Below are 57,671 nucleotides of genomic sequence, written 5' to 3'. Positions count from 1 at the left end.
AGCAGAGCAAATGGCTCAAAAATATCATAATTTTGTTATAGTTGATGAAGTCGATAGTATTTTAATTGATGAAGCAAGAACGCCACTTATAATATCTGGACCAACAAACAGAACGATGCAAGATTATGCAGATGCTAATGGTATAGCTCTAAAGTTAACAAAAGATGAGCATTTTACGGTTGATGAAAAAGACAAGGTAGTTCTTATTACAGAAGATGGAATCACTAAGGCTGAAGAACTTTTTGGGGTTGAAAACCTTTATAGTGTTGAAAATGCTTCTTTACCTCATGCTCTTGATCAAGCACTTAAAGCAAACTACTTGTTTGAAAAAGATGTTGATTATGTAGTTAATAGCGGTGAAGTTGTAATCGTTGATGAATTTACAGGAAGACTTAGTGAAGGTCGTCGTTTTAGTGAAGGACTTCATCAAGCACTAGAAGCAAAAGAAAAAGTTGAGATTAAAGAAGAAACCCAAACTCTAGCAGATATTACATTCCAAAATTACTTTAGAATGTATGATAAACTAGCTGGAATGACAGGAACAGCAGAAACAGAAGCTGCTGAGTTTGCTCAAATTTATTCATTAGATGTTGTTTCTATTCCTACAAATATACCAATAACAAGAGAAGACTTAAACGATTTAATCTACAAAACAGAAAAAGAAAAATTTAATGCTGTTATAGAGATTATAAAAAAATTATCTAAAACAGGTCAACCAATACTAATTGGTACTGCGTCTATAGAAAAATCAGAAGATTTACATGATGTTTTAAAGAAAGAAAAAATTGCCCATACTGTGTTAAATGCTAAAAATCACGAACAAGAGGGTGAAATTATTAAAAATGCTGGTGTTAAAGGTGCTGTAACTATTGCAACTAACATGGCAGGGCGTGGTGTTGATATCAAAGTAAATGCTGAAGTAGAAGAGCTTGGTGGTTTATATATAGTAGGTACAGAACGACATGAAAATCGCCGTATTGACAATCAACTTCGTGGTCGTAGTGGACGACAAGGTAATGCAGGAACTACACAATTTTACTTATCTTTAGAAGACAACCTCTTGCGTATTTTTGGAAGTGATAAAATTAAGTCTATAATGGAGCGACTTGGTGTTGAAGATGGAGAGTTTATAGAGTCTAAAATGGTTACTCGTGCAGTTGAAAAAGCTCAGAAAAAAGTTGAAAACATGCACTATGAGGGTAGAAAACAGATTGTTGAATATGATGATGTTGCAAATGAACAAAGAAAAATCGTATATAAATTTAGAAATCAGCTTCTAGATTCGGACTTTGATATAATTGAGAAGATTGATGAAGTTAGAGTTGAGTATGTTGACAATATTTTAAATAATTGTGATATTTTTGATGGTGGAGCAAGAGAAGACTTTAACCTTAAAAAATTACTTGAAGTTGTAAAAGAAGAGATAAATCTTGATCTAAGTTTACAAGATTATGAATCTTTAGATTTTGAAGAACTTCAAGAAAAAATCACAACTGAGATTAAAAAATCATACAATGATAAAATGAGTGTTTTAGAAGAACATATACAGCATGAAATAGCAAGAGAGTTGTATTTAAAAGAGTTAGATAATGCGTGGAGAGAGCATCTGTACTCCATGGATACTATGAAAACAGGTATTAGACTTCGTGCATACAACCAAAAAGACCCTCTTGTTGAGTATAAAAAAGAGAGTTATAATCTTTTTACAGAACTTATAAAAGATATTAAATTTAATACTATTAAAACTCTTCAAATTATTCAGTTTAGAATGGAATCTCCAGAAGATGAAGCGGCCGAGGTTGCTCAGCAGTTAGAGCTACAAAGAAAACTAGATGAAGCCGCAAGAGAACTTAACCATAAATCAAAAGACAATGAAAAAGTCAGCGTTAAAAAAGTATCAAGAAATGAACCTTGCCCTTGCGGAAGTGGAAAAAAATACAAACAATGTTGTGGTAAAAGTGGACCAAAAAAGGTGCTTTTGCTTCTTGAGTAAATCAATAGTCCCCTATCTTGTCAAGCGTTTTTTACGCTTTGACAAAGATCAGCCATTTATCTTTTTATCAGCACTTTTAGCATTTATGGGAATTACTCTTGGAGTAATGGTTCTTTTGATTGCTATGGCGCTAATGAATGGTTTCGATAAAGAATTTAGAAAAAAACTAACCATCATGAACTATCCTCTTACTGTAATTCCAAAATTTTATGGCGCAGTAAATGAAAATCTTTTACTTGATTTAGAATTAAAATTTCCAGATTTAAAATTTAGTCCTTATGTTCAGTCAGCTGTAATGGCAAGAAGTGGAACAAAACTAGAAGGTGGCTACATCTTTGGAGTAAACTTTAAAGATGAAGCTAAAGTAAATAGTATTTTAGCAAAAGCAATTAAAAATAGTAATTATTCAAAATTTGATGTGCTTATTGGTAAAAGTTTAAAAGAAGAATTTAATATATTTACAGATGATAGATTGATGTATATTTTTACTACTGTAGAGCCAGGTGGACTATCTATTACACCAAAGATAAAGCGATTTAAGGTTAAAGGTGTTTTTGACTCTGGATTAAGCGCTTATGACAAAGCCTACAGCTATACATCGCTCGCATCTATGCAAGCGATGTTGCATCTACCATCTAATCAGTTTGATGGAATACATATATTTTCAGAGAATCCTCATGATGATATTTTAAGAATCAAAGAAGTTTTACCAATGAGCGTTAGCATTAAAGGTTGGTGGGAAGATAATCTTAATTTTTTTGCGGCATTAGAGTTAGAAAAAGCATCTTTATTTATAGTTTTAATGCTTATTATACTTATAGCATCTATAAATATAATCTCATCTTTACTTATGACGGTTATGAATAGACGAAGTGAAATAGCTCTTCTTTTATCTTTAGGCGCAACTACAAGTGAGATAAAAAAGGTATTTTTATACCTTGGTATTGCGATAGGAATAGCGGGAATATTTTCAGGAGTTATTTTTGGTATGGGAGGCTTATGGATTTTAAGTAGTTTTGATATTATATCTTTGCCAAAAGATGTTTATCCGACGACCACGCTTCCTTTAGATTTGAGTTTAAAAGATTTTTTTCTTATAGTTAGTGGAGCATTTGTTATTGTAATTGCCTCATCATTTTATCCAGCAAAAAAAGCAAGTGAGGTTGATATTTTAACTGTTTTAAGAAATGAGTAAAACTATTTAGTTGGTTTTATTGTCATCTTTGCTATTAAAGAGATGAAAAGGAAATGTTAGAGCTCTAATTAATATGTTTAATGGAGCAATAACAATATCTTGAGCAATAAGACTTTTTATAGTTGGATCACTTAATTTACCCTCAATATTCATTGATGTAGATATAGTATCTCCATCTAAAAGTATAAATCCAACTACAGGTATTTTTGAAATACCACTTCCTAAGTCTGTTTTTAAATTTAAGTTTACATTTATAGTGTCGTATTTAAAACTTGCTTTTCCATTTCCTACAATATCTATTTCTTTAGAATCAAGAGCTATATGTTTAATATCTAAAATATCATCTTTAGAGTGAAAATTTATGTAAGCACTTTTTACTTCTAAGCCTTTTTTACTGTATCCAGGAAGAGAAAATGTTACTAGAGAGGGTATAGTGTTTACAAAAGCAAGAATATTGTTTAAAATTTTATAATCAAGTATCGTTGTTTCTTTGATGTACAAAAGACCATCGTATTCTTGTGTTGAGCCTGACATGGAAAAAGATAGCGTTCCATCTTTAAATTTTGATAAAGCAAATAAATTCTCCATAAATTTATCATTGAAATTTTCTCCAAATAGATAAAATTTCTTATCTTTTAGCTCAAAACCAGCATGTGCATTTTTATGTCTTAATTGTGCATTAACAACATTGTTAAAGTATTGTAGTTCGATATCATCAGAGATAGCACGCCTATCTTTAGAGATGTAAATATAGCTATCTTGCGCACTAAAGGTAATATTCTTAGATTCTTTTGAACTTTCTTTTTTGTTATCAAAGTACCTCACAACTTCATTTATATTTATTCCTATTTTTTTGGCTTCAATCTGAATATTTTTACTTATTTTTACATTTAAAACTTTGTTTATATTTAAAGAAATATCTTTTGTTTTATTGTCAATTTCACCTTTAATCGTATAGTTTTCTATTAGTTTATTTTTTAAAACGAGAAGTTTATATGGATATTTAGTTGTAGCAAGAAATTGAATGTTTTTTTGATTTATCTTTTTACTGATGGAAAAGCTACCATTACTTATGTTGTATTCTTGTAAAAGCTTAGAGTTTTTTGCTAAGTTAGAGATAGAGTTGAACTTTAGGTTCCATCTATTTTCTTTAAGAGTAAAATTCATATCAAACTTTTTTGAGATAATTTTAGTTTTAGTTTTATTTGAACTAAGCTCTAGTTTAATTATCTTATTTGAAGAAAATATCTCTCCTAAATCTTTATTTTTAAATTTAAATTTTTTTAAATCAATAGTTCCTTTTTCTTTTGTAAAAGAGAAGTTAGCACTTAGATGCGTGCTTGCTAGATTATCGACCTCTAATAAGGCATCTATGATATTGAAATTGGTATCATTTATTTCTATTTGCGCATCTTTGAGTAAATAGTTAAGACCATTCGCATCAAATCTTATATTTTCTTTTATTTTTATTTTTATTTTTTTATCGTATTGTACTTTTAGTAAGGCACTCGATTGTTTCATTGTAATATCAGCTAAAGCAAAACTCAATAGATCTATATCTAGACTTGCTCTACTTGGGTTAAGAGAAAAAGTACCAGAAGCATAAGCAGAAGCCAAGGTGCCAGTTTTTACATAAGTTGTAGGTATCGTTGCTACTAGTGTATTTAAGTCAAAGGGAAGTACAGCTTTGTCTAGTTCGATTGTCTTGTTCTTATAGTCCCATTTTGATTTTTTTATATTTATGGTATCTTGTTTGCCTGAAATAGTATAGATAATCTTAAGCGGTTTCTTGCTTTTTTTAAGTTTTAATCCAATGTCTTTAAAGTTTATATCCAAGACATCAAAGTTTATAGTTCCCTCTTTTTTACTTGCATTAAAATTAACATCAACATTTGCAGTGGCAATATCTTGATACTTCGAATACATTTTTTTAATAGTTACATCGTAGTTATTTAAAAATATACGGGCATCAAATATATCTATATCTAGTCCTAAGTAGTGAAAGTTTGCTTTTTTTGTATAAAAACTTCCTTTCGCTGCAACATCAATATTTCTTAGTCCTACCGTAATTTTTAAATCTGTATCAACAGTACCTTTATTTTGTAAAAAAGGTAAGTCTATCTTATAAGTTTTAAGTAGAAGCAAAAGGTCTTTGTTTAGACTTGCGTTAAACAATAAATGAATAGTTAAAAGTTCCTCTTTTTTAGTAAAGTCAATTTTTAACCAGCTTTTATTTAAGTAAAAACCATATTGATATGCTTTTCTTGGTCTTATAAATAAAATACCATTTTTAAACTCAAGTTCTGTAACCTTTGATAAAATAGGCTCTAGGGTAGGGTTATAAGTATATGCTAAGTCATGCACACTAGCGCCTATACGCAGGTTTTTTAAAGCATTTTTGAGATCATCATAGTTTAACCATCCATAAGCATATTGTAGTTCTGCTTTTGACATTTTTATTGCATCGTAAACCCAGTATTTGACTTCTTTTGGTATATCGAGCATCTCTATTGTGTGAGTAATGTTTTTAATACTTTTTTTAGAGTCTAGTTTATAAAAAAGTTGCTTTTTATTTGCTAGTGAGTAAAGTTTTAGGTTTATATCCTCATTTATATTAATATTTAGATTCGAGATTAATTCGCTATTTCCATGTCCTTTAAAAATTATATTTCCATCTATTTTAATCTTTCTTTTGAGGTCTTTAAATTCATCTATTTTTGCATTAAAAAAACCAGATTCAAAAAAAAGTGAACTTTTAAGTAAAAAATCTTTAGATGAAGCATTTAGATAACCATCTTCACCATCTAGGTATTTAAAAGAAGCTTCGATTTCATTAAAGTGTATTCTATTTATCTCTATTTTTTCAAACCAATTATCAAAAAGCATAATACCTTTAAATAGTTTGTTTGCTTTTGCAAAGTCGATTTTAGTTTGATTTTGATTAGATTTTTTAATTATTCTAATATCTTGGACACTAATATTTAACTTTTCATTCCATTTTATGTATAATTTGTTAATACTTACATTTGGTAATGATAAATTTTGAATATAGATACCATTTTGTAGTAAGATAAATAAAATAGAAAATGTGAGAAAAATGAATACTAAAGCGCTTACAATAATAAAATGGATTGTTGAAATTGTATTAATAATTGTTTTATCGTTCATGTATTACCTAAATCAGCCTGTTTCGACCCAAAAAGTTATTTATATTTCTGAGGGGTCTATTAATCAGATTATAACACAACTAAAGAATAGAAAATACAATGTTTGTAAATTAGATTCATTGTTATTAAGACTTATTGGCTCTCCGCAAAGTGGCTGGATAAATATAGGTGAAACAGAGATAACAAGAGGAGAATTTTTATATAAGATATCTCATGCTAAAGCAGCACTTCAAAATATCACTTTGATACCAGGGGAAACAACATATATTTTTTTAAAACAAATATCTTCTAAGCTAAACCTTGATTTTAAAGAATTACAAAAACAATACGCGATGCAAACAAAACAAAAAGAAGGTGCTTTTGTTCCAAATACATATAGATTGCCAATTGGTATTTCAGAAAAAGAGTTAATAAGGATTTTTCTTTATAATTCGCAAAAACAGATGAAAGAGCTTTCTATAAAACTTTTTGGAACATATAATGAAAAAAGATGGTTTCATTTTGTATCAATAGCTTCTGTAATACAAAAAGAATCAGCAAATATAGAAGAGATGCCTCTTGTTAGTTCAGTAATTTACAACAGAATTAAAAAAGGTATGAAATTGCAGATGGATGGAACACTAAATTATGGTAAGTATTCTCATATAAAAATCACTCCAAAAAGAATTAGAGAAGACAATAGCATCTATAATACATACAAAAACAGGGGTGTTCCAAGTGTCCCTGTTTGTAATGTTAGCTTTGATGCTATAAGAGCTGCTGTGTTTCCAGCTAAAACAAAGTACCTTTATTTTATGAAATCAAAGAGTGGAGGACATGATTTTTCATGTAACTATTCTACACATTTACGCAATATAAAGCGTGTTACAAAATGAAACATATTGAAAAAATAACTAAATCTTTTTAAATCTCTTAATCAAATATTGTTTATCTTAGTGGTATTATTCTGTTACAAAAATATAATACCAAACTCAAGGATAGAAAATGTCAAAAATTATTTGGACGAAAATTGATGAAGCTCCAGCTTTAGCAACTTATTCACTATTACCAATTGTAAACGCTTTTACTAAAGCAGCAGGCGTTGAAGTAGAAACTAAAAATATTTCACTTGCAGGTAGAGTTTTATCTAAGTTTCCTCAGAACTTAACAGATGCTCAAAAAATTGAAGATGAACTATCTAAGTTAGGTGAAATAGTGCTTCAGCCTGATGGAAACATTATCAAACTTCCAAATATTTCTGCATCTATTCCTCAGCTTATAGCATGTATTACAGAACTTCAGGGACAAGGTTATGATATTCCTTCTTATCCTGAATCTCCTAAAACAGATGAAGAAAAAAGTATTCAAGCTACTTACTCTACTTGTCTAGGTTCAGCGGTGAACCCTGTTCTTCGTGAAGGAAACTCAGACAGAAGAGCTGCCGTAGCAGTTAAAAACTTTGCTAAGAAAAATCCTCATAAATTAAAAGCTTTTTCACAAAACTCTAAAGCTTCTGTTTCTCATATGCAAAGTGGAGATTTTTATGGTAATGAGCAATCAATCATAAAATCAGGTGCAGGAACTGTTAGAATAGAGCTAAACGGAAACTTACTTAAAGAATTAACTGATATTCAAGATAAAGAAATCTTAGATGGTACATTTATGAGTGTTTCCGCTTTAAGAGAGTTTTTACAAGAAACAATCACAGATGCAAAAAAGCAAGGTATTCTTTGGTCATTACACTTAAAAGCAACAATGATGAAAGTTTCTGATCCTATCATGTTTGGTCATGCTGTTGAAGTATTCTTTAAAGATGTATTTGCTGAATTTGGTGAAGATTTAAATAGCGTTGGTTACAACTCTAACTTAGGTCTTGGCGATTTGTATAAAAAACTAGATAGTCTAGATGCTGATAAAAAAGCTAAAATTGAAAAAGCAATAATGAATGTATATTCTACTCAGCCAGCTATTGCAATGGTTGACTCTTCAAAAGGTATCACAAACCTACATGCTTCTAATGATATAATCATAGATGCATCTCTTCCTGTTGTTGTAAGAGATGGTGGTCAAATGTGGAATAATAATGATGCTCTTCAAGAGTGTGTTGCAGTTGTCCCAGATAGATGCTACGCAACTATGTATAAAATATGTATTGAAGATTGTGTTACAAATGGTCAGTATGATGTTACAACAATGGGTTCAGTTTCAAATGTTGGACTTATGGCACAAAAAGCTGAAGAGTACGGTTCTCACCCTACAACTTTTGAAATCTCAGAAGCTGGAACTGTTAAAGTTTTAGATACAGATGGTTCAGAGCTTATGAGTTTTGATGTTGAAAAAGGTGATATCTGGAGAATGTCTAGATCCAAAGATATTCCTATTAGAGATTGGGTAAGACTTGCTGTTGAGAGAGCTAGAATCGAAGGTGTTCCTGCTGTATTTTGGTTAGATAAAAATAGAGCACATGATGCAAATATGATTAAAAAAGTAAATGAGTATTTAAAAAATCATGATACTTCTGGATTAGACCTTCCAATAATGGCACCAGATAAAGCTATGACTTATTCTTTACTAAGAGTAAGAAAAGGTGAAAATACTATTTCTGTTTCAGGAAATGTTCTTCGTGATTACTTAACAGACCTTTTTCCAATATTAGAGCTTGGAACATCTGCAAAAATGCTTTCCGTAGTGCCTCTTATCAATGGTGGTGGACTTTTTGAAACAGGTGCAGGTGGTTCAGCTCCTAAACATGTTGATCAGTTTTTAAAAGAAGGACATCTTAGATGGGATTCTTTAGGTGAGTTTTTAGCTTTAGCTGAATCTTTACGCTTTATAGCAAAAAAAAATGATTCTAAAAAACTTAGTGTTGTTACTGCTGCTCTTGATAAAGCAAACAATAGTTACTTAGATAATAATAAGGCACCATCAAGAAAATGTGGTGAAAATGATAACAAAGCTTCTCACTTTTTCGTAGCTCAATACTGGGCAGATGCTCTTGCAAAACAAACAGATGATTCTGCTCTTGGGGCAAAATTTGCTCCAGTTGCTGCTGCACTAAAAGATAATGAAATTAAAATTCTTGAAGAATTACAATCAGTAGAAGGTAAAGCACAAGATATTGGCGGTTATTTTAATCCAGATATCGTAAAAGCTGAAGCAGCGATGCGTCCATCAGCTACTTTAAACGCTATAATTAAAGCGATATAGATAGACAGTTCAAAAGACTAAAAGGAAGGGCCATGAAAGGAAAAAGAGTAGGAATAGTAGGTGTTGGTAATGTTGGTTCATCAGTAGCTTATTCTTTAGCTATGAGTGGTTCTTGTCATGAAGTGATTATTCGAGCTATAGAAGTGGATAAGGCAAGAGGTAAGGCTCTAGACCTATCTCAAGCCGCTCAAGCCGCTAGAAAGCATACTGTGATTACTGTTGCTGAAACATTAGAAGATGTAAAAGATTGTGATGTTGTGGTTATAACAGCAGGAAGTCCAAGACTTCCAGGAATGAGTAGAGATGATTTACTTATCAAGAATGCAACTATAATGAGAGAAGTAATGAGTGTTATAAAAGTTTCTTCTCCAAACGCAGTTATTATCCCTGTATCTAATCCTTTAGATGCTATGGTTTATGTTGCACTTAAAGAAACAGGTTGGGATAGAAGTCGGGTTCTTGGAATGGCAGGTATTTTAGATAGTGCTAGAATGGCTCATTTTGTTTATGAAAAGCTAGGCTATGGAGCAGGGCAGATAAGATGTTCTGTGATGGGCGGTCATGGTGATGATATGGTTCCTCTTCCTAGATTTTCCACTGTAGCAGGTGTTCCTCTTACTGATCTTTTAACTTGGGATGAGATAAATGAGATAGTTGAAAAAACTAGAAAAGGTGGAGCGGAAATAGTTGGACTACTTAAAGATGGTAGTGCTTACTATGCTCCAGCTAAATCAACGGCTCTTATGGTCGAAGCAGTTCTTACTGATATGAAACAAATATATCCATGTGCGGTTATGCTAGATGGAGAATATGGCTACGATAAAGTTGTGACAGGTGTTCCTGTTATGATTGGTGCATGTGGTGTTGAAAAGGTCATTGAAGCCAATCTAAATGATGATCAAGACAGAAAATTTGCTAAATCTATAGGAAGTGTTAGAGAGCTTATAGATATTCTTTATTCAAGTGGTTTTTACGACTAAAAGTAATTAAGTTGTCATTTTTTGGCAACTTGATATAACTAAAAATTATACTTCACCCTTTCGTTTCGTTTCGTTACAAAAAAATCCTATTTCATTTACTTTCACCTCTTAAATATAAGTTTAATTTATATTTTGATATCCTACTGTGTTTTTAAAATTTAAGCGAATTATGGAGTGCTAAATGGATAATGTTTCAACAGATGTGCTTATTGTTGGTGGAGGACCCTCTGGTCTTGCAACAGCAATCGCTTTGGCGGACAAGCTGAAGCAACGAGGTGAAGACAAAAGAATAATGCTAATTGAAAAGGGAAGTTCAATTGGTTCTCATATACTCTCTGGGGCTGTAATTAGACCACAAGTATTTAGAGATTTATTAACAACAGGAGAATTTGATGGAATTCCATTTGATTCAAAAGTTGGTTCTGATAATGTGATAAAAATAAATGAAGATGGAAGTGATACAACACTACCTTTTCATCCACCATATATGTCAAATGATGGAAACTATATTGCTTCACTTGGAAAAATTTGTAAATACTTAGCAACACTAGCAGAAGATAGAGGTGTAGAAATCTATACAGGTTTTGCAGTAGATTCTGTAGTGTTTAATGATGAAAATAAAGTTATTGGTGTAAAAACTAAAGATACTGGTGTTGATCATCATGGTGTTAAACAAAAGAACTTTCAAGAAGGTACTACTATAGAAGCGGCTATTACAGTATTTGCTGAAGGAACTAGAGGTTCTGCAGTAAAAACAGTAATCCAAAGATTAAGTCTAGATGCTGGAAAAAACCCTCAAATATACTCTTTAGGTGTAAAAGAAATCTGGAAAGTTCCTGAGGGAAATATAGAAGCTGGTGCAGTTAAGCATACTTTTGGATATCCGTTAAAAGATAAAGAAGAGTTTGGTGGCGGTTTTATTTATGGTTTGAGTGAAAATAGAGTTGCTATTGGACTTGTTGTAGGACTTGATTATCAAGACCCAACTTTTGATATTCATGCAGCTATGCAAGTATGGAAAACTCATCCAACAGTTTCAAAAATCCTTGAAGGTGGCTCAGTTATAGAAGCTGGTGCAAAAACACTGCCTGAGGGTGGATGGAACTCAGTACCAAAATTTTATGCTGATAATATGATGATTGTTGGAGATAGTGCAGGATTTTTATCAACTTCAAGACTTAAGGGCGTTCACTTAGCGGTAAGATCTGGTATATGTGCAGCAACTACAGCGATAGAAGCGTTAGTAAGTAAAGACACAAGTGCCCAATCATTATCGATGTATGAAAAACTTGTAAATAGTAGTTTTATATATAAAGAGCTATATCCAACAAGAAACATGAGAGCAGTAATGCAAGACGGTATGGTTCTTGGTGGACTTAAAATGGGTCTTCAGCTTGTTACTGGTGGAGCTTGTCTTATGGTACCAAAAACAGAAGATGACTTTAAAACAACTAAAAAGCTTTCTGAATTCTCTAAACAACCATTTAAAGAAAGATTTGGTAGTAAACTAGAGTATGATAAAAAACTTACATTTGATAAAGTTACAACTGTTTACTATTCCAAAGCTATGCATGATGAAGTTCAAGTTCCTCATTTAGTAGTGAATGATCCTGAAAAATTTAAATCATCAAATATAGAAGAATATGGTTTAGCATGTGCATCTATGTGTCCTGCTGAAGTATATGAACTTCATACTGATAAAAAAAGTGGTGATAAATCACTTAGATTGCACGCTGAAAACTGTGTTCACTGTAAAACTTGTGATATTAAATCACCAAACAGTGGAATTACTTGGACTACACCTTATGGTGGCGACGGTCCAGACTATAATATGATGTAGAGTGGAGAAGATATAATATGGCTTTAACAATAATCAGTTTAATGAAACAAGTTCCATTACCATCTGAGATGAGAATGGGCGACGACGGTTTAATGGATAGAACGAAAGCGAAATCTATTATTAATATAGATTGTGGATATGCTTTAGAAGCTGGAATCCAAATGAAAAATGATAACCCAGATGCAAAATTAATTGTATGTTCAATGGGACCACCATCTTTTGTGGTTTCTTTGAAAAAAGCGATTTCAATGGGATATGATGAAGCGTATCTTTTAAGCGATAGAAAACTTGGTGGCTCAGATACTTATGCTACTGGTTTAGCAATTGCTACGATGTTAAAACATTTAGGTTTTGGTAAAGGTCTAAATGAAGATTTTATTATCGTTGCAGGAAGACAAACAAGTGATGGAGATACAGCACATGTTCCATCTCAAGTTGCAGAAAATCTTGGAATTCCTCAAGCTACATTTATTGAAGTTGCTTCTTTAACAGATGGATATATCGTAGCAAAAAGAATTATTGAAGGTGGTTATCAGATGATGAAACTACCTCTTCCTTGTACGCTTTCTTTTACTCCAACAGGGATTGACCCTAGACGCCCATCTTTAAGTGGTGCCGTAAAAGCTAGAAAGTCTGAAGTAAAAGTATTTAATATTACTGATATTAACTTAAGTGATAAAATGATTGGATTAAGTGGTTCACCTACTATTGTTGCAAAAGTTGCAAATATAGTTAGTGAGCGTGCTCCGATTAAGATGTGTGAAGGTCATGGAGAAGTTGAGTTAGTAGCAAGTTTGATTGAAAATATCAAATCTGGTAAAAATACAATAGAAGTAAAAGAGAAAAAAGTAAAAAAAGAAAAGAAAAAACCAGAAGGTTTTGAAGATGTTGACTTTAGAAAAGGTGCTTCTGGCATCTTGACTTGGGCAGAGGTTGTTAATGGAAAAATTTCTAGACCTTCTTTAGAGTTATTAACTCCAGCAAGAGATTTAGCTAAAGATCTTGATGAAGGTACAAAAGTAGTAACTTTAATTATAGGTAATGGCATTGATGATTTAGCTAAAGAGTTAATAGCATCTGGTTCAGATGAAGTAATAGTTGTAAATGATGAAAGATTAGAAGAATATAGAATCTTACCTTTTGCATCTATTTTTGCACAAGTTATTAAAGATAAAAACCCAGAAATTGCACTTTTTGCTGCAACAACAGCAGGTCGTGAACTTGCTCCTAGAATTGGTGTTAAGGTTGATGGTGGAGTTACAGCTGATTGTACTGCACTTGAGATCGGCGAACACTACGATAGAAAGAAAAAAATTAGATATTATCCAATATTAGAGTCAAGAAGACCTACTTATGGTGAGTCTAAGCTTGCAACAATTTTAGGTTTTGTTTGTCCTCAAATTTCTACTGCTAGAGCGGGAACTTTTGAAGTACCAACTTTAGATGAAAGCAGAGAAGGTATAGTTACATCTTTTACTCCAAAACTTATAGAAGATGATTTTGTAACAGAAATTATCCAAACTGTAAGAGGTGAGGGTGGTTTACAAAACTTATTTGAAGCAGATATTATTATTACTGGCGGTAGAGGTACTGTTAGTGATGAGATGCAATTAGTTAAAGATTTAGCTGCGGCATTAAATAAGCAAGGTGTTAATGCAGAATGGGCAGTAAGTCGTCCAGTTGTTGATGAGGGTTTAGCTGAGTATGCTAGACAAGTTGGACAAACTGGAAAAACTGTTAGACCAAAAATCTACATTGCAGTTGGTGTCAGTGGAGCAGTTCAACATATCGCTGGTATGAAAGAATCAGAAACCATTATTGCCATAAATCATAATGCAAAAGAAACAATTTTTGCTAATTCAGATTTCGGTATAGTTGGTGATTATGAAGATGTTTTACCAGAGCTTATAGCTAAGGTTAATGACGGATTTACATTCGGTCTTGAAGTTAAATAAAAGAATAAAAATTAACTGAGTAAAAACTACACATTTTTACATGTCTTGAAAAATAGATATATAAAATGTGTAGAATTATAAAAAGAGTGCTAAAATAATTTGAATACATTTTAGAGGTTAATTTTTTAAATTTATATTATGATAATTTTATCAAAAGGAGAATAATTGTGAATACGCGTATTGAAAAAGATACTATGGGTGAAATTCAAGTTCCAATAGACGCTTATTGGGCAGCGCAAACTCAAAGAAGTATAGAAAACTTTGCTATTGGCGAAGAAACTATGCCTTATGAGATTACAAGAGCATTTTCATTTCTAAAAAAATCTGTTGCTTTGGTTAATAAAGACTTAGGTAAATTAGATGGTAAAAAAGCTGATGCTATTGCAGCGGCAGCAGATGATATGTTAGCGGGTAAACTTGATGCTAATTATCCACTAGTTGTGTGGCAAACAGGTTCTGGTACACAATCAAATATGAACAACAATGAAGTTCTTGCTAATCGTGCAACAGAAATACTAGGCGGAGATTTTAGAACTGAGAAACTTGTTCATCCAAATGATGATGTAAATAAATCTCAGTCATCAAATGATACATATCCAACAGCTTTGCATGTAGCAGCAGTTATATCAGTAGAAACTCGTGTTTTACCTGCAATCGCTAAATTAAAAGCAACGCTAGAAGAAAAATCAGCAAAATTTGAATCTGTTGTAAAAATTGGTCGTACTCATCTTCAAGATGCAACTCCAATCACACTAGGTCAAGAAATTTCTGGCTGGGTTGAAATGTTAAATAAATGTGAAAAAATGGCAAAAGATTCTCTTGAAGCAGTTCGCGAACTAGCTTTAGGTGGAACAGCTGTTGGAACAGGTCTTAATGCACATCCAGAACTTGGAAAAAGAGTTGCAGATAAACTTACAGAACTTACGGGACATGATTTTATCACTGCTCCAAATAAGTTTCATGCTTTGACTTCTCATGATGCTCTAGTTTATTCTCATGGTGCGCTAAAAGCTTTAGCTGCTGACATGATGAAAATTGCTAATGATGTTAGATGGTTAGCATCTGGTCCTCGTTGTGGTATTGGTGAATTAGAAATTCCAGCAAATGAGCCAGGAAGTTCAATTATGCCAGGAAAGGTAAATCCTACTCAAGCTGAAGCTGTAACTATGGTTACTTGCCAAGTATTTGGTAATGATGTAGCTATTTCTATGGGTGCTTCTCAAGGTAACTTTGAGCTAAATGTTTATAAGCCTGTAATCGCATTAAATTATTTACAAAGTTGTCGTTTATTAGCGGACAGCATTACTAGTTTTAATGATCATTGTGCAGTTGGTTTAGAACCTGTTGCAGATAAAATAGATTTTTATCTTCACAATTCATTAATGCTTGTTACTGCTTTAAATCCACATATCGGTTATGATAATGCGGCAAAAATTGCAAAAACAGCTCATGCAAATAATTCAACTTTAAAAGAAACAGCGATAGACTTAGGTTTATTAACAGCTGAAGAGTTTGACAAGTATGTTATACCAGAGAATATGATTGCACCAAGTGCTTAACACATTTAAAAACAAGGAGAATAGATGAATATACATGAATATCAAGCGAAGCAAGTTTTTGCTAAGTATGGCATACCTGTACCTAAAGGTATAATGGTAGAAAGCGTTGATGCTGCAGTTGAAGCTGCAAAAGAATTAGGTGGTCCTGTTTGGGTTGTTAAAGCTCAGATTCATGCAGGTGGTCGTGGTCTTGGCGGTGGTGTTAAACTTGCTAAATCAATAGACGAAGTAAAAGAACTTGCTGAAGAAATTTTAGGAATGACTTTGGTTACTCATCAAACGACTGCTGAAGGTAAACTTGTTCAAAAACTTTATATCGAAGATGGTGCAGATATAAAAGAAGAGCTATATCTTTCTGTTGTTCTTGATAGAAAATTAGAAATGCCTTTAATTATGGCTTCTACTGAAGGTGGAATGAATATTGAAGATGTTGCAGCTAATACTCCTGAAAAGATTATAACAGTACCTATTGATCCAGCAATTGGTTTTCAGGGCTTTCATGGTCGTCAATTAGCATTTGGTTTAGGTATCACGGATAAAGGTGAGCAAAAAAATATTATCACTTTTGCAAAAAAATTATTTAAACTATATATGGAAAATGATGCAGAGATGATTGAAATCAATCCTCTTGTTAAGACTGGTTCAGGTGAATTCATAGCACTAGATGGAAAAATGGGCTTTGATAACTCTGCTCTTGGGCGTCAACCTGAAATTGAAGCTATGAGAGATTTAACTGAAGAAGATGCAGACGAGTTAGAAGCTGCTAAATATGGTCTTTCTTATGTAGCACTAGATGGTGAAATCGGTTGTATGGTAAATGGTGCTGGTCTTGCGATGGGTACTATGGATACAATTAACTATATGGGTGGAACTCCAGCTAACTTTTTAGATGTTGGTGGAAAAGCTAATGCTGAAACAGTTGCAAAAGGGTTTGAAATAATTCTTAAAAACAAAAATGTGAAAGCTATTTTTGTTAACATTTTTGGTGGTATTGTTCGTTGTGATCGTATCGCAAATGGTATTATTGAAGCTACTAAAATAACAGATGTTAGAGTTCCTGTTGTTGTTAGACTAGATGGAACAAATGCACCAGAAGCTGCAGAGATTCTTAAAAATGCTAACATTGCAAACTTAATTGTTGGTAATGATTTAGGTGATGGCGCAGCTAAAGCTATTGCAGCTGCAAAAGGAAACTAATGTCAATTTTAGTAAATAAAGATACAAAAGTAATCGTTCAAGGTTTTACAGGTAAAGAGGGTACTTTTCATGCTGAGCAATGTTTAGCGTATGGTACTAAAATTGTTGGTGGTGTTACGCCAAACAAAGGTGGTCAAGTACATTTAGGTAAACCAGTTTTCAATACAGTTTCTGAAGCTGTTTCTACAACTGGCGCTACTGTTTCTATGATTTTTGTTCCACCTGCATTTGTTGGAGATGCTGTAATGGAAGCTGCAGAAGCTGGAATAGAACTTGCAGTAATTATTACTGAAGGTGCACCAGTTAAAGATATGCAAGCTGCTAAAGCTCATGCAACTAAGCATGGTATGATGACTATTGGACCAAATTGTCCAGGTATTATCACTGCTGAAGAGTGTAAAATTGGAATTATGCCTGGTATGGTTTTCAAAAAAGGTAGTGTTGGTCTGATTTCTAAATCAGGTACATTAACTTATGAAGGTGCAAATCAAGTTTGTAATGAAGGTTATGGTATTACAACTGCTGTTGGTATTGGGGGAGATCCAATTATTGGTCTTTCATACAACCAACTTTTACCGATGTTTGAAGCAGATCCAGATACTAAAGCAATCGTTATGATTGGTGAAATTGGTGGAGATCTTGAGATTCAAGCTGCTAAGTTAATCAAAGAACAAATTACTAAACCAGTCGTTGCATTTATCGCAGGTCAAACTGCACCAAAAGGTAAAACTATGGGTCATGCTGGAGCAATAGTTTCTGGTTCTGCTGGTACTGCAAAAGAAAAGATGGATGCACTTGAAGCTGCTGGCGTAACAGTTGTAGTTTCTCCTGCTGATATTGGAAAAGCAATCGCAGAGGTTATGTCTAAGCTAGACTAATATTATAAATTCTAATATTTATATAAGAAAAATAGTCTATTTTAGGAAAAACTTATAAACAATTAGCTACTCTTTGGTTTTAAAAGAGTAGTGGATACAAATTAATTTGTATCAAACAATATAGGAGAATAAATGGGAACTTTTAAGACTGTAAATCCTGGTAATCAACCAGTATGGGTAAACACTAGCAACTGTAAAGCATGTGACATTTGTGTTTCTGTATGTCCATCAGGCGTACTTTCAATGCGATATGAAGTATCTTCAACACTAGGTGCAATGATTTCTATTGAGCACCCAGAAGCTTGTATTGGCTGTTCTGAGTGTGAATTATCATGTCCAGATTTCGCTATATATGTAGCAGATAGAAAAGAATTAAAAGAAGCTGGTTTAAGCTTTGCAAAACTTACTGACGAAGCTAAAGCTCGTCAAGAAGCTATAAAAGCAAATAACTACTATTCAATAGAGCAGGGAGCAAGATAATGCCAAGAGAAGTTATAGGAAATGGAAACGAATTAGCTGCTGAAGCTGCTATTGATGCTGGATGTATGTTTTATGGTGGTTATCCATTAACACCATCAAGTGAAATCATGCATGTGTGTTCTGACCTTTTACCAAAAAAGGGTGGTGTTTCAATCCAAATGGAAGATGAAATAGCTGGAATTTGTGCTGTTATTGGTGCTGGCATGAGTGGAGTAAGAGCACTTACTGCAACATCTGGTCCTGGTATCTCACTTAAGGCTGAAAATTTAGGTCTTGCTCAAATGGCAGAAGTACCTTTAGTGTGTATTAATGTTATGCGTGGTGGTCCATCTACTGGTCTTCCAACTCGTGTATCTCAAGGTGATGTTGCTCAGGCAAAAAATCCTTCACATGGTGATTACAAATCAATTACTTTATGTGCTGGTAGTCTAGAAGAGTGCTATACTGAAACCGTAAGAGCATTTAATCTTGCAGATAGATTTATGCAACCTGTATTTGTACTTTTAGATGAAACTATTGGTCATATGCATGGAAAAGCGATTATTCCTACTGAAGAAGAAGTTGAAGCTGGAATAGTACCAAGAAAAAAATTCGATGGGAAGCCTGAAGATTATTTTCCATACGAATGTGAGCATGATGAGCCTGCTGTTCTTAACCCAATGTTTGAAGGTTATAGATATCACTTTACAGGTCTTCATCATGATAAAAATGGTTTCCCAACTGAGGAAATTGAAACATGTAGAAAACTGATTCAAAGACTAGAAGATAAAGTAGAACTTCATAAAGATGAAATTGAGTCTTATGAAGAATTTGAAATGGCTGATGCGGAAATCATGATTATTGCTTATGGTTCAGTTTCTCTAGCTGCAAAAGAAGCAATTCGTCACTTAAGAAAAGATGGTATTAAAGCTGGTTTATTTAGACCGATTACATTATGGCCTTCTCCAGCTGACAAAATGAGAGAGCATGCAAGTAAAATTAAAAAAGTTTTAGTTGTAGAGCTTAATATTGGTCAATATAGAGATGAAGTACAGCGTGCTACATCAAGATTAGACATAGATGGTTTATTTAAAGTTAATGGTAGACCAATATCTCCTTATGAGATTGTAAATAAAGTAAAGGAGTTATAAGATGGCATTTAATTATGAAAAATATTTAAGACTTCAAAAAATGCCAACACTATGGTGTTGGGGTTGTGGAGATGGTGTTATTCTTAAGTCGTTTGTAAGAGCTATTGAGAAACTAGGTTGGGATCAAGATGATATTTGTCTAGTTTCAGGAATTGGTTGTTCTGGAAGATTTTCTTCTTATGTTGATTTTAATACAGTTCATACAACTCATGGTAGAACAATAGCTTATGCAACTGGTATTAAATTAGCCAATCCAACTAAAAAAGTTATTTGTGTTGCTGGTGACGGTGATGCACTTGCTATTGGTGGTAACCATACTATTCATGGTTGTAGAAGAAATATTGATATTACTTTTATTATTATCAATAACTTCATCTATGGTTTAACAAATTCTCAAACTTCGCCTACTACACCTAAGGGTATGTGGACTGTAACTCAAAAAGCTGGTAATATTGATCCAACTTTTGATACATGTAAGCTTGCTATCGCTTCTGGAGCTTCTTTTGTTGCTAGAGAAACTATGATAGAGCCTAAGAAACTTGAAAAAATGTTTGTTAAAGCTATGGAGCATAAAGGTTTTTCAGTTGCGGAAGTACTTTCAAACTGTCATATTAACCTAGGTAGAAAAAATAAAATGGTTTCTGCTATGGAAAATCTTGACTGGATAAAGAGTATTTCTCTTGCTAAAAAGAAATTTGATGCTTTAACTACAGAAGAACAGATTAACTTGCTACCACTTGGTATCTTACATGAAGATAAAGATGCTGATGAGTATTGTGATATGTATGCAGAAATTCAAAAAGTACATCAGGGTGAAAGAAAAAAAATCACTCAAGATGACTTTGTGAAAAAGATATAAGGAGATACAATGTCTAGAACTTTAATGAGATTTACAGGTGTTGGTGGACAAGGTGTTCTTCTTGCTGGAGAAATTTTTGCTGCTGCGAAGATTAAAACTGGTGGTCATGGATTGAAAACTGCAACATACACATCACAAGTTCGTGGTGGACCAACTGTTGTTGATATTCAACTTGATGATGAAGAAATTTATTATCCGTATGCAAACGAAGGTGACATTGGTTTCATGCTTTCAGTTGCTCAAGTTAGTTATAACTCTTTTAAAAATGGCGTTAAGCCAGGTGGAACAATCGTGGTTGATCCTAACCTTGTTAAACCAACTGATGAAGATAGAAAAACATGGAAGATTCATGAAATTCCAATTATTACAATCGCAAAAGAAGAGGTTGGTAATGTAATTACTCAATCTGTTGTTGCTCTAGCAATTGCAAATACAATGATGGATGCTCTAGATAAAAAAGTTTTAATTGATACGATGCTTTCTAAAGTACCAGCTAAAGTTCATGAAGTAAACAAAAAAGCTTATGAGCTTGGTGAAAGTTACGCTAAAAAAGCTATGGCTTAATTAGTTTAAACTTTAAAGGCAATCATTTATTTGATTGCTTTTTTTTTAATTTAAAATATAATATCAATTAGTATTATATTTTAATACTGTCCCAAAAAAACTCAACATGCTTTTCAAAAATGGTTGAAAGGGCAGTGGTGGAATCATTATCAAACCTCATAAGCGTTATTTGCAGCCTGATATAAAAAAGGGTTGATAAAAATTCATAAGAAATCATCATGGGGTCTTGTGATTTAATAATAGAGTTCTGCATCATAATAAAGAAAGCCTCTGACAATACTTTGATATTCTTAGCATGAAATTCACTCATAAACTGCTCTCTAAGCTCTTTGTTGGCAAAAAGTTCTATCATGAGTAGTCTAAACATCTTCTCGCTGCTCTTGTCAAAAGCAAGTAGCTTATACTGCATTGTAAAGTTTTGCACAAATCCTTTGCCTTTAAGTGCTTCTTCTTGTATATTTAAGTCCTTAGAAGAGAAGGGCGAACTAAAAATATCTTTTGCTACATCTAAAAATATTTCCTCTTTGCTAGCGTAATGATTATAAATGGCACTCTCTCTTATACCAACTTCTTTAGCGATTTTTCTAATACTAGCACCTCTATATCCTAACTCTGAAAATAGGGTAGTTGATACTTTTAATATCTTCTGCTTTGTTCCATTTTTTCTACCAAGTGTCGTATTTTCAGTCATTTTAAGCCTTTATATTAATAATGAACAAGTGTTAACTTAATAGGTATTATATATGAACAGTTGTTAATATAAGCTTATGCTTAAAAGAACAACCGTTCACTTCGTACTCGTTTAAAATGAACAGCTGTTCATTGCCTACAAAAACTTCTCTAAAGGAAATGTTTAGTATTATTTCAATAGGTATAGTGGATAGATACTTGTCTTACAAGAGGAAAGTCCGAGCTGCTATAAGACAGTGTTCCATTTAACAAATGGCCGTAGTAATACGAGGGAAAGTGCAACAGAAAATAGACTTCTATCGTTAAGATAGTAAAGGTGAAAAGGTGGTGTAAGAGACCACCAGTTTCTATGGCAACATAGAGAGCTTGTAAACCCAACATGGCAGCAAGAAGTAGATGGTCAGCGTCTTATAATGCTACTGCTTCGCTAGAAACACTATGTAAATAGTGTAGTAGATTAATGCTATCAAAACAAGGGAACTGCTTTTTGCTTTGCAAAAAATATTTCTTTGGAAAACAAAACTCGGCTTATAGCTATACCTAAAAATACTAATTAATATTAAAAACAAGTGCTGCAGTTAAAGTAGAGCAGCAGAAGCAATTTTCAAGAGAATTTACATTATGTTAACCATAATATACATATAATTAAGGGGGTAGTTGATATGAGAACTAATATGTTTGTTTCTATTTTATTTATATTGCTAAGTTTTTCTAGCCTAAACTCAAGTGAGTTTAGCTTTAGAAAGTATAATCATGTAAAACTATTTTACTTTGATAATACAGCAGATGCTATTGAGTTATCTATAAAATATAATTTACCTCCAGCTTCTATCTTGGCTATTGCAGGATTAGAGTCTGGATATGGAAGTGGTTATGTATCTCAAATAACTGGCAATATCCTCAGCTTAGGAGCTTTTAAAAGCGATAGAGAGCTTCCAAGTTTGTATCTGCCCTACTCTAAATCAAAAAAGATGGTTATTTTTGATCCAAAAGAAATTAAAAAATATCCAAAAAAAGATTTAGTATGGAAGCAAAGAGATAAAAGTTTAAAAAGAGATTATAGACCTTCACCTTACGCAGGAACTACTAAAAAGCTAGAACTGCTACTGTATGATGATATCTTGAAAAAACAAGCAACAAGAGCATGCCTTAATGATTTTGCTACAAGATGGATAGTAAGTAGTTCCAATGTAAGAGCCTTTAATGAAGCTAGACTTTGGCTAGATAAGGTTGTGGAGGAGAAAGGGAAAGAGATTCTTTTTACAAAAGAGATAAATTTAGAGTTTATAGCAAAGATAGGCGGACATCCCCACTCTTTTAACTATAGAAAAACTTGGCCAAAAAAAGTTAAACTTATTATGAAAAAAGTAGGACTTGTAAAATTAACAAATGATATGTATTTTAAATTAATGAATTTCGATACTGCTTGGAGCAATAAATGAGTAAAAAAGAACAATTAATAAAAGATATACAACTATTGCTAAACTCATATGATGATGAAAATACAACAGATATAAATCCGAATTTGTTAAAGTTCATGGATGAAAACACACTAGTTAACATCATAGATTCTCTATTGAAACAAAAAGAAGATTTATTAGAATATAACACGCAATGGCTTGAAAAATTTAAAAAATATGATATTTAGTGATTTGTTGAATTTTCAACACCTTTAAATTAATATTTTTAAACAATTTTTTATGCGCCTAAAAAGCCTATTTTTAGGCTATTTCATCACTTTATACTATTTTGTAGTGCTGTTTTTATTTCATTTGTTACCAAAATATCTATATAATGTTGCTATTATTTAACACAAAAGGTATCAAAATGGCAAATATAGATTTAGTTCAACTAACGGGACAAACCAAAAAATTAACTGCAATGATAGTTGAAGATGAAAAAGTTACAAACGAACTTTTGAGTTCTACATTTAAGAACTTCTTTTCTGATGTTTATTCATGTTTTAACGGAGAAGAAGCTCTAGCTATATATAATAAAGTGAAACCAGATGTTGTTTTTGTTGATATTATTATGTCTGGAATGGATGGCATAGAGCTTTCGCGTAAAATTAGAGAAATTAATCCAAATCAAATTATTATTGTAATTTCTGCAAGTAATGACATAGAGAAAATTTCTGAATCAATAGAAGTTGGAGTAAACAGTTTTATTCAAAAACCAATAGACACTAAAAAAATTATCGAGCTTTTAACAAGCGTAATAGCTATGATTACTAAAAAGAGAAAAATTGAAACAAAAACTTTTTCTATCTCTCTTCCTCTTGATCTTTATGACTTAGTTAATGACAATGCAAAATCAGAAAGCATCTCTAAAAATGCAGTTATCATTAGAGCACTTAGAGGTTTTTACGAGTAAAACAACTAAATAGTTTAATAGTCGTTATTATTTTATGCTTTATTAAGATATAAATCAATATAATTTCGGCTCACATATATGTGGCCCCGTCGTCTAGCGGTTAGGATCCATGGTTTTCATCCATGTTACAGGAGTTCAATTCTCCTCGGGGTCACCACTTACATACAGATAAACAATCAAAAAATAATTTAGGAATTTTTAATGCTACGATTTGCACCAAGTCCAATAGGCGATATGCATATAGACAACCTTCAAGTTGCGTTATTTAACTATATAGTATCAAAACAAAAAAATGAAAATTTAATTGTTCGCATAGAAAATACAGGTAAAAATATCAATGTAAATGATAAAGAAATTCTTGAAATTCTCTCTCTCTTTGATATAGAATATACTCAAGTAATATATCAAAGCGAAAATATTCGTTATCACTCAGCTATGGCACTACAGCTCATGCATGATAAAAAAGCCTTTAGTTGCTTTTGCTCAAATCAATGGCTAGAGAAAAAAGAAAAAGAAGCAAAAGAGAATAAAAAAGCATATAGATATGATGATGCTTGTCGAAATCTACCAGCTGAGCTTGTTATCGATAATACTAATCCTTTCACCATAAGAATAAATAGACCAGATGAGAGTTTTGAGTCAGATGCTATTGATAGTTTTGTCCTTATGAATCAAGAAAAGACACCAACTTATAACTTTGCTTGTGCTGTTGATGACATGCTTAGTGATATTTCTATTGTTATTACAACCCAAGAGCATATAAGTAATACCTCAAAACAAAACCATGTTAGAACTTCTCTTGGCTATGAGAAGAAGATACAGTATGTGTATATCCCTACAATTTTAGATACTTTTAGTGTTAAATGGTTATTAGAAGAAGGTTATCTTCCCTCAGCTATTTCAAATTATTTAATATCAATGGGAACTAAAACTCCTCAAGAGATTTTTAATGTCAAAGAAGCGATAGAATGGTTTACAATTGAGGATATATCTAAATCCCCTACTCACTTTAGTATAGAGCTTTTAAAGCAAATAAACAAAGAACATTTGAAAAATTTAGACGACACTGAGATTTCAAGATATGTTGGATTTGCAGATGCAGATATAGGTAAACTAGCTAAGGTTTACTTAAAAGAAGCAAGAACAACAAAAGAGCTTAAATCAAAGATAGAACCTATTTTCGCTACAAAAAATATTCCACAAGAGTTTATGGAGTCTTCAAAAGTATTATCACAGACTATTAAGAATGCACCATTTTTTGAACAATACAGCGATTTTAAAAAGTATATCATTGAAAATTCTGGCTTAAAAGATGAAAATTTATTTGAGCCTTTACGATATCTACTTACTGGTGCTAGAAATGGTCCAGATATTGCTGATGTATATAAATACATAAAAAATTATATAGGAGAAATTATAAAATGAGCTCTTTAGGCGTAACAATTTTAAAACTTGGAGGTCTGTTTACAGGCATAATAGAGATGTATATCTGGGTAATAATTATAGCAGCACTACTAAGTTTTGTTAATCCTGACCCTTTCAATCCTGTTGTTCAGTTTTTATATAGAGTAACAAACCCCGCATATGTTTTTGTAAGAAGATTTATAAAGACAAATATTATGAATGGCATTGATTTGGCACCTTTAATCATCATTATAGGACTAAATGTATTGGTTATTTTAATAGACTACCTCTTCGTGCTTATTGCGAGTTCTTTATAGAAGTGTTTGATGTTTAAAGTAATATTTTTACTTACTTTTATACTCGCATCTATAGATGCGAGTATAACACTTCAAGATATTAACTCTAAGCCACCAAGCCGTGCTAAAAACTTTATGATATGGCAGTATCTAAAACAAGATATAAGCCCATCTCAAGCTGACAAAGCCTACTCTCAAGTCAAAGGCAAGAGCAGAAAGCTATTGCGTCTTTATGCAAAAAAAACAAACAACAAAAAAACAAAAAAGAAAGTATCTTGTATTAACAGAAGAGATTTACTCTCCATTAAAAATAAAAAGTGTTTAGAATTGGCTTTTTCTCCTTATAAAACTTTAGCTTTAAGCAAAAAACAAAGAACTAAGCTATCTAAACGAATTACATCAAAATCAAAAAAAGAGTTATTAAAAATTCAAAATGAGCCCTACTCTCAAAAAGCTTATGCAAAATACAGTAGCGATACTATTTTGACACTTTTCCTGAGTACAACTAGAAATCACAGAAGAAAGCATTTAAACCTCTACTTAACCCAAGAGTTTGTAAATAAACTTTCTTCTTCCTGGAAGATTTCTAGGTTTATCAAAATTGTCACACATGACAATCATTTAAATAGGCTCCAAGTATCATTATTAAATATTGATAGTAAAAATTTAAACTCAAAAAGTAACTTTTATTTAGCTCTAAATCATCTCAAACATTCAAATGAAGACCAAGCTATACAGTATTTTCACATATCTATGTTAAAAGCTAAAAAGAAAATAGATAGAGATAAAAATAATTTTTGGATGTATAAAGTAACAAAAAATAAGAAATATTTAGACAGCTTAATGCTTAGTGGAGATATCAATATATATACTCTTTACGCAAGTGAAATAACAAACAAAAACTTTTCAAACTACTTTAGTGCTGTAGAAATAAATGATAATAAACATGAAAAAGACCTTCAAAATCCATTTGAATGGTCGCAAATACTTCAAGAGATCAAAAATACACCAAAAGAAGAACTTTATCAACTTTCTCAAAAATATATGGAACTAGAGATGGTTCCTGTTCAAACTTTTATATTGGAAAAAGCTTTTGGGTTTAACATGCATGGTTATGTCATGCCTTATGATAGGTATTTAAGAGAAGTTACTACTGATAAAAAGGCATTAGTGTATGCAATAATGAGGCAAGAAAGTCAGTTGATTCCATCTGCCCTATCTAGGTCTTACGCACTTGGTTTAATGCAAATAATGCCTTTTGTGACAGATGCCATAAGTAAAAATATTAAAAATCCAATACAAAATTATGATGAAATGTTTATTCCTAAGAATAATATAAACTATGCTCTAAATCATCTAAAATGGATGCAAAAATCACTTTACCACCCTCTTTTCATGGCTTATGCATACAATGGGGGAATGGGCTTTTTTAGAAAATATTTAATGAAAGGCAATTTTAACAGCGGTAAATACGAACCATTTTTAAGTATGGAAATGATGGCTAATAGCGAAAGTAGAGAATATGGTAAAAAAGTTTTAGCAAATTATGTGATGTATAAAAAAGTCTTAGGAGAAGATATCTCTATTGTTCATCTTTTTGAAATACTAACTTATCCGAAGATGACAGACCGCTTTCGAGCGCAAGGTTAAGGGTACTATTTACATCTTTTTTATAAGCTAAAAGATAATATCTTTGCCACTCATTTTTCACAGATGCTAGATAAGAAAATTTATTTTCATTTGAAAGTTCTTCTACTTTTATAGGCAGTTTATTATTAAGTTTTATTGTTAGTTTTATATCATCTGTACTATTTGGGTTATACATCTTTTTTTCATCTTTTAAATATAAAAAAACATAAAAATATTCATTTACAGTATATATATTTGGGTAAACTTTATTTAGGTATATTGCAGAAACTATGCCGTCAATATTTTCACCAGTTTTCACCTTAGAACTTTGAGAGTTTGCAGCACTTAGTTCTTGCGTTTTTTGCATGTTAAACTTGGAAAAAGCATTTTTGTCTGCGCATCCAAAAAAGAGTAAAGAAAAGATTATAATTGGTAGAGTATATTTCATTAGGGAATTATAGCTTATTAAACAAGTTTTTAATGAGTATTTTGTATAATCACTAAAATTTTATATAAAGATAAAAAGTTGAAAAAAAGATTAGCAGTTGCATTTACAGGTCCATCAAACAGCGGAAAAACTACTCTTATATTAAAAGTTGCAAGAAAGCTGATACATGAGTATAAAAAAGAAGTAGCAATCATCAAACATGACCCAAGTGATAAGGCAAGTTTTGATGTTGTTGGTAAGGATAGTTATAAATTTTCTGATACTGGCGCAGAAGTTATTGTAACCTCCCGGCTAGAACAACTTACTTCTCAAAAAGAAATAAAGATTTAGATGAGATGATTCGTCTGTTTGATAAGTTTGATATTTTGTTGGTTGAAGGCTTAAAAACTTTGCCCTTACCACGAATTAGTATATTTAGAGATAGATTAGATAGTGATTATTTTCCATACATGAATGCTTTAGCGATTGATGATAGTATTAATACGCAAGAGTATGATATCCCAAGTAATGTGGATATATTGGACTTAAATAATTGCGAAGATATAATATCTTGGATACTTAAAAATGCGAAGGAAGTATAAATGACAGATATATTTGAAGCGATTCAAAAAACAGCAAAAAGAATTAAAGTAGCCATAGATGTAAAAGATATAGGCTATTCACAACAAGCAAATGCATCTGGAGAAACTCAACTTCAACTTGATATTCAATGTGATATGATAATCGAAGAAGAGTTTTCTCAAGTATCTTCAATTCATACTATTGCAAGTGAAGAAAAAGAAAAAGAGATGCTACTGCATGAAGATGGTAAGTATTTTATCGCTTATGATCCACTAGATGGTTCTTCTTTGGTTGATGTTAACCTTAGTGTTGGTTCTATCTTTGGCATCTATGAAAATGCTTTTGGTGCGAAAAATATGGTGGCATCTTGTTATGTTGTTTTTGGTCCTCGTGTTGAGATGGTTTTTGCTCACAACAAAACAAAACTTCACCTACTTCAAGGTGAAGTTTTTGAATTTGTAAAAGAGATACGCCTAAATGAAAAAGGTAAACTAAATGCTCCTGGGGAACTCAAAAAAATTGGCCAAGTTATCATAAAGAGATGGTAGATGGACTATTCGCTGAAGGTTATCGTCTTAGATACTCAGGTGGAATGGTTCCAGATTTACACCAAATCTTACTAAAAGGTGGCGGTCTTTTTAGCTACCCTGCTACAAGTGATATGCCAGATGGAAAACTTCGTAAACTTTTTGAAGTTTTCCCTTTTGCTTTTATATACAACACAGCTGGTGGAGAGGCAATCGATGGTAAAGTAGATCTGATGGAACTTGGACACAAGCATATTCATGATACTTCACCATGCTTTTTTGGCTCAAAGTATGAGATAGCTAGAGTAAAAGAAGTCTATGCAAGAAACGCATAATAAACCGGTAGATAAGTTTGAACTTCATCTCGATGAGATGATAAAAGAACTTCAAGCTTGTCAAAAAGAAAATAATTTAAAAACTTGCAGCATCTGTGAAAAATATTTGACTTGCAAATTAAGAAATGATTATATAAAGTCTGTTTACAATAGTATGTCTAAAGGCGAAACAGGCGGATTTGAATTTTGATAATAAATAAAATTAAGGAAGATAATTTTGAGTAAATATATAACAACACCTATCTACTATGTTAATGGGGAGGCTCATATTGGGCATGCTTATACAACTTTTATTGCTGATACTATGACTAGATATGAGAAACTAAAAGGAAATGATACTTACTTTTTAACTGGAACTGATGAGCATGGTCAAAAGATTGAAGAATCTGCACAAAAGAACAACAAACCTACTCAAGAATTTGCAGATGAGATAAGTGCAACCTTTAAAACATTATGGGATGAGTTCGAGATAGATTATGATAAGTTTATAAGAACAACAGATGCTGATCATAAAATAGGTGTGCAAAAAGCCTTTGAAGTCATGCATGCTAAAGGCGATATTTATAAAGATTTTTATGAAGGTCATTACTGCGTAAGTTGTGAAACTTTTTTCCCAGAAACACAACTTATAGATGGTGAGTTTTGTCCTGATTGTGGCAGAGCAACAAGTACTGTAAAAGAAGAGAGTTATTTTTTTAAATTATCAAAATATGAAGATGCCTTGCTAAAGCATTATGAAGACAATCCTGATTTTATTCTTCCTCGTTCTCGTGCAAATGAAGTGATAAACTTCGTAAAAGGTGGACTTCATGACCTTTCTGTGACTCGTACCTCTTTTACTTGGGGTGTTAAACTTCCAGATTCTATGAATGATAAAAATCATGTTATGTATGTTTGGCTAGATGCTTTGATGAACTATATCACAGCTTTAGGGTATGGAAAAGATGAAGAAAACATGAAGTATTGGCCAGCATCTACACACTTTGTAGGTAAAGATATTCTTCGTTTTCACGCTATTTACTGGCCAGCATTTTTGATGAGCCTTGGCTTGCCTCTTCCTAAGCATATCGGTGTTCATGGTTGGTGGACAAGAGATGGTGAAAAAATGAGTAAGTCTAAAGGAAATGTCATCTCTCCTAAAGAAGTTTCAGATGCTTATGGTGTTGAAAACCTAAGATATTTTATGCTCAGAGAAGTTCCTTTTGGTCAAGATGGAGATTTTTCTCAAAGAGCTTTTATAGATAGAATAAATTCTGAACTTAGTAACGATTTAGGTAATCTTTTAAATCGTATCATTGGAATGAGCGGAAAATACTCTGATTTTGAGATCGATAGTGCTAATGTTGAACAATATCACTCAAAAGAACTAGATGCCATGAATGAAGCTTTAAATAACCTAGATGCTTTTATGCAAAATATGCAAACGCACAGATACCTTGAAGAGTTATGGAAACTTTTTGCTATTGGAAACAAAGCTATTGAAGAGCACGCTCCTTGGGTAAAAATGAAAGAAGATAGAAAAGATGAGGCTTTAGCAACGGTCGCTTTAGTTGCAAATATCTTAGCTAAAGCATCTATAATGCTTAGTCCTGTCATGCCAAACACAACAGCAACAATAGCAGACGCACTTAGTTTTGAGATAAATAACCAAAGCTATAAAGAGCTTGTTTTGGGTAAAAAACTATTGAAATTATTTAATATTAAGAAAGTTCCACCTCTTTTTCCTCGCGTTGAAGAGCCTTTAATGCCTGAAGCTCCAAAAGCTATGCCAGATGATAAACCAAATGATAAAATGAAAGAAGATATGAAGGAAAAAAAGGAAGCTGAAAAAGACAATCTAATAGAAATCGGTCAATTTTTTGAAACATCTTTAAAAATTGGTGTTGTAATAGAAGCGGAAGAAGTACCTAAGAGTAAGAAGCTTTTAAAACTTCAAGTTGACTTAGGTGAAGATACTCCAAGACAAGTTGTTGCTGGAATAAAAGAATTTTATAGCGCTGAGTCACTTATTGGTACACAAGTTTGTGTCGTTGCAAACCTAAAACCTGCAAAATTAATGGGAATGATGTCAGAAGGAATGCTTCTTGCTGCTAAAGATGAAGAGGGTCTGTGTTTAGTTAGACCTGAAAAACCTAAAAAGGCAGGCACACCTATTGGATGAGATTAGAAAACTTTCTAGCACTTACGCGCGCTGAGCTCATAAATGAGCCTTGCGTTAGCAACTTTGAAAACATTATATTTGATGCTAACAAGGTAAAAAGAGGCGATATATTTTTTAGTTTTGATGAAAATAGTATAGATGCTGCCGTACAAAATGGTGCCTATGGTATAGTTTTTGATAAACCAACACTCATTAGTGATAATGAAATCGCTTGGATAAAAGTTACTAATCTCGACGATGCTTTAAAAAGACTTTTACGATTTAAACTAATAGAAAAAGAAATCATAGCTTATGAATGTAATGAGATAATTTTAAAACTTGCTCTTCAAGTCATAACACAAACAAGCTTTTTAGTTGTAAAAGGAGATATGAGAACTGTTTTTAAATCTCTTTGGCAGATAGAAGATAGAGCGACAGTTTTGTTTTGCCCTACTCTAAATCCTAGAGATATGTTCGCAAATGTTAAAGCTCTTCCAAAAACAGCAGTACAACCGATAGAAATTATGGAGCAAACACTTTTTGAAACATCTTTTATCTATGATGATGTTTTTTATGAAAGACAACTTATTTCTCCCTTCTTTATACCTTACCTTGAAGAACTTTTGCATCTATTGAAAAATTTAAAAATAAACTTTAGGCTTAGAAAATTTACACCAATAGAGCATTTTGAAGCAGTATTTACAAATAAAAAATTTGAGATTAAAAACTTTGGAACAAGTGACAAGGTTTTGATTTTTGAACCAAATACAAGTCTTATAGATAGTGAGATAAGTTTTTTACAAACAAGAGCTTCTTGGGCAAATATAATCTTTATACTTCCTTCTAGCATCCAACAGACAGAAAATGAAAATATATTTGTTTATGAAAGTACAGAAGATATTTTAACTTTACTAAAAGAAAATAGCTTTCATTTTGCCCTTATAGTTGGGGTAGATAAGTCAATTTTAGACCGAGAAACTACAAAACAAACTCAACAACTGACTTTAGATTTCTAACTCTTTTTTTAACTCATCTATATTTATCTTATTTTTATCACTCTGAATTAAAGGAAGAGATTTTTTATATATAACTCTACTAGGAATCATGTAAGATGCTAGATGCTTCTTAAGCTCAAATAGTATCTCTTTTGGTGCTATTTCTGATGAAGCTGAGTAAACCATAATTATCTCTTCTTCTATTAGTTCATTATCTATTGAAAAAATTGCACATTGTTCTATTTGAGGTATATTTTTTGCCACTGCAGATTCAATCTCAAGTGGAGAAACTCTAAAGCCTCTTGTTTTTATCATATTATCGTGTCTTGCAACAAAGTAAAAATAACCCTCTTCATCTTTATACACATAATCTCCAGATGCAACTACTATCTCATCTGTTAGTTGACCTTCTAAGTTTATAACATCTTTTAAAATTTGAATTGATTTAAATCTTTGTTCATTTTGTTCTGGTGCGTTCCAAAATCCTTTGTATATATAACCACCTCTATGGATTAACTCCCCTACTTCTCTTACTCCACACTCTTTACCGTCTTTATTGATAACATATAGTTCCACATCAGAAATTGCTTTTCCTATGGAATCAGGGCGGATGCCAACTTGAGAAGGATCTAAATAAGTAGAACGAAATGCCTCAGTTAAACCATGCATAGAGTAAAAGTTTGCATTTGTAAAAAGTTTTTTACATTCACTTATCATCTTGTGCGTTACATTCCCACCAGAAGAAGTTATAGTTTTTACATTTGCAAAAAGCTCAGCACTTGGTAGTCTTTGCATCTCTTCATCAAACATTTGAGTTATATTTATAGGCATTAAAGGAATTATAGTTACGCTGTCATCTATAATGTGGTTAAAGAAGTCCCCTGCTAGTATAAATCTATGCAGAGCTAAAGTTGCTCTTTTATAAAGCGTACAAAACAATTGATTTAGTCCATAGTCGAGGTTGAAAATTAACAAGCCAGAAATAACATCTTCTTCTTTTAAGTCTAAATACCCAGAAACAACTCGTGCAGAATCTATCAGGTTTCTATGCGAAATAACGATTCCTTTTGGAGTTCCAGATACACCAAAAGAGTAAGTAATAAGCGCATTGTTGTGTCCATTTATATCACAAACATAAGGCTTATTATAGTATTTAAATATTTCTTCAAATGAAGGTATTTGCTTGTCTGATGTTTCATACGAAACAATATGACCATCAAAACTTATCTCCTCAATGCTTTGAAGTTTTAGTTTGTCTGTGATTATGCATTTGATGTCACAATCATTAATTATATACTCAATCTGTTCTGGTTTTAGCAGTTTTGTAAGAGGAACTAAAATATAATTTGTTGATAAAATAGCTAATATTGCAATAACTTGTTCTATACCTTTGTTTGAATAAACTCCTACTCTAGAATCCTTAGGTAAATTTAACTCATTTAAATAGTATGCAACTTGATTTACTTTTGTGTAAAGTTCACTATATGTCATACTCTTTTCATTTAAAACTAAAGCTATTTTATCTCCGTGAGTTACTTGTGCATCTTCGATTAATGTTCTTATACAATTTATTGACATATTAATTTCCTTTTATTCCAAGAGTCCAAATATCATAGTTGATATCTAAGATAGTAGCTGGGTTATGCTCTGAATTTAGTATTTTTTTATAAAAAAATGTGATAATATCTTCAATCTCTAAAGAAGAGAGCACTTTTGTTATTCCGCCTGTTAAAACGATAGAGTTAATTGAGAGTAGTTTTAGGTTTATATATGCTTTTTTATAGTGTGACATCTTGCATAAAACTAAAAATATAGCTAACTGCATTAAAACTCTTATGGCTTTCTCTCCTTGTTCTTCAAAGATATTTTCAGTAACCTTTAGATGCGTTAAAAGTTCATAAACGAACTCATTGTTTTGTGCAGCAAAGATTAAAGACTCTTTGGATTTATAGACACCTAGTTTTTTAAAGACGAGTCTGTCATACTCGTTGTTAGTAACGATATTTTCATCAACTAAATCTTTTGAATAATGTATATCTGTTGTAGCACCACCTATATCTATAAGGATAAATGGATCAACAACTGCAAACTTTGTATTTATCAAAGGAAGCGTTTTATTGACTATGAACGGTGTTGAGTATATTTGATTTGAAGTAATGTCGTAGAGATGCTTTATATCTTCTTTTCCAACTATGTCAGCTTGATAAAGATTTGTTAAGTATTCTTTTAGATTTTCTTCTACTATATGAAGTTTGTTGTCGATGATATTAGGTAATATCACTAGGTTGTTTATTTTATCATTTAGTCTAGATGCTTCATCTTCATCTCCCACAAATACGATGTTTGAGTAGTGTAATTTATCTAAATAGTCGTATAGATTCTCATCAAACTTAGCATCTGAGGAGTTAATCCCTCCAGCGATGATAACTACATCAATTAAATCACTAGGAACTGAATATTCTTTGATATTTTGATATAAAACAGTTTCAATGATATTTATACCAGAGTTAAAAGCTATATTTTTAGCATACTTTAGGGAAAAAAGATTTGTAACCCCAATGATAAGAGTACTCAAACCACCGTTTGCGGATGAACATATATATACATCATCTTTGTCGAAGTTATGAATGATTTCCCCGCATTTATATATTAAATCATCAAGTATATCCTTGTTGAAATCTCTAAAATGTTGTTCTATGCTTGAGTTTGTACATACTTTAAAGTAAGTGCTTCCGATATCTATTAAAAGTTTACTCATTGCATAATTCCTATATCGTGAATAATGTCATTTACTATACTTGTTGTGTCTTTTGTTAAGTCACATTGTGCTTTTTCATACTCAAAGCATCTATCAGGAATAGGTACATTTCCTCTTTTTATAATTCTTATATTTTTTTTAGCATCTCTGATTGTAATCATTTCGTTGTGATTGATAATGTGAGGGGAAAAAGGTACATCGATAATTCCATTTTTGATAGAGTTAAATACCTTTCTCCAAAGAGTATCGGCAGAGTCGTTAAGGACAGCCTCCATGATAGCGTGAACCTCAAGGGTTAGTATCTCTTCTTCTTCTTTATCTACTATATTTGGAAGACCATTTAATATACCAAGCGTGTATTGAGTATTTGCAACTGTTTTTGCATTTGCCTCTTTTGTTGGTATCCCCGATGCTTCTTCTCTTGTTTTTGTAATGATTTTATCTGCTCCTACCATAGATGCTATGATAGTTGACATGCTTATTAACTGTTCAGCGTAATCTTTGTTAGTTGGAAAAGCTCCCATCCACTGATGATAAACTAAGTTTATTGTTGCATCTTCACAGTTTATTTGTTTTGCATAATGACGAGATAGTTTTTTTATAACCGCACCCATCACTATATCTTGATTCATAGAGCCTGTTTGTGAAAATGAAACTGAAAAGGACTTAACACCCTCTTCAAGAGAAAGCATCATTTCTAAAAGTTGAATAACAATAGTTATAGCAGGAGGAACAAGAGTTGCAGTTAAAGGACCAAAAGACTCTCTATTTATAGGCTCGTTTAATTTTGAGTAGTTTGCGCAAACTCTCTCAACATATTTCCAGTATAAAAAAGCCTTATCAAGAGGAAAGTTTTTTGAATATGGGAGCAAATAAGTAATCGGTCCGCCTTCTATCTCAAAAATACCAGATGCTATGGCAGTTTCTATTAAAAGTCTGGCATCTGGTGTTCCGTGTCTTAGGCTTACAGGCTTGTTAAAGTGTGTAATCATCTTTCTTGTAGTTCTGTATCCATGATTTACTAAAGGGTAACCATTTAGCATGTCTATATCATTTTCTTCGCTAAGACGAAGCATCTTCTTAGCGGTAGCATAGTCGTTTAACCTAGTGTTTGAGTCAATAGTTAAAGGCAATACATCCACATTTGCTTCTACAAAAAACTCATTTAAAGCATATTGTTTTTTATAAGTCGGAAAACCGCCACGAGGTTGGACTAGCATCTTCTTTTTTGTTTTAAAAGTATGTGAAATAAATAAATCTTTACTTGCATTTCGCACAAAGTCTTCAACTTCCGCAAAATCAAAATTATCAACAAATTCATTATTTAGTATTATTTCTCTTTCTTCTTGGAGCAAACTCATTATTTATTTCTCTCTTTTAAAAACTCTTCTAAGGTGTCTAGTCCCGTGTTTAAATCTACTTGATGGAAAACTAAATCAAAACCATACTTTTTGTATTTTGGAACTATTGTCTCTGCACTAGCACTCCCAACAACCAAATTTCCACCTATCATCATTACTAAATTATCTAAATTTTTATATTTTGATTTTAATAGTTTTACTTCTCTTGCCCAGCCTTCTGCTTCTCCATTTAGTGAAGATATAAGAAGAACTTCAGCTCCTGTTTCAACAACTGCATCAAAAAATTCTTCTAAATATGTGTTTACTCCAAGATTAAAAACTTCAAAACCTCTAGAATTTAATGACAGTTCTATGAGTCTGTTTGCAACGACATGAATATCATTTCCAACTACGCCTGTAACTACTTTCATATTTTTTTATACCTATTAATATTTTATTGTCTTTTATAAATGTAAAGATAGCAAAATTTATGTAAAAACTAGGTTATAAGGTGCTAAAATACATCCATAATTAAACAAATAGGATATATTTATGGACTTTTTTACAGCAGATATTTGCGATGAGCATATCGAGAGTGTTTTTGTACTAGACCCACAGTATAAAAATTACGGTGGAGCAAAGAAATGCAAAGGCGAAGTTGTAACAATAAAACTAGATAAAAATAATTCAGACTTAATCAAACTACTTCGTGATGAAGATGGAAGTGGCAAAGTTGTAGTTGTTGATGTAAGAGAAGAGTATTTCGCAGTAGTTGGTGAAAATCTGATGAAATTTGCTTTTAAAAATAACTATGCTGGAATCATTATAAATGGTTATATAAGAGATACGGCTCAAATAAAAGATATTCCTGTTGCTCTGTATGCTCTTGGGACTTGTTCTAGAAAGTACATACCATTAACGAGTGGAGAGAGAAATGTCCATCTTTCTTTTGGTGGAGTTGGTTTTAAAGATGGAGATTATCTTTACGCTGATACCGATGGTGTTATAGTTACAGCAGAAAAAATTATATAAAAAAGGAAAAATATTGACAACAATTAATGATATAAATAAAGAGATGCAAGAACTTCTTAGTGAAGTTGAAGATGAAGATGTAGTGGTAGAAGTGAATGAAAGAATGATTCCCTTTACTGCAAATATGAACGCCCTGCTTCAAACAGATACTATTGAGATTTTTTTAGAAAAATATGAAGATATGAATAAAGAAAATAGTGCAGTTTTAAAATGTTTTAATCTAGATACAACTAAAGAGCTAGAATATTATGTTCAAAAGAATGAACTTAGTTTTGATGATTTAAAAATTGAAACAACTCAAGCAACTTGTGAAGCTTTAAAGTTTGTTATATATGATAGTGAAGAAGAAGATGAATACTAAAAATGAATCGTAGGAATTTTCTTAGTAGTGTTTCTACTTAAATGAGAGATAAAGTATAATTCCATGGCATGATAAATGCTTATAAGAAACAACTTAAAACTAGAGAATATATTTGATAAAATTACTATCCGCTTTAATAGCAGCTCACGCCCTTCTTTTTGCTTCATTTACTGGAACAATAATAGACGATAAAACTAATAAGCCTATACATAAAGCTATGATTAGTGATTCTAAAATAACTGTAAAATCTGATGAAAATGGGTCATTTAATATTGATTCTAAAGAAAAATACTTTCATATAAAGGCTTATGGCTATAAGCCTTATGGTTTTACTAAAGATTTAAACAGCACTACAATTAGTATAGAGTCCATTAATGTAAAAGCACTTTATCTAACTTTTTGGGGTGCAAATATTCACTCTAAGACAACAGCAAGAATTTTAAAAATCATAGATGCAACAGAGATAAACACCATAATAGTTGATGTTAAAAATGAATATGGCTCTACCTCATATAGAACTTCGTTTAAACAAGCAAATAGCTATGGAGCATACAAAAAAAGAACTATCGGAAATATTAAAAACTTTATGAAGCTTATGAAGTCAAAGGGCATCTATACTATTGCTAGAGTTGTTGTTTTTAAAGATGAGCTTCAGGCTTCTAACAATGAGGATTATGCAATCAAAAAGATGGATGGTAGTATTTGGAGAAACCATGACAACATGGCGTGGGTTGATCCTTTTGATAAAAGAAGTCACAGATATACTGTAGCTATTGCTGAGGATGCCGCTAAAGTTGGTTTCGATGAGATAAACTTTGACTATATTAGATTTCCAGCAAAAACTGGACTTAAACTTTCTAAAGAAAATACTCAAAAAAACCGTATAAAAGCAATAGAAGACTTTTTAAAATTAGCACGAAATAAACTTAGAAAATATGGTGTTTTTATATCGGTAGATACTTATGGAAATGTTTGTTGGGAAAAAGGTGATAGCGGTATAGGACAAAAAATAGAATCTCTTTGTAAATACAGCGATTATATATCTCCAATGCTTTACCCTTCTGGTTTTGCTAGTGGCTCCTTTGGGCTTGATAGCCCATCAGAGCATCCTTATATCGTTATATATAGAAGCATTAAAAATATTAGAGGTAGAATCGATACACAAAGAATTAGACCTTGGTTGCAGTATTTTAAAGACTATGCACATACGAGAAAATATTATAGAAAGTTTGAAGTAAATGAACAAATAAGAGCAAGCAATGATATCAATACAAGTGGCTGGATGATGTGGTCACCTTCTAGCAAGTATCATCTAGAGTATTTTAAACCTAAAAAGTAAAATTTTGTCTATGTTTTATTTGATGTCTTATATTTTTTGCATCTAATATATATTGTGAAACCAAATCGTGGAATTTCTTTGAATGATTCATAAACTTTAAATGTGCTAGTTCATGCGCAACAACATAATCTATCTGTTGTTTTGTTAGTTTTAAAAGATGTGTATTTAAAGTAATAACTTTAAGTGAGCTACAACTACCCCATCTGCTTCGCATTTTTTTATATTTAATCTCTGAATATTTTAAATTCATAATATTTGCAAAATACTCAACTCTTTGTTTGAGGTATATTTGTGAATATAGTTTATAAAATTTGTCGTAGCATCTAGTGATGGTATTTAGATTAGGCTTTCTTAAGCGATGAAGTAGTTTGCGAAGTTCTTGTGCCTCTATGGCATCTACGCTATAAATCTCTCCAAAAAGTAAAACTTCATCTTCAAGGTTTATTTTTATAATTTTAGTTTCTTTTATGCTTTGAAGTTGTTTTCTTATCCATCTTTCTTTTTTTAATAGTAAATCTTGCACATAAAGTATAGATGCCGATGATGTTTTTACAATTACTCTAGCATCCCCATCTATGTTGATATAGCTATGCTTTAATCTTTTATTATGTACATAAATGATATCTAAATCTTTAAATTGTATATTATTTGTAATCAATAGGGTCTTTAACTCCAGCTAATTTAAAGCCATTTAGCCTAAGCCTACAGCTATCACAAACTCCACAAGCCTTATCTTCATTTTTATAACAACTCCAAGTAAAATTAAGGGGAACATTTAATTTTAGTGAGTGTTGCACGATTTGTGATTTTTTTAGATGCACTAAGGGCATTTTTATTTCTATATTTGTTTCATCTTTTGTACCTAGATTTATAGACTCCTGCATACTTTTTATGTAGGACTCTCTACAATCAGGATAGCCACTACTATCCTCTTCTACAACACCTATGCTAATAACGCTAGCGCCCTCTTTCTCAGCTATTGCAGCTGCCATGCTTAAAAATATGCCGTTTCTAAAGGGTACATAAGTTACTGGGACACCCTTTTCTATACCATCAACGGGAACATCGATTTTTTTATCAGTCAAAGCAGAAGCACCTATTTTAGAAAAAAAGTCTAAATCAAGTATATATTTTTCTTTTATATTTAACTCTTTACATATCTTATGAAAACATTCTAATTCTTTTTTTTGTGTTCTTTGAGCATAGTTAAAATGCAAAGCAATTACTTCATAACCCTCTTTTTTCATCATGTATGCACTTAAAGTTGAGTCCATCCCACCACTCATAACACATAATGCTTTTTTATTATCTTTATTCATAAGAGAATTTTAACATATATTTTTAATCTTTATTAAAACAAACTAGTAATATAATAATCTAATATAGAAAATAAGGAGATAATTATGGATGTATCATCTTCCACTCAACAAACACCAGTAGAATCTGGGACTAATCCTTTAGAAAAAGCTATTGATGTTCAAGAAAAACAAATTGAAAAAATCATTGAAAGCTCAAGTGAACAATCAAAACAAGTGAATGCTCAAAAAACAGGTATTGGAAGCAACATCAATATAATTGGTTAATTCGCTATAATCTCATCTATGATTGACATAGATAACAGAACTTCACTTAAAATAGATGAATCACTTTTAAATACTATCGCCACAAAACTCACAGATAAAGACATCGAGCTACTTATTGTAGATGAAGAGGAAATGAAAAATATTAATAAACTTCATCGCAATATAGAAAAATCAACTGATGTGCTTAGTTTTCCTTATGAAGAGATGCCAATGAGTCCGCTTGGTAGCATTGTCATCTCTTCTTTTCATATAGAAACTTTAGCAAATAAACTAGGTCATACAAATAACGATGAATTAAATTTACTTTTTATTCATGGCATACTTCATCTCTTAGCATACGACCATGAAGTTGATAATGGTGAAATGAAAGAAGAAGAAGAAAGGTTAATTAATGAATTTAATTTACCAAAAAGTTTAATAACAAGAATACAAGGGTAAAAAAATATGGATTTTGTAATTTTTATTGCTGCGATGTCGGCTCTGATTTATGGAGCTGATTTTATAATAAAAGAGTCTGAAAGAATAGCTCTGCATTTTAATATTTCACAGTTTGTTATAGGTGCAACTCTTATAGCATTTGGTACATCTCTACCAGAAATGGCAGCATCTATGATGGCATCTTCACAAGGTAAAAGTGATATGGCAGTTGCAAATGTAGTTGGTAGTGTCATCTTTAATATAACTCTTGTTTTGGGAGTTGTATTTTTAGTCAGTAAAAAAATGCATCCTAAAAGAAATCTCTTTGCTCAAGATAGCGCTTGGGTTGTTATCCCATTAGTTGTATTTTTTATAATGGTGCAAGATGGGGTAATAGGTAGACTTGATGGTTTTTTATATCTTCTTCTTATGGTTTCTTATATTGTTTTTCTATTTAGCGACTCTAAAGATGACCTAGAGGGTTCAGTAGATGATAGTTTGGCAAAAGAAAAATTTCTTTGGGGCAAAACTATTATATTGTTAATCATTGGTTTTATGCTAACTATTGGTGGTGCAAGTTTTGTTATCCAAAGTGGTACAGATATAGCAAGGGTTTTTGGAATTAGTGAGTGGATAATTGGAATCTTTTTAATTTCACTAGGAACTTCGTTGCCTGAGTTAGTTGTTTCTATTGTGGCTGTAAAAAAAGGTAATGCTGAGATGAGCATCGGGAATATCATTGGTTCAAATGTTGCAAATTTTTCTATGGTTTTAGGCGCAGCCTCTCTAATTAATCCACTTACTGTTGATTTAATCACAACAAAATTTGATATGCTTATTCTGGTAGGGGCATCTATAACTCTGTTATTTATTTTAGCAAACAAGCTTTACAACAAAGCAGGAGCAATATTTTTGCTAATCATTTTAGTTTTATTTTTACAAAACGCTATTGTTTAATATATTTTAACTTCAACAATCTATTGTAAATTTTTGAAACTATTTTACCTGCTGCTGCTCCACCATGTCCCCCATGTTCAACCATTACCATAACTACGAACTGAGGATTTTTATATGGTCCATAAGAGGTAAACCAAGCATGAGAACGACTATAATAAGACATATCATGCTCTAAAACCCTATCTTCTACATCTTGCATAATAGCAACAACCTGAGCGGTTCCTGTTTTACCAGCAATCCTAACTTTTGAACTTAAATATTGTGTCGCTGTACCTTTTGGATAGTTACAGACTTCATACATAGCTCTTTGTATCAATGGTAATTTTTTTAACTCTTTTTCATTTAGAACATCTTTTGATATTGCTTCAAATTTTTTATCTCCAATCATTTTAGCAAAATGTGGTGTAGGTAATTTTCCTGTTGCCATCAATGCTGTAAATTGTGCAATTTGCATAGGTGTTACTAAAAAATCACCCTGCCCTATGGAAGTATTTACTGTTTCTCCAATAAACCAAGGACGATTGTATTTTTTTCTTTTCCACTCACGAGATGGAACAATACCTATAAACTCATTTGGTAAATCAACACCTGTTTTTTGACCAAGTCCATATCTGAGTAAACCTTCGCTCATTTTTTTTATACCAACTTGAAGACTGCCTTTGTAAAAAAAATCATCACAACTCTCTCGTATTGCTTTTTTTATAGAAGTTTTTCTATGTCCTTTTTTTTTCCAACATCTAAACACACGCTTACCTAAAGGCATGGAGGACCTACAATCGACGCTCCACTTATCATCAATTTCTGTTGTAATATAAATTAAGCCTAGTCCTATTTTGATTGTTGAACCAGGAGGGTAAAGTCCATTTATAAGCTTATTTGTAAATGGTTTATCAAGGCTTGTGCTTAATTTTTTCCATTTTTTATGGGAGATGCCAGATACAAAAGTATTTAAATCATACTCAGGAAAACTACTAGCAGATAGTATCTCTCCATCTACGCTCATAACAATTACAGCACCAGCTTTTTTATCAAACATAGATGATATATATTTTTGAAGTTCTATATCTATGGACAGAGTTAATTTTCTATCTTCTTGCGCAAGTACATGAGATAATTCTTGTATTTCTTGATTGTTAGCGTTTACTTTTATCTTTCTGAGTCCCGCTGTACCTTGCAAGTATGTATTATACGATTTTTCAACACCAGTTTTTCCTATGTAGCCAATAAGCTCTAAAAGTTTGTCATCTTTTATATCTCTTTTGTTTGCACGAGATACATAGCCTATGACATGTGCACCCACTTCTTCATATGGATAGTGTCGCTTAGGAGCTGGAACTATTTTAATATTTTCTCTTAAATTTAATATCGAATATACAGGCATAATATCTTCATACGATATAAAATGAACAATATCAATATGGTTATGATTATAATAAGAATCTTTTTTAATATAATTTTTAATTAGCTTTTCTTTTTTTAAAATAGGAAGAAGTTTTATAAGGTTATCTATCTCTTCATTAAAAGATTTTATATTCTTTTTTAAGCGTAGATGCGGACGAAGTTGTATCTTAAAGCCAAGTTTATTGATAGCGATTGGCTTATTGTTCCTATCTACTATTTCACCTCTTACTGGAACTATTTTTTCACTTTTTATAGTATTTGAGAGAGAAAGTTTTGCGTAGTAGCTATTTGACTCTACTGCAAGAAAAAAAATCCTAACAATAAGTGCTAACCATATAGATATAAAAATACCAAGAATAAATTTAATTTTCATAAAATGCTCACAATAAAAAATTCAATTATTATATAGTAAAGCATATAATAATTCATAGAAGGCATTGGCAATAAAAAAATATTTGAAAGAAGAACTAAGAAAAGATAAAATCCAAAGTAAGAAAGCACGACAGATGCTACTTTTATACAAGATTTACAGTCAAAGTTCTTCTTTAGTTTTGGCATTACAAACTTGTAAATTAAGCCAAAGTAGATAATAGAACTAAAAAGCGGAAAACCCATTTGTGATTCATAAACAATAAGGCAAAAAGATACTAAAAATATCTCGAGGGAATCCTCTTTTTTAATAGCATTTATAAAAAATACAAAAAGAACAGCAAAAAGAGGAGGAAGAAAAAGGTAAATGCTACTTAGGCTTTCGTATGCTATAAAGAGTATAACATAAGCGAATGGCGCTAAAGGGTTTTGATTAATGATACTTCGTTGCATACTGGAAAGTGTTTACATTTAATACAGTCAGCCCAAATCTTGTGTTCGGGAATAGAATCTTTGGAAATTTCTACAAAGCCTAAGTTTTCAAAAAATAGTTGCTTATATGTCAAGCATAAAACCTTTTGCAGTTTTAAATCTTTTGCTTCATCTAGGCATCGTTCTACTAGCTTTTCACCTATTTTCTTACCTCTAGCACTTTGTTTAACCACTAACGATCTAATTTCTCCTAAATACTCGGTATGGATATGCATGGCACAAAAGCCAATAAGTTCTCCATCATAAAAACAAAGTGTATAAGACCTTATGTTAGTAGCAACTTCATCATTTGTTCTGTTTAAGATAATTCCTGATTCTATTTCAGGATTAACAAGCTCTTGCATATTAGCAATATCGCTAAGTTGTGCTTTTTGGTAATTAAGCATCTGAGTCTTGATGCAAAATATCATAAATGACCTTAATAGCTTTTTGCATCCCTCTTTTTTTAGAGCTTGAAACCATCATAGCATCTGGAAATTGTTTTCTAAGAGCATTTTGTTCTTTTTGGTTTAACTTATCTATTTTTGTAAATATTTGCAAAATATACTGATTTTCACGACAATTATCAAATAAAAATTCACTCACAGATGTATCTATGTCTAGATGCGGATGCCTACAATCAATAAGATGAATAAAAAGTTTAATCTGCTCTCGCCCAGAGATGTAATCAGTTAAATTTTTTTCCCAACCATATTTGATTGATTTTGAAACTTTTGCGTAACCAAACCCTGGTAAATCTACAAATTTTGCAATACTTTTTTGAGAATTTTCTCTATCTATAAAAGTTACATCAAAGTAGTTTATAAGTCTTGTTTTACCAGGAGTAGAAGACACTTTAGCTAAACCTTTGTGGTTTGTTAAGGCATTAAGCAAAGAACTTTTTCCTACATTTGAACGAGCCATAAATACAACTTCATTTTGCTCTTTAGCATCTGGTGCTCCATTAATATTTGGCGCAGATGTTATAAACTTTGAGTCAACTATCTCTATCATTTTTGTTCCTCTTTTTCTGGTGCCATTTTAAAAATCATAATTACAGGTTTTTTTCTTGCACCTTTAGCGTAAGCTTTACCTTCGATGGTTTTAAGTACAACTTCATCACCGATAATTTCCTTTTTCTCATCAACCTGCTTTAAATGAACATTTTTAAAAAAATGGTACTCTTTTATCAAAGGCATATAAATTGCTCTGCCAGCTTTCCCGCGATATAGTGAACCCGTTTTTGTTGTAATAACGAAAGAAACGTTACCTATCGCTATAAATTTTGTTGGCTGGTGTTTTTTATTTGTAAAGACTGTAACTTTTGTAGCATTAAGCTCATCTAAGCCTTTTATTATATTAACATTTCCTTGAAATATTGAAATACCCTTGTTTTCATCAGCATTAAACTGATTGGCTTTTATCTTTAACTCTTGGGCATTTAAAGATACTGTCAAGAAAAGCATTAAGCTTATTAAATATTTATTCATTTTTTCTCTTTTAGTTTATAGTTTATTGTAATATTTTTTGATTTAATTTGATTTGATTTATTATTGTACACTAGTTTAGTTCCTGTTGCTTTATTTAAACCTCTGTACATAACATACTCAGCTTTTGTTTTAGCAATATGAGTCTTTTTACTGTATGTTGCTTCATCTGTTTGAAAAATTAAACCATCTTCTCTATTATAAAACACATTACCTTTTAAATCAACACTATCATCTATATCTTTATAAAGTCCCTCATCCGCACGCATATTCGCGATATATTCTTTTGAATTATCCGTATAGTCGATATCAAGAACCTTATATCTATCTTTATATCTTATCCCTTGTGAACCTTTCATTAAGGTTACTAAGCCTTTGTTGTCAAACTCATGGAGAGTAAACGACACAAGCTTAAAAAGAGGCACATCAACAAACTCTTGCTCTTTGATATCCAAAGGCTTAAAGCCAACAAATATCATTAATAATCCTGCTGATATTGTTAAGAAAAATATATTTATATTCAAATTATTACTACTTTTATAGCCAGACTTTCATAAAATCTTCTCTTTGATTATTGTCATCAACGAGCATATCTATCATCTCTCTAACAGCACCGCTACCACCCTTGCAAGTTAAAACTTTATTTGCTATCTCTTTTATCTCTTTTACTCCATCATTTGGCGTGAAACTTCTTCCTACTGCACTTAGCATATTATAATCATTTAAGTCATCACCAATAGCAGCAACTTCATAATATTTCAAACCAAGAGAGTTTATTAGTTCTTTTAAGACTCTATCTTTATCTTTTATACCTTGATATAGATGCTGTATGCCAAGTTCATCAGAGCGTTTTTTTACTATCTTAGAATCCCTTCCTGTGATAATCGCAACTTTATTTCCAATCTTAATCCAAGTGGTAATACCTAGACCGTCTTTTACATTAAAGTTTTTACTCTCAATGGCATCTGCTGAATATGTTAGTTTGCCATCACTAAGACAACCATCTACATCTAAAACAATTAGCTTTATCATAAAACATCTTTTGTGCTAGGAATACCAACTCTTTCATTTTTTGTTGTAGCACGACGAATAGCAACTGCTAGGGCTTTAAACGATGCTTCAACTATGTGATGTTTATTTTTGCCTCTGAGAGTTATGATATGCGTTGTAATTCTAGCGTTTAAAACAAAGGCTCTAAAAAATTCTTCTACAAGCTCACTGTCAAAATTACCAATTTTACCAATAACTGGAGATTCATAAACCAAAAAAGGTCTATTGCTTAAATCTAAATCACAAGTTACACAAGCTTCGTCCATAACAATATTTGCACTTCCAAATCTCTCCACATTTTTTACAGGATACAAAGCCTCGGCAAGTAAACTACCTAGAACTATACCAACATCTTCGACGCTATGGTGGTCATCTATGTGAGTGTCACCTTTACATTTTATATCTAAATCAATCAAAGAGTGCTTAGAAAAACTCTCAAGCATATGGTCAAAAAAACCTACGCCTGTGTCGATGTTACTTTTTCCCTCTCCATTTAACTTTAAAGAAATTTCAATATTGGTTTCTTTTGTTTTTCTCGTTTTATTTATCATTTATTATTCCTCTCTTACTATGAATGCATTTTTAAAATGCCCTTGTGCTTTATAATCTCTTGCTTCTTGTTCACTCTTAAAGCCTTTTAACCAAACTTTAAAAGCCCTGCCATTTTCTGTTTGTATATCTTTTATAACTGTTGAGTAACCATCTTTTTTATCAAAAGCCTCTTGAGTTTTTAAAGCTCCATCTATATTTGAAAAAGAAGCTATTTGAATAGCAAAGCCAGAAATAGATTTTCTTTGAGGAGATTTCTTTAACTCTTTTCTTGTAGGAATTCTTTTTTTACCTTTAACTTCAAAGCCTAAAATTTCGAGTTCAACAGGAGCTGTTCCTGTCGCAATCATATTAATTTTACTTGCACCACTTTTAGATAAATCTATAATTCTAGTATTTATAAAAGGTCCTCTATCATTTATTCTAACTATAATACTTAAACCATTACTCTGATTTGTAACCTTTACAATAGTATTCATAGGTAAAGTCTTGTGTGCCGCTGTCATGTCGTACATATTGTATCTTTCACCATTTGAAGTATGCTTGCCATGAAAATCTGGACCATACCAACTAGCGCGTCCACTAAATCTATCTCCAACACTAACAACTGTTGGATAATATCTAATACCTCTGATAACATAAGGTCTCATTGTTGGATGAGAATAGTTTTTATTGCTAACTGATGAACTATAATTACTTTTGTTAGATGAGTATGATTTTGGTGCACTATAAGGCGTGTTACTATAGACCCTCTTGCCTCTTGTGCTACAAGCAGTGAAAAAAATAACAGAAATGATTAAAATAATAGAAAGAAATCTACTCATTAACTTTTAACCTATCGCCAACTCTTATAAGACTGCTTTTTAAATGGTTTTGATTCTTTAGACTTGCAATACTTACTCTGTATGCTTTTGAAATCGACTCTAAAGTATCTCCTTTTTTTACCATATAGTAGTGTCTTGTATTTACTCTTTTAAGTTTTTTTCTACTATCGATAGGAATTATAAGTTTTTGCTTCAATCGCAATCTTGAATGTTTAAGCTTGTTAAAATCCATAATAACCCTATATGAAACGCCATATCTTCTTCCTATGGTTGATAGATTATCTCCACTTCTGACAACATGAATTTTATATATATTTTGTATAGGTTCAGGATGATATTTTTTCTTGAACTCACTTAATTTCACATAAGGAATATAAACATCGTAAGTTTTCGAATAAGGAGGTACAAAATCATACTTTAGGTGTCTATTTAATTTTTTCAATTCACTTAAAGGAATACCAACTATTTTTGAAACTCTTCTCAAAGATTCACCACTAGGTAGTTTAATTGTTGAGATAGAATAAGCATTTGCTCGGTTTAGTAGATGCTCATACTCGCTATTCATCAAAAACTCTTCATCTTGCCCGACCATAGCAAGAGCAATGATTTTTCGTATATAAAACCTACTTTCTCTAGGAATATATTTTTTTCTTGGATTAAGCAAAATAGAGAGCTCATCACTCTTTGCTCTTTTTATCGCCTTACTAAGTCGCCCGCCACCACAGTTATAAGCTATTGCCGCTAAGTACCACTTACCAAATCTTTTATGAAGATGTGTTAAGTATTTTGCCGCTGCTTCAGTGGACTTAATAAGATCTCTTCTTTCATCAACATACTCATCTATTTTAAGTCCATATCGCTTTCCTGTTTTAGGCATAAACTGCCAAAGTCCAGAAGCTCTCTTTTTTGAATACGCTCTAGTTGAGAAATTTGATTCTGCCATTGCAAGATATAAAAATTCAGCAGGAACATTATGCTCTGTTAAAATTCTTTTAATTGCAGGTATAAAAGTGTAAGCATCGTCCATCGCTTTAAAGAAATGCTTGTCTTTATGAATAGAGGTTTTTTTATTTCTCATTTTATTCATAATTGGGTCGTAAATAAAAGATGGTTCAATATCAAAAGACTCTAGGAGAGCAACTTCTTTGTTATGGTTAACGCTAAAGGTTAAACTAGCACTAAGAAAAATTGGTAAAAGTAGTAGTAAAAAATATCTAATCATGAAGCAACTCTTATTATTAAAATTAAAGTTTACATTTTAACTAAAAATATATTAATATTACCGTAAAGCAAAGAGTTTTTGGGCATTTTGCGTTGTTATATCTTTGATTTTCTTGATAGGTAGCTCTAAAATAGAAGATATTTTATCTACTATAAAAGTAGTATAAAATGGTTCGTTTCTCTCGCCTCTATGAGGCATTGGAGTCAAGTATGGTCCATCTGTTTCGATAAGTAATTTTTCTAAAGGAATCTTAGGTAACACATTTACTAGTTTTTTTGCATTTTTAAAGGTAACTACACCTCCAATGCCAAAATAAAAATCTTGATTTGCCAAGCTTAGCAACTCTTCATCTGCATTATAACAATGAAGGACCCCTCCTACTTCCTTTGCATTAGAATCTAGGAGTATTTTTTTTGAATCCCTCGAAGCATCTCTTATGTGAATAATCAAAGGCTTTTTATATTTTTTTGCCAACTCTATTTGTGATATAAAAACCTTTTGTTGTCTTTGCTTCTCACTCTCTTTTTCACTATCACTACCTTCAAGTCTATAATAATCAAGTCCACACTCACCAATAGCCACACATTTTTCATGACTCACATACATTTCAAAATCAAGCTTATCAAAAGACTCCATATCGTAAGGGTGAACACCAACTGCAAAATAAACATCATTATGTGCTTCGGCAATATCTATGGCTCTTTTAAGAGTTCTTGGATCTGCTCCAGGGATTATAAACCTCTTTACTCCAGCTTCTCTTGCTCTATCTAGAAGCTTTTCTAAGTCCTCTTTATATCTGTCGTCATCAAGGTGGATATGCGTATCTATTATCATCTGTTTTTCTCCAAAAGTTCTTTTGCAAAACTTATCGCTTCTTTAGAAATATCTTCTCCGCTAATTATTCTAGCTATTTCATCAACTCTTTGTTTAAAATCAAGTTCTTTTACTTTTGATTCTTCTTTATCTTTATATATCAAAAAGTGTTGTTCACCCATAGAAGTTAGTTGAGGCTGATGAGATACAACAAAAATTTGAAAATGTTTTGAAAGCTGTTTTAGCACTTTTGCAACACTCATAGACTCTTCCCCGCTAAGATTAGCATCTATCTCATCTAGCATTAAAATACCGCCATCAGCATTCATAAATTTTGATTTTAAAACTAAAATTCCAAGGCGAAGTCTATTGAACTCTCCTGTGCTTATTTTTTGCAACTGAGTATTATTGAGTAATATTGAAACTTCATCTTTTCCATACTCTGTAGGCTCCATGTCTTTCAAAACAACTTGAGCATCTCTTAAGTACAACTCTTTTAAATAACAATTTAAGTCTTTGCTAAAAGCATCTATCTCTTTTGTTCTTAGTTTACTTAAAGTTACAGCCAACTCTTTTACTTTTTTATTTAGTTTTTTTTCTTCTTTTATTAGCTTATCTTTTGTTATTTCAATGTTTTCATATTTTTGTAACTCTATAATTTTTTGCTCTTTATATTTGATGGCTTCTTCAACGCTTCCATATCTTTTTTTAAGCCCTGCTATCTCTTGTATGCGGTTTAATACATCTTCTATATTAACATCCTCTAAGGCAGTAAACCTAGCCTCAGCACTCTCAAACATAGCTCTTAGTTCATTCATAGAATCATCAAAAAATGAACTGTCAACTTCGAGAGCATCTAGTGCACCACTAACAAAATGCTCATTTTCAAAAATAGAATTTGCTAAAGATATTTTTTCTAGTATTTTTTCTTTTTTTGAGAGTTCTTTTTTTATTTTAAGTAACTCTTCATCTTCTGATATTTGTGGGTTTATTTCTTGTATTTTAGTTATTTCATAAGATGCAAATTCTTTTAATTCTTCAATCTTTTTTTCTTCTTTTTCTAAAGTTTCTAGATCTGCTTTTATTTTTTTATATTCAAAAAAAGTGTTTTTATACTCCTCTTTTAAACTAAATATATCATGGGAGTTTTTTTGAATTCTATTGTCTAAAATTGAGATAAGATTTTCATTTTCAAAATCACTGAAATCTTTTAAACTAAGGTGACGCAAATAGTTTGATGTTAGCTTTAAAATTGCTTTTTTAGAGATGCTTTGATTGTTTATAAAATATCTTGCTTTTTCTTTTTTAATATACTTAAAGGTATTTATATCTTCATTTTCAATAGAATATTCATCATTATTTATATCCCAAGTAACACTTGACTCACATAAAGATGCCTCGCAGGTATCAGCTCCTAAAGATGAAAGTATAGACTTCATAAGTATTGATTTACCACTTCCACTAGGTCCAGTAAATACAACTAAACCTGACTTTGGTGCTATCTCAACATTTTTAAAACTAAGATACTCTTTTAAGTAAAATCTCTCTATCATTTTATAGCCTTGTTATTTTTAATATTTGAGAAATTGTATAGTATTTTTTGTATTTTGCTATAAAATATTGCATTTTGTCATATTTACTCACCCCAGCTAAGCTTTTCCTTTAAAACATCAAAATAGTTAAACTCTTCTCTGTGGATAAGGTTTGCTTTTCTCTCGGCTAGTTTTATGTAAACACTTTCCCCTTGAGCAAGTTCATGTATATCTTGTCCATCTACTATAACCATAGCATTTGCACGAGGTGTTTTCATCTCCATAGAAAATGTACCTGGCAAAACCATCGGTCTTTGTGTTAGTGAATGAGGGCAAATCGGAGTTAGTGTAAAAACATTTGATAGAGGGAAAACAACAGGTCCACCTGCTGAAATATTGTAAGCTGTTGAACCTGTCGGTGTGGAAACTATAACGCCATCTCCATAGTAAGTATTAAAAGATTTTCCATCGATAAGGGTTTCGATATGAATCATATTTGACACTGAGTGACGAGTTAAAACTATATCGTTAAAAGCATACATTTTTGTTTGTTTTGAGTTTATTGTCATTATGATTTCAAGAACGGAACGCTCATCTATTCTGTATTTTTTAAGAGTTATGTTTTGTACAAATTCATCAAGTTCGTCCATATTGACATCTGCTAAAAAACCAAGATTTCCAGCATAAACCCCAAAGGTTGGTAAATTATAATCAAAAGATTTTCTAACAGTGGCGATAAGTGTTCCATCACCACCAAGAGTGACTAAAGCATCTACTCTCTGACAAAGCATATCAAAGTCCATTCCAACAAGTTCTATCATGTCACCACTCGCACTGTCAAGGTACACATCAATATCATACTTGTTAAAAATTTCTTCCATTTTATGAAAGGTGCTTTTTAATTCTGGAGTAGAAGGTCTAAGAATTACACCAACTTTTTTAATATTTTTACTATGCAAAATCACTCTTTATAATATTTTTCTATATTATACCCTCCACTACTTAACATAAGACTACTTTGGATATAATCGCGAAAATTATATATAGGATTCTATATTTTGAGAAGTCATTATTGTACAAATTTAAGTGAAAAAGATGTAGGCAAAGATGTTGTTTTAGCTGGTTGGGCAAATAGTTATCGTGATCATGGTGGGATTATTTTTATCGATTTACGCGACAAAACAGGTCTTATTCAACTAACTTGCGATCCAGCAGATGGAGCAGATGCTCACAGAGTTGCAGATGGTGTTCGTGATGAGTATGTTCTTATAGCAAAGGGTACCGTTCGCCTTCGTGGAGAAGGTTTAACAAATCCTCGTCTAAAGACAGGCGCTATTGAGATTATAGTTACTGAGTTAATTATTGAAAATAAAAGTGCTCCTATCCCTTTTGTAATTGGTGACCCAAATGTTGGAGAAGAAACAAGACTAAAATATAGATATTTAGAGCTTCGTGACCCAGCTATGTATGAAGCATTTCGTCTTCGTTCTAAAGCAGCCATAGCAGCTAGAAATATCCTAGATGCAAACGGTTTTTTTAGAAGTTGAAACACCTATTTTAACAAAATCAACTCCAGAGGGAGCGAGAGATTATCTTGTACCTTCTCGTGTTCACAGTGGAGAGTTTTACGCTCTTCCTCAGTCACCACAACTATTTAAACAACTTTTAATGGTTGGTGGATTTGATAAATATTTTCAAATAGCAAAATGTTTTCGTGATGAAGATTTAAGAGCAGACAGACAGCCAGAATTTACTCAAATAGATGTTGAGATGAGTTTTTGTGACCAAGAAGATGTTATGAAAATTGCAGAAGAACTTCTTGTTGCTATGTTTGGTGCTTGTGGCGTTGATGTGAAACCTCCTTTTAACCGTATAACTTATAACGATGCTATGGAGCTTTACGGTTCTGATAAACCAGATATGAGATATGACCTTAAAATGGTAGATGTAATTGATATTTTTGAGAGATGCGATAATGAAATCTTTACAAATATAGCTAAGAAACCCCATGTGAACCGCATAAAAGCTCTTAGAGTTCCTGGTGCTGATTTGGTATTTTCTAAAAGAGAGATGAAAGGTTTTGAAACATTTGTACGCCAGTTTGGCGCTCATGGACTTGGATACTTTCAAATGAAAGAAGATGGACTAAAAGGTCCACTTATTAAGTTTTTTAGTGAAGAAGATATAGCTCTTTTAATAGAGCGAACTGAGCTTGAAGTTGGTGATGTTGTTTTCTTTGGTGCAGGTGATAAAAAGACTGTTTTAGATTATATGGGAAGATTTAGAAACTTTATTGCTGAGCATGAAAAAATGAATCTTATAAATAAAAATGCTTATGAGTTTATATGGGTAGTTGATTTTCCAATGTTTGAAGTTGAAGACGGAAGAGTAAAAGCACTTCATCATCCATTTACGCAACCAAAAGATACAGATAAAGATGATGTTGAAGAGATAGAGTCCATTGCTTATGATATCGTTTTAAATGGTACAGAGCTTGGTGGTGGTTCTATTCGTATCCACAAAGAAGCTGTTCAATCAGAAGTATTTAAACTTCTTGGCATTAGTGAAGAAGAAGCACAAGAAAAATTTGGTTTCTTACTAGATGCACTTAAGTTTGGAGCACCTCCGCATGGTGGTTTTGCTATGGGCTTTGACAGAATTATGATGCTTATAACTAAAAAATCTAGTATTCGTGATGTTATAGCTTTTCCAAAAACTCAAAAAGCTTCTTGTATCTTAACAAAAGCTCCAAGTGCGGTTGATAATACTCAGCTTAGAGATTTACATATTCGCCTAAGAGAGCAAAAATAGTGATAAAAACTAAAGGTAAAAAACTCTTTTTAATCATTGGTGCGCCAGGCTCTGGAAAAACAACAGATGCTGAGTTGATAGCTCAAAACAATGATAATATCACTCACTACTCAACAGGTGATATGCTTAGAGCTGAAGTTACTAGTGGTAGTGCGATAGGAAAAGAGATAGATAGCTATATTTCACAGGGACTTATAGTTCCTATTGGCATAGCTATTAAAACTATTGTAAATGCGATTAAAAATGCACCTAATAATGTTATCATCATTGACGGTTACCCTAGAAGTATGGAGCAGTTAAACGCTTTAGATGAATATCTATGTAGTGATGACTCATCTTTAGAGCTTTGTAGCGTCATAGAAGTTGAAGTTAGCGAAGAAACTGCAAGAGACAGAGTTCTTGGTCGTGCTCGTGGTGCTGATGACAACAATGAAGTCTTTGATAACCGTATGAAAGTCTACACTGAACCTCTAGCAGACATACAAGCTTTCTACACTTCTAAAAATGTTTTAAAAGTAATTTCTGGCGAAGGAACTATCGAGACAATAGTCTCTGAGATGGGAAGTTTTGTACAATCTAAAATATAGTTCGATACCTTCTCTATAATTCCCAAGTTTACTTGTAGATTTATACGCTCAATTTTATTTTATCAGTTGTAAACTGGTGTATAAGCATTTGTATTAAATTTTGATAAGGAATAGAACTTTCTAATTGAAATAGCTTTTTTCTTTTGATATTTAATAATTGATTGTAGCTCTTGAGTACGCTGAACGATATTACCTTTACTTTTCCATTCTCCACACTTTTTAATATGTCAAAATCAAATTAAATATTTTCTATTCATTCCATCTTGGGGAAGGTGGAATGAGAAAGAATTTTTCCTCTATATGTAGATGCTTATTATATTTATCGACATCCACATGAGTTATAATAAGTTCCAGCCACTGAAAAACTTGTAACCATACAATTACAAGAAGCATAATTTGAAGATGGACATGAAGCTGAACATTGACTAGCGTGATAGCTTCTACTCAATGCTCCTGTTCCTGCAGTATAGTTAAATCCAGGACAGCTGCATGATGTCACCCCAGATTTCTCTAAGCTTTTATTCTTCTCACTAGAGAGGTTTAAAAAACTCCCCGATCCCTCATTCTCCAATAGCGACTTTTCATTTTTATGTGTTGCGCATCCGGTCAAAGCAAATACGATAACAATAAAATAAATAAATACCTTTTTCATTTAATCTCCTTCTGTTGAAAAATACAACTTTTTATTCAAACACATTATATACAAAAAAATCTTAAATTAAAAAATAATAGATATACAAATGATATGTTAAAAATATGGAATTAGCTAAATATAATGCCCCCTAAAATCTAAGACACCAATTCAGTAAGATTTATTTTCAAAAAAGATAAAACGCCAATTCAAATAGTAAGTGCAACACCTGATTAAACTGCTACATAAGATTTCGTAATTGTATCAAAAAATACTTTTTAGGCAGCTTTCATACTGCCTATTTTAACTCCGCTCATAACAGTTGTTTTTACACTCTCATTTTTAGGGGCAATTATATACTTCGAGTGAAGCTTCAGTTTTACTACGCCAATTCATATGGACCCCTTGATATAGATAATAAAATAGTATTATCTATATGTTAGGGGAATGTTAATAAGCGCTAATCTTCCTCTACGAAGCCAAAATCTTCTTCATCACCCTTTTGTGCTTCTAAGATATCATCTATTAGTTCTTTAGCCTCATCTTCTTCTATATCCCCGTTTGTTATATCATTTAAAACATCTTTTAAATCTTCTTTAAATTCTCGAAGTTCTTCTATCTCTTCTTTTGCATCTGAACTTGCTTCTTTACTATCAGAGATTTCTTCAAAGATTTCATCTAGTCTTTCTTCTATATCTGGAATAACGCTTTTTAGAAGAAGGTCTTCTAATTTTTCTATATTTGACATTTTTTTTCCTTAAATTTATGGTCTTTAGTTGTGCAATTCTACTTAAAAAAAACAAAAATATTAATAAAATATAGATTTTGTCGATATAAATATACAATAAATCAAGGAATTTGATCATGTTAGTTTGGTTATTGGTATTTTTATTGCTAGTGTTAATTAGTTATGTTATTTACAGAGTATCTTTTTCTTCAAAAAATGTAAACTCTAAAAATGACAATCAACATTACACTTTTAAAATATAAGAGAGAATTATGACAACTAGAAACAACTATGTATTTAAAGGATACAAGGCACTACTTGGAAGCAGATATGTTACTTATGGAGAAGTAGAATTACCAATAAAATATAATCTTTTTGCTAAATCAAAAAATGGTTTTGACTGGGGAACTGGTGGCTCTGGCTCTATGCAACTAGCATTTTCTATCCTTCATCAAATAAGTAACACAGAATTTGCCTCCAAAAATGCTGTAAAATTTTGTAATGAAATTGTAAAATCACTAAATGCTAGAGAATGGGTGCTCAATGCAACTGATGTTATAGAGTGGATAGAAAAAAAATCTGATGATATTAGCACAATAGAAAATAAACCCCAAGCTATGGATTTAGTTAAACCTCCAAGAAAAATAAAAAAAGTAAAGAGTAATGTTGTAAAAGATGTTTGTCACACACTAGCAATTACACAAAAAAATCTTGCAAAAATCTTAGAAGTTCCAGAAGGAACAGTTAGTTCTTGGGCAGTTAAAAACGATATACCAAGGTTAGGGAAAAAAGCAATAGAATTTTATATACTAAATAGGAAAAATCAAGAAGTTGTAGATAGTTATAAAAACTTCTTTAAACTATTGCAAAGTGCGTAAATTACGCATTTTTTGAATTTTCAAACTCTGTCGCACTTTGAATAACATCAAAAGTTAATTTTTCCAACTCTTGAGTTTCTATATTGTACTTATCACAAAAATCTTCAACATCTTTAACATTAAAAGTTTCTAAGTTTTTAGCAAACATGTA

At 31.8% G+C, this 57,671-nt stretch carries 56 protein-coding genes, 1 tRNA gene, 1 other RNA gene and 3 pseudogenes (2 of these 61 only partly in view); 36 read left to right on the top strand and 25 right to left on the bottom strand.

Annotated features, from left to right (window positions below):
- Positions 1–1,993, top strand: the 3' portion of a protein-coding gene (gene secA, locus MOV50_RS13120; protein WP_321778347.1) for a preprotein translocase subunit SecA. The gene continues 587 nt to the left of window position 1, outside the view; 1,993 of the gene's 2,580 nt are visible here — the last part of the coding sequence; its start codon lies off the left edge, out of view; its stop codon occupies positions 1,991–1,993.
- Entirely contained in the window at positions 1,986–3,188 is a 1,203-nt protein-coding gene (locus MOV50_RS13115; RefSeq protein ID WP_321778346.1) for an ABC transporter permease, read from the top strand. Before secA ends, MOV50_RS13115 begins: the two co-directional genes overlap by 8 nt.
- A 6-nt stretch (positions 3,189–3,194) precedes the next feature.
- Here MOV50_RS13115 and MOV50_RS13110 read toward each other — a convergent pair whose 3' ends face one another.
- Complete coding sequence (locus MOV50_RS13110; RefSeq protein ID WP_321778345.1) at positions 3,195–6,356, bottom strand: AsmA-like C-terminal domain-containing protein; 3,162 nt, start codon at positions 6,354–6,356, stop codon at positions 3,195–3,197.
- On the opposite strand from MOV50_RS13110, the gene mltG reads away from it, so the two are divergent.
- From mltG to MOV50_RS13050, 12 genes are all read left to right on the top strand, one after another.
- Positions 6,286–7,230, top strand: a complete 945-nt coding sequence (gene mltG, locus MOV50_RS13105) for an endolytic transglycosylase MltG (RefSeq protein ID WP_321778344.1) — start codon at positions 6,286–6,288, stop codon at positions 7,228–7,230. The two genes, MOV50_RS13110 and mltG, sit on opposite strands and share 71 nt — an antisense overlap.
- 109 nt (positions 7,231–7,339) lie before the next feature.
- A complete protein-coding gene (locus tag MOV50_RS13100) occupies positions 7,340–9,541 on the top strand; it encodes an NADP-dependent isocitrate dehydrogenase (RefSeq protein ID WP_321778343.1) in 2,202 nt (733 codons plus the stop codon).
- Positions 9,542–9,573: 32 nt separating this feature from the next.
- Positions 9,574–10,521 carry a malate dehydrogenase gene (locus MOV50_RS13095; protein WP_321778342.1) on the top strand — a complete coding sequence of 316 codons (948 nt, stop codon included), beginning with the start codon at positions 9,574–9,576 and terminating at the stop codon, positions 10,519–10,521.
- 181 nt (positions 10,522–10,702) lie between these two features.
- The gene (locus tag MOV50_RS13090; protein WP_321778341.1) at positions 10,703–12,361 is read left to right on the top strand and encodes an electron-transfer flavoprotein:ubiquinone oxidoreductase; all 1,659 of its coding nucleotides are present in this window, start codon (positions 10,703–10,705) and stop codon (positions 12,359–12,361) included.
- A 17-nt stretch (positions 12,362–12,378) separates the two neighbouring features.
- On the top strand, positions 12,379–14,316 hold the full coding sequence (locus MOV50_RS13085; RefSeq protein WP_321778340.1) for an FAD-binding protein: 1,938 nt from the start codon (positions 12,379–12,381) through the stop codon (positions 14,314–14,316).
- A gap of 167 nt (positions 14,317–14,483) precedes the next feature.
- The gene (fumC, locus tag MOV50_RS13080) at positions 14,484–15,875 is read left to right on the top strand and encodes a class II fumarate hydratase (protein ID WP_321778339.1); all 1,392 of its coding nucleotides are present in this window, start codon (positions 14,484–14,486) and stop codon (positions 15,873–15,875) included.
- Positions 15,876–15,899: 24 nt separating this feature from the next.
- Entirely contained in the window at positions 15,900–17,072 is a 1,173-nt protein-coding gene (sucC, locus tag MOV50_RS13075; protein WP_321778338.1) for an ADP-forming succinate--CoA ligase subunit beta, read from the top strand.
- Positions 17,072–17,950 (top strand): succinate--CoA ligase subunit alpha, encoded by an 879-nt coding sequence (sucD, locus tag MOV50_RS13070; protein WP_321778337.1) that lies wholly within the window; start codon positions 17,072–17,074, stop codon positions 17,948–17,950. Before sucC ends, sucD begins: the two co-directional genes overlap by 1 nt.
- Positions 17,951–18,082: 132 nt before the next feature.
- On the top strand, positions 18,083–18,430 hold the full coding sequence (locus MOV50_RS13065; protein ID WP_321778336.1) for a 4Fe-4S dicluster domain-containing protein: 348 nt from the start codon (positions 18,083–18,085) through the stop codon (positions 18,428–18,430).
- Positions 18,430–19,560, top strand: a complete 1,131-nt coding sequence (locus tag MOV50_RS13060; RefSeq protein WP_321778335.1) for a 2-oxoglutarate synthase subunit alpha — start codon at positions 18,430–18,432, stop codon at positions 19,558–19,560. Before MOV50_RS13065 ends, MOV50_RS13060 begins: the two co-directional genes overlap by 1 nt.
- 1 nt (position 19,561) lies before the next feature.
- Complete coding sequence (locus MOV50_RS13055) at positions 19,562–20,419, top strand: 2-oxoglutarate ferredoxin oxidoreductase subunit beta (protein WP_321778334.1); 858 nt, start codon at positions 19,562–19,564, stop codon at positions 20,417–20,419.
- 9 nt (positions 20,420–20,428) lie between these two features.
- The gene (locus MOV50_RS13050) at positions 20,429–20,983 is read left to right on the top strand and encodes a 2-oxoacid:acceptor oxidoreductase family protein (protein ID WP_321778333.1); all 555 of its coding nucleotides are present in this window, start codon (positions 20,429–20,431) and stop codon (positions 20,981–20,983) included.
- A gap of 73 nt (positions 20,984–21,056) precedes the next feature.
- Here the strand turns inward: MOV50_RS13050 and MOV50_RS13045 are convergent, their stop codons facing one another.
- Positions 21,057–21,674: a TetR/AcrR family transcriptional regulator gene (locus MOV50_RS13045; RefSeq protein WP_321778332.1), complete on the bottom strand. Its 618-nt coding sequence runs from the start codon at positions 21,672–21,674 to the stop codon at positions 21,057–21,059.
- Between the two features lie 177 nt (positions 21,675–21,851).
- On the opposite strand from MOV50_RS13045, the gene rnpB reads away from it, so the two are divergent.
- The 8 genes from rnpB (at position 21,852) to MOV50_RS13005 (ending at position 27,396) form a co-directional block, all read left to right on the top strand.
- Positions 21,852–22,220, top strand: an RNA gene (rnpB, locus tag MOV50_RS13040) — RNase P RNA component class A.
- 115 nt (positions 22,221–22,335) lie between these two features.
- Positions 22,336–23,115 carry a hypothetical protein gene (locus tag MOV50_RS13035; RefSeq protein WP_321778331.1) on the top strand — a complete coding sequence of 260 codons (780 nt, stop codon included), beginning with the start codon at positions 22,336–22,338 and terminating at the stop codon, positions 23,113–23,115.
- Positions 23,112–23,321: a hypothetical protein gene (locus MOV50_RS13030; protein ID WP_321778330.1), complete on the top strand. Its 210-nt coding sequence runs from the start codon at positions 23,112–23,114 to the stop codon at positions 23,319–23,321. Before MOV50_RS13035 ends, MOV50_RS13030 begins: the two co-directional genes overlap by 4 nt.
- Before the next feature lie 179 nt (positions 23,322–23,500).
- The gene (locus MOV50_RS13025) at positions 23,501–24,046 is read left to right on the top strand and encodes a response regulator (protein ID WP_321778329.1); all 546 of its coding nucleotides are present in this window, start codon (positions 23,501–23,503) and stop codon (positions 24,044–24,046) included.
- An 82-nt stretch (positions 24,047–24,128) separates the two neighbouring features.
- Positions 24,129–24,203: transfer RNA gene (locus MOV50_RS13020), tRNA-Glu, on the top strand.
- Positions 24,204–24,247: 44 nt separating this feature from the next.
- Positions 24,248–25,471, top strand: coding sequence for a glutamate--tRNA ligase family protein (locus MOV50_RS13015; RefSeq protein WP_321778328.1), 1,224 nt, complete (start codon positions 24,248–24,250; stop codon positions 25,469–25,471).
- Positions 25,468–25,767, top strand: a complete 300-nt coding sequence (locus MOV50_RS13010) for a YggT family protein (protein ID WP_321778327.1) — start codon at positions 25,468–25,470, stop codon at positions 25,765–25,767. Before MOV50_RS13015 ends, MOV50_RS13010 begins: the two co-directional genes overlap by 4 nt.
- A 9-nt stretch (positions 25,768–25,776) precedes the next feature.
- A complete protein-coding gene (locus tag MOV50_RS13005; protein ID WP_321778326.1) occupies positions 25,777–27,396 on the top strand; it encodes a lytic transglycosylase domain-containing protein in 1,620 nt (539 codons plus the stop codon).
- Here MOV50_RS13005 and MOV50_RS13000 read toward each other — a convergent pair.
- Complete coding sequence (locus tag MOV50_RS13000) at positions 27,329–27,823, bottom strand: hypothetical protein (RefSeq protein ID WP_321778325.1); 495 nt, start codon at positions 27,821–27,823, stop codon at positions 27,329–27,331. The two genes, MOV50_RS13005 and MOV50_RS13000, sit on opposite strands and share 68 nt — an antisense overlap.
- Before the next feature lie 78 nt (positions 27,824–27,901).
- On the opposite strand from MOV50_RS13000, the pseudogene mobB reads away from it, so the two are divergent.
- The 5 genes and pseudogenes from mobB to MOV50_RS12975 all read left to right on the top strand — a co-directional run bounded on the left by mobB (position 27,902) and on the right by MOV50_RS12975 (position 32,402).
- A pseudogene (mobB, locus tag MOV50_RS12995) lies at positions 27,902–28,404 on the top strand (molybdopterin-guanine dinucleotide biosynthesis protein B).
- Positions 28,405–29,246 (top strand): annotated as a pseudogene (locus MOV50_RS12990) (class 1 fructose-bisphosphatase).
- Entirely contained in the window at positions 29,230–29,436 is a 207-nt protein-coding gene (locus tag MOV50_RS12985) for a hypothetical protein (protein WP_321778324.1), read from the top strand. The pseudogene MOV50_RS12990 and the gene MOV50_RS12985 overlap by 17 nt, the downstream one beginning before the upstream one ends.
- A gap of 27 nt (positions 29,437–29,463) precedes the next feature.
- On the top strand, positions 29,464–31,407 hold the full coding sequence (gene metG, locus MOV50_RS12980; protein WP_321778323.1) for a methionine--tRNA ligase: 1,944 nt from the start codon (positions 29,464–29,466) through the stop codon (positions 31,405–31,407).
- Complete coding sequence (locus MOV50_RS12975) at positions 31,404–32,402, top strand: hypothetical protein (protein ID WP_321778322.1); 999 nt, start codon at positions 31,404–31,406, stop codon at positions 32,400–32,402. Before metG ends, MOV50_RS12975 begins: the two co-directional genes overlap by 4 nt.
- On the opposite strand, the gene MOV50_RS12970 is transcribed toward MOV50_RS12975, so the two are convergent.
- Genes MOV50_RS12970 through glmS form a run of 4 tightly spaced genes read right to left on the bottom strand, consistent with a single transcriptional unit; the run spans position 32,391 to position 36,910 of the window.
- Positions 32,391–33,959, bottom strand: coding sequence for an AMP-binding protein (locus tag MOV50_RS12970; protein WP_321778321.1), 1,569 nt, complete (start codon positions 33,957–33,959; stop codon positions 32,391–32,393). The two genes, MOV50_RS12975 and MOV50_RS12970, sit on opposite strands and share 12 nt — an antisense overlap.
- 1 nt (position 33,960) lies before the next feature.
- Positions 33,961–35,139, bottom strand: a complete 1,179-nt coding sequence (locus tag MOV50_RS12965) for a glutamate mutase L (protein WP_321778320.1) — start codon at positions 35,137–35,139, stop codon at positions 33,961–33,963.
- Entirely contained in the window at positions 35,136–36,500 is a 1,365-nt protein-coding gene (locus MOV50_RS12960) for a methylaspartate mutase (protein ID WP_321778319.1), read from the bottom strand. Before MOV50_RS12960 ends, MOV50_RS12965 begins: the two co-directional genes overlap by 4 nt.
- Positions 36,500–36,910 carry a methylaspartate mutase subunit S gene (glmS, locus tag MOV50_RS12955; RefSeq protein WP_321778318.1) on the bottom strand — a complete coding sequence of 137 codons (411 nt, stop codon included), beginning with the start codon at positions 36,908–36,910 and terminating at the stop codon, positions 36,500–36,502. The genes MOV50_RS12960 and glmS overlap by 1 nt, the downstream gene beginning before the upstream one ends.
- A gap of 121 nt (positions 36,911–37,031) precedes the next feature.
- On the opposite strand from glmS, the gene rraA reads away from it, so the two are divergent.
- From rraA to MOV50_RS12940, 3 genes are all read left to right on the top strand, one after another.
- On the top strand, positions 37,032–37,511 hold the full coding sequence (gene rraA, locus MOV50_RS12950) for a ribonuclease E activity regulator RraA (protein ID WP_321778317.1): 480 nt from the start codon (positions 37,032–37,034) through the stop codon (positions 37,509–37,511).
- Between the two features lie 13 nt (positions 37,512–37,524).
- A complete protein-coding gene (locus MOV50_RS12945; RefSeq protein WP_321778316.1) occupies positions 37,525–37,872 on the top strand; it encodes a hypothetical protein in 348 nt (115 codons plus the stop codon).
- A 112-nt stretch (positions 37,873–37,984) separates the two neighbouring features.
- Positions 37,985–39,211, top strand: a complete 1,227-nt coding sequence (locus tag MOV50_RS12940) for a putative glycoside hydrolase (protein WP_321778315.1) — start codon at positions 37,985–37,987, stop codon at positions 39,209–39,211.
- Here MOV50_RS12940 and MOV50_RS12935 read toward each other — a convergent pair.
- Positions 39,201–39,869, bottom strand: coding sequence for a SprT family zinc-dependent metalloprotease (locus MOV50_RS12935; protein WP_321778314.1), 669 nt, complete (start codon positions 39,867–39,869; stop codon positions 39,201–39,203). The two genes, MOV50_RS12940 and MOV50_RS12935, sit on opposite strands and share 11 nt — an antisense overlap.
- Complete coding sequence (gene queC, locus MOV50_RS12930) at positions 39,856–40,530, bottom strand: 7-cyano-7-deazaguanine synthase QueC (RefSeq protein WP_321778313.1); 675 nt, start codon at positions 40,528–40,530, stop codon at positions 39,856–39,858. The genes MOV50_RS12935 and queC overlap by 14 nt, the downstream gene beginning before the upstream one ends.
- A gap of 84 nt (positions 40,531–40,614) precedes the next feature.
- On the opposite strand from queC, the gene MOV50_RS12925 reads away from it, so the two are divergent.
- Genes MOV50_RS12925 through MOV50_RS12915 form a run of 3 tightly spaced genes read left to right on the top strand, consistent with a single transcriptional unit; the run spans position 40,615 to position 42,168 of the window.
- Positions 40,615–40,794 carry a hypothetical protein gene (locus MOV50_RS12925; RefSeq protein WP_321778312.1) on the top strand — a complete coding sequence of 60 codons (180 nt, stop codon included), beginning with the start codon at positions 40,615–40,617 and terminating at the stop codon, positions 40,792–40,794.
- An 18-nt stretch (positions 40,795–40,812) separates the two neighbouring features.
- Positions 40,813–41,232: an rRNA maturation RNase YbeY gene (gene ybeY / locus MOV50_RS12920; RefSeq protein WP_321778311.1), complete on the top strand. Its 420-nt coding sequence runs from the start codon at positions 40,813–40,815 to the stop codon at positions 41,230–41,232.
- Between the two features lie 6 nt (positions 41,233–41,238).
- Entirely contained in the window at positions 41,239–42,168 is a 930-nt protein-coding gene (locus MOV50_RS12915; protein WP_321778310.1) for a calcium/sodium antiporter, read from the top strand.
- Here MOV50_RS12915 and mrdA read toward each other — a convergent pair.
- The 13 genes from mrdA to MOV50_RS12850 form a co-directional block, all read right to left on the bottom strand.
- Positions 42,158–43,942 carry a penicillin-binding protein 2 gene (mrdA, locus tag MOV50_RS12910; protein WP_321778309.1) on the bottom strand — a complete coding sequence of 595 codons (1,785 nt, stop codon included), beginning with the start codon at positions 43,940–43,942 and terminating at the stop codon, positions 42,158–42,160. The two genes, MOV50_RS12915 and mrdA, sit on opposite strands and share 11 nt — an antisense overlap.
- A complete protein-coding gene (locus MOV50_RS12905; protein ID WP_321778308.1) occupies positions 43,939–44,391 on the bottom strand; it encodes a hypothetical protein in 453 nt (150 codons plus the stop codon). Before MOV50_RS12905 ends, mrdA begins: the two co-directional genes overlap by 4 nt.
- The gene (locus tag MOV50_RS12900; RefSeq protein WP_321779675.1) at positions 44,358–44,816 is read right to left on the bottom strand and encodes an N-acetyltransferase; all 459 of its coding nucleotides are present in this window, start codon (positions 44,814–44,816) and stop codon (positions 44,358–44,360) included. Before MOV50_RS12900 ends, MOV50_RS12905 begins: the two co-directional genes overlap by 34 nt.
- Positions 44,809–45,423 carry a ribosome biogenesis GTP-binding protein YihA/YsxC gene (gene yihA / locus MOV50_RS12895; RefSeq protein WP_321778307.1) on the bottom strand — a complete coding sequence of 205 codons (615 nt, stop codon included), beginning with the start codon at positions 45,421–45,423 and terminating at the stop codon, positions 44,809–44,811. Before yihA ends, MOV50_RS12900 begins: the two co-directional genes overlap by 8 nt.
- On the bottom strand, positions 45,420–45,899 hold the full coding sequence (lptA, locus tag MOV50_RS12890; protein ID WP_321778306.1) for a lipopolysaccharide transport periplasmic protein LptA: 480 nt from the start codon (positions 45,897–45,899) through the stop codon (positions 45,420–45,422). The genes yihA and lptA overlap by 4 nt, the downstream gene beginning before the upstream one ends.
- Entirely contained in the window at positions 45,896–46,420 is a 525-nt protein-coding gene (gene lptC, locus MOV50_RS12885; protein WP_321778305.1) for an LPS export ABC transporter periplasmic protein LptC, read from the bottom strand. The genes lptA and lptC overlap by 4 nt, the downstream gene beginning before the upstream one ends.
- Before the next feature lie 13 nt (positions 46,421–46,433).
- Entirely contained in the window at positions 46,434–46,928 is a 495-nt protein-coding gene (locus tag MOV50_RS12880) for a KdsC family phosphatase (protein WP_321778304.1), read from the bottom strand.
- Positions 46,925–47,497, bottom strand: coding sequence for an imidazoleglycerol-phosphate dehydratase HisB (hisB, locus tag MOV50_RS12875; RefSeq protein ID WP_321778303.1), 573 nt, complete (start codon positions 47,495–47,497; stop codon positions 46,925–46,927). The genes MOV50_RS12880 and hisB overlap by 4 nt, the downstream gene beginning before the upstream one ends.
- A gap of 3 nt (positions 47,498–47,500) precedes the next feature.
- On the bottom strand, positions 47,501–48,319 hold the full coding sequence (locus MOV50_RS12870; protein ID WP_321778302.1) for a septal ring lytic transglycosylase RlpA family protein: 819 nt from the start codon (positions 48,317–48,319) through the stop codon (positions 47,501–47,503).
- Positions 48,312–49,541: a lytic transglycosylase domain-containing protein gene (locus MOV50_RS12865; protein WP_321778301.1), complete on the bottom strand. Its 1,230-nt coding sequence runs from the start codon at positions 49,539–49,541 to the stop codon at positions 48,312–48,314. The genes MOV50_RS12870 and MOV50_RS12865 overlap by 8 nt, the downstream gene beginning before the upstream one ends.
- A 57-nt stretch (positions 49,542–49,598) precedes the next feature.
- Complete coding sequence (locus MOV50_RS12860) at positions 49,599–50,375, bottom strand: TatD family hydrolase (protein ID WP_321778300.1); 777 nt, start codon at positions 50,373–50,375, stop codon at positions 49,599–49,601.
- Positions 50,372–51,907 (bottom strand): AAA family ATPase, encoded by a 1,536-nt coding sequence (locus tag MOV50_RS12855; protein ID WP_321778299.1) that lies wholly within the window; start codon positions 51,905–51,907, stop codon positions 50,372–50,374. The genes MOV50_RS12860 and MOV50_RS12855 overlap by 4 nt, the downstream gene beginning before the upstream one ends.
- Positions 51,908–51,990: 83 nt before the next feature.
- Positions 51,991–52,845, bottom strand: a complete 855-nt coding sequence (locus tag MOV50_RS12850; protein WP_321778298.1) for an NAD(+)/NADH kinase — start codon at positions 52,843–52,845, stop codon at positions 51,991–51,993.
- Positions 52,846–52,944: 99 nt separating this feature from the next.
- On the opposite strand from MOV50_RS12850, the pseudogene aspS reads away from it, so the two are divergent.
- Together aspS and MOV50_RS12840 are read left to right on the top strand one after the other, a co-directional pair.
- Positions 52,945–54,697 (top strand): annotated as a pseudogene (gene aspS / locus MOV50_RS12845) (aspartate--tRNA ligase).
- On the top strand, positions 54,697–55,284 hold the full coding sequence (locus MOV50_RS12840; RefSeq protein WP_321778297.1) for an adenylate kinase: 588 nt from the start codon (positions 54,697–54,699) through the stop codon (positions 55,282–55,284). The pseudogene aspS and the gene MOV50_RS12840 overlap by 1 nt, the downstream one beginning before the upstream one ends.
- Before the next feature lie 319 nt (positions 55,285–55,603).
- Here the strand turns inward: MOV50_RS12840 and MOV50_RS12835 are convergent, their stop codons facing one another.
- Positions 55,604–55,936 carry a lipoprotein gene (locus MOV50_RS12835; protein WP_321778296.1) on the bottom strand — a complete coding sequence of 111 codons (333 nt, stop codon included), beginning with the start codon at positions 55,934–55,936 and terminating at the stop codon, positions 55,604–55,606.
- A 439-nt stretch (positions 55,937–56,375) separates the two neighbouring features.
- A complete protein-coding gene (locus MOV50_RS12830) occupies positions 56,376–56,663 on the bottom strand; it encodes a hypothetical protein (RefSeq protein WP_321778295.1) in 288 nt (95 codons plus the stop codon).
- A gap of 251 nt (positions 56,664–56,914) precedes the next feature.
- Between MOV50_RS12830 and MOV50_RS12825 the strand changes: the two genes are divergently transcribed.
- A complete protein-coding gene (locus tag MOV50_RS12825) occupies positions 56,915–57,520 on the top strand; it encodes a DUF6166 domain-containing protein (protein ID WP_321778294.1) in 606 nt (201 codons plus the stop codon).
- A 1-nt stretch (position 57,521) separates the two neighbouring features.
- Here MOV50_RS12825 and MOV50_RS12820 read toward each other — a convergent pair whose 3' ends face one another.
- Positions 57,522–57,671: the 3' end of an EAL and HDOD domain-containing protein gene (locus MOV50_RS12820; RefSeq protein ID WP_321778293.1), read on the bottom strand. It continues 1,089 nt past the right edge of the window; the window shows 150 of its 1,239 coding nt (coding positions 1,090–1,239); its start codon lies beyond the right edge, outside the window; the stop codon is at positions 57,522–57,524.

The organism is Sulfurimonas sp., assembly GCF_029027585.1.
Classification (GTDB): domain Bacteria; phylum Campylobacterota; class Campylobacteria; order Campylobacterales; family Sulfurimonadaceae; genus Sulfurimonas.
Note: the sequence above shows the minus strand (reverse complement) of the source record. Positions and strands in the feature narration are given on the sequence as shown.

What these genes read in the sequence shown, in the direction of transcription:
- yihA (WP_321778307.1), bottom strand. Translation starts at nt 45,423, where the DNA reads ATGATAGAGATAGTTGACTCAAAGTTTATAACATCTGCGCCAAATATT.
- MOV50_RS13110 (WP_321778345.1), bottom strand. Translation starts at nt 6,356, where the DNA reads ATGAACGATAAAACAATTATTAATACAATTTCAACAATCCATTTTATT.
- rraA (WP_321778317.1), top strand. Translation starts at nt 37,032, where the DNA reads ATGGACTTTTTTACAGCAGATATTTGCGATGAGCATATCGAGAGTGTT.
- MOV50_RS13030 (WP_321778330.1), top strand. Translation starts at nt 23,112, where the DNA reads ATGAGTAAAAAAGAACAATTAATAAAAGATATACAACTATTGCTAAAC.
- MOV50_RS12870 (WP_321778302.1), bottom strand. Translation starts at nt 48,319, where the DNA reads ATGAGTAGATTTCTTTCTATTATTTTAATCATTTCTGTTATTTTTTTC.
- MOV50_RS13035 (WP_321778331.1), top strand. Translation starts at nt 22,336, where the DNA reads ATGAGAACTAATATGTTTGTTTCTATTTTATTTATATTGCTAAGTTTT.
- MOV50_RS12915 (WP_321778310.1), top strand. Translation starts at nt 41,239, where the DNA reads ATGGATTTTGTAATTTTTATTGCTGCGATGTCGGCTCTGATTTATGGA.
- MOV50_RS12835 (WP_321778296.1), bottom strand. Translation starts at nt 55,936, where the DNA reads ATGAAAAAGGTATTTATTTATTTTATTGTTATCGTATTTGCTTTGACC.
- mrdA (WP_321778309.1), bottom strand. Translation starts at nt 43,942, where the DNA reads ATGAAAATTAAATTTATTCTTGGTATTTTTATATCTATATGGTTAGCA.
- MOV50_RS13015 (WP_321778328.1), top strand. Translation starts at nt 24,248, where the DNA reads ATGCTACGATTTGCACCAAGTCCAATAGGCGATATGCATATAGACAAC.
- MOV50_RS12960 (WP_321778319.1), bottom strand. Translation starts at nt 36,500, where the DNA reads ATGAGTTTGCTCCAAGAAGAAAGAGAAATAATACTAAATAATGAATTT.
- MOV50_RS12855 (WP_321778299.1), bottom strand. Translation starts at nt 51,907, where the DNA reads ATGATAGAGAGATTTTACTTAAAAGAGTATCTTAGTTTTAAAAATGTT.
- MOV50_RS12905 (WP_321778308.1), bottom strand. Translation starts at nt 44,391, where the DNA reads ATGCAACGAAGTATCATTAATCAAAACCCTTTAGCGCCATTCGCTTAT.
- hisB (WP_321778303.1), bottom strand. Translation starts at nt 47,497, where the DNA reads ATGATAAATAAAACGAGAAAAACAAAAGAAACCAATATTGAAATTTCT.
- MOV50_RS13085 (WP_321778340.1), top strand. Translation starts at nt 12,379, where the DNA reads ATGGCTTTAACAATAATCAGTTTAATGAAACAAGTTCCATTACCATCT.
- MOV50_RS12985 (WP_321778324.1), top strand. Translation starts at nt 29,230, where the DNA reads ATGCAAGAAACGCATAATAAACCGGTAGATAAGTTTGAACTTCATCTC.
- MOV50_RS13100 (WP_321778343.1), top strand. Translation starts at nt 7,340, where the DNA reads ATGTCAAAAATTATTTGGACGAAAATTGATGAAGCTCCAGCTTTAGCA.
- ybeY (WP_321778311.1), top strand. Translation starts at nt 40,813, where the DNA reads ATGATTGACATAGATAACAGAACTTCACTTAAAATAGATGAATCACTT.
- mltG (WP_321778344.1), top strand. Translation starts at nt 6,286, where the DNA reads ATGAATACTAAAGCGCTTACAATAATAAAATGGATTGTTGAAATTGTA.
- MOV50_RS12825 (WP_321778294.1), top strand. Translation starts at nt 56,915, where the DNA reads ATGACAACTAGAAACAACTATGTATTTAAAGGATACAAGGCACTACTT.
- MOV50_RS13090 (WP_321778341.1), top strand. Translation starts at nt 10,703, where the DNA reads ATGGATAATGTTTCAACAGATGTGCTTATTGTTGGTGGAGGACCCTCT.
- MOV50_RS12865 (WP_321778301.1), bottom strand. Translation starts at nt 49,541, where the DNA reads ATGATTAGATATTTTTTACTACTACTTTTACCAATTTTTCTTAGTGCT.
- MOV50_RS12900 (WP_321779675.1), bottom strand. Translation starts at nt 44,816, where the DNA reads ATGCTTAATTACCAAAAAGCACAACTTAGCGATATTGCTAATATGCAA.
- MOV50_RS13060 (WP_321778335.1), top strand. Translation starts at nt 18,430, where the DNA reads ATGCCAAGAGAAGTTATAGGAAATGGAAACGAATTAGCTGCTGAAGCT.
- MOV50_RS13045 (WP_321778332.1), bottom strand. Translation starts at nt 21,674, where the DNA reads ATGACTGAAAATACGACACTTGGTAGAAAAAATGGAACAAAGCAGAAG.
- MOV50_RS12925 (WP_321778312.1), top strand. Translation starts at nt 40,615, where the DNA reads ATGGATGTATCATCTTCCACTCAACAAACACCAGTAGAATCTGGGACT.
- MOV50_RS13055 (WP_321778334.1), top strand. Translation starts at nt 19,562, where the DNA reads ATGGCATTTAATTATGAAAAATATTTAAGACTTCAAAAAATGCCAACA.
- lptA (WP_321778306.1), bottom strand. Translation starts at nt 45,899, where the DNA reads ATGAATAAATATTTAATAAGCTTAATGCTTTTCTTGACAGTATCTTTA.
- MOV50_RS13010 (WP_321778327.1), top strand. Translation starts at nt 25,468, where the DNA reads ATGAGCTCTTTAGGCGTAACAATTTTAAAACTTGGAGGTCTGTTTACA.
- MOV50_RS12965 (WP_321778320.1), bottom strand. Translation starts at nt 35,139, where the DNA reads ATGAGTAAACTTTTAATAGATATCGGAAGCACTTACTTTAAAGTATGT.
- glmS (WP_321778318.1), bottom strand. Translation starts at nt 36,910, where the DNA reads ATGAAAGTAGTTACAGGCGTAGTTGGAAATGATATTCATGTCGTTGCA.
- sucD (WP_321778337.1), top strand. Translation starts at nt 17,072, where the DNA reads ATGTCAATTTTAGTAAATAAAGATACAAAAGTAATCGTTCAAGGTTTT.
- MOV50_RS12970 (WP_321778321.1), bottom strand. Translation starts at nt 33,959, where the DNA reads ATGTCAATAAATTGTATAAGAACATTAATCGAAGATGCACAAGTAACT.
- sucC (WP_321778338.1), top strand. Translation starts at nt 15,900, where the DNA reads ATGAATATACATGAATATCAAGCGAAGCAAGTTTTTGCTAAGTATGGC.
- MOV50_RS13095 (WP_321778342.1), top strand. Translation starts at nt 9,574, where the DNA reads ATGAAAGGAAAAAGAGTAGGAATAGTAGGTGTTGGTAATGTTGGTTCA.
- MOV50_RS12975 (WP_321778322.1), top strand. Translation starts at nt 31,404, where the DNA reads ATGAGATTAGAAAACTTTCTAGCACTTACGCGCGCTGAGCTCATAAAT.
- queC (WP_321778313.1), bottom strand. Translation starts at nt 40,530, where the DNA reads ATGAATAAAGATAATAAAAAAGCATTATGTGTTATGAGTGGTGGGATG.
- MOV50_RS13065 (WP_321778336.1), top strand. Translation starts at nt 18,083, where the DNA reads ATGGGAACTTTTAAGACTGTAAATCCTGGTAATCAACCAGTATGGGTA.
- MOV50_RS12860 (WP_321778300.1), bottom strand. Translation starts at nt 50,375, where the DNA reads ATGATAATAGATACGCATATCCACCTTGATGACGACAGATATAAAGAG.
- MOV50_RS13000 (WP_321778325.1), bottom strand. Translation starts at nt 27,823, where the DNA reads ATGAAATATACTCTACCAATTATAATCTTTTCTTTACTCTTTTTTGGA.
- MOV50_RS13050 (WP_321778333.1), top strand. Translation starts at nt 20,429, where the DNA reads ATGTCTAGAACTTTAATGAGATTTACAGGTGTTGGTGGACAAGGTGTT.
- MOV50_RS12830 (WP_321778295.1), bottom strand. Translation starts at nt 56,663, where the DNA reads ATGTCAAATATAGAAAAATTAGAAGACCTTCTTCTAAAAAGCGTTATT.
- MOV50_RS13025 (WP_321778329.1), top strand. Translation starts at nt 23,501, where the DNA reads ATGGCAAATATAGATTTAGTTCAACTAACGGGACAAACCAAAAAATTA.
- MOV50_RS13005 (WP_321778326.1), top strand. Translation starts at nt 25,777, where the DNA reads ATGTTTAAAGTAATATTTTTACTTACTTTTATACTCGCATCTATAGAT.
- MOV50_RS12880 (WP_321778304.1), bottom strand. Translation starts at nt 46,928, where the DNA reads ATGATAAAGCTAATTGTTTTAGATGTAGATGGTTGTCTTAGTGATGGC.